Origin of the sequence: Sporosarcina cyprini, assembly GCF_022048975.1 — a bacterium.
GTDB classification, from domain to species: domain Bacteria; phylum Bacillota; class Bacilli; order Bacillales_A; family Planococcaceae; genus Sporosarcina; species Sporosarcina cyprini.
In genome coordinates this window covers 1-41634 of the sequence record NZ_JAKMHX010000007.1, presented here as the reverse complement: position 1 = coordinate 41634, position 41634 = coordinate 1, and the positions used below count along the sequence as shown (strand labels likewise).

General features: G+C 45.4%; 44 protein-coding genes and 2 riboswitches. Of the genes, 16 read left to right on the top strand and 28 right to left on the bottom strand.

All coding sequences use genetic code 11. The features are described 5' to 3' along the window. Nucleotides 1-120: 120 nt before the first annotated feature. The gene (locus L7D49_RS00820; protein WP_238078876.1) at nt 121-1107 is read right to left on the bottom strand and encodes a YecA family protein; all 987 of its coding nucleotides are present in this window, start codon (nt 1105-1107) and stop codon (nt 121-123) included. A 128-nt stretch (nt 1108-1235) separates the two neighbouring features. After that, nucleotides 1236-2633, bottom strand: coding sequence for a YfcC family protein (locus tag L7D49_RS00815; RefSeq protein WP_336246354.1), 1398 nt, complete (start codon nt 2631-2633; stop codon nt 1236-1238). 120 nt (nt 2634-2753) lie between these two features. Between L7D49_RS00815 and L7D49_RS00810 the strand changes: the two genes are divergently transcribed. The 4 genes from L7D49_RS00810 (at nt 2754) to L7D49_RS00795 (ending at nt 10830) form a co-directional block, all read left to right on the top strand. Next, on the top strand, nt 2754-3545 hold the full coding sequence (locus L7D49_RS00810) for a MurR/RpiR family transcriptional regulator (RefSeq protein ID WP_238078875.1): 792 nt from the start codon (nt 2754-2756) through the stop codon (nt 3543-3545). Between the two features lie 18 nt (nt 3546-3563). Next, a complete protein-coding gene (locus L7D49_RS00805) occupies nt 3564-4700 on the top strand; it encodes a M20 peptidase aminoacylase family protein (RefSeq protein WP_238078874.1) in 1137 nt (378 codons plus the stop codon). Continuing rightward, nucleotides 4697-5842 (top strand): o-succinylbenzoate synthase, encoded by a 1146-nt coding sequence (gene menC, locus L7D49_RS00800; protein ID WP_238078873.1) that lies wholly within the window; start codon nt 4697-4699, stop codon nt 5840-5842. The genes L7D49_RS00805 and menC overlap by 4 nt, the downstream gene beginning before the upstream one ends. 518 nt (nt 5843-6360) lie before the next feature. Then, a complete protein-coding gene (locus L7D49_RS00795) occupies nt 6361-10830 on the top strand; it encodes a S8 family peptidase (protein WP_272493156.1) in 4470 nt (1489 codons plus the stop codon). A gap of 62 nt (nt 10831-10892) precedes the next feature. Here L7D49_RS00795 and L7D49_RS00790 read toward each other — a convergent pair whose 3' ends face one another. Genes L7D49_RS00790 through L7D49_RS00765 form a run of 6 tightly spaced genes read right to left on the bottom strand, consistent with a single transcriptional unit; the run spans nt 10893 to nt 15397 of the window. After that, nucleotides 10893-11417 carry a hypothetical protein gene (locus tag L7D49_RS00790; protein ID WP_238078871.1) on the bottom strand — a complete coding sequence of 175 codons (525 nt, stop codon included), beginning with the start codon at nt 11415-11417 and terminating at the stop codon, nt 10893-10895. Nucleotides 11418-11426: 9 nt separating this feature from the next. Then, on the bottom strand, nt 11427-12008 hold the full coding sequence (locus L7D49_RS00785; protein ID WP_238078870.1) for a VanZ family protein: 582 nt from the start codon (nt 12006-12008) through the stop codon (nt 11427-11429). 31 nt (nt 12009-12039) lie between these two features. Beyond that, nucleotides 12040-12642 (bottom strand): response regulator transcription factor, encoded by a 603-nt coding sequence (locus L7D49_RS00780; RefSeq protein WP_238078869.1) that lies wholly within the window; start codon nt 12640-12642, stop codon nt 12040-12042. Continuing rightward, nucleotides 12642-13757 (bottom strand): sensor histidine kinase, encoded by a 1116-nt coding sequence (locus L7D49_RS00775; protein WP_238078868.1) that lies wholly within the window; start codon nt 13755-13757, stop codon nt 12642-12644. Before L7D49_RS00775 ends, L7D49_RS00780 begins: the two co-directional genes overlap by 1 nt. Nucleotide 13758: 1 nt before the next feature. After that, a complete protein-coding gene (locus L7D49_RS00770) occupies nt 13759-14496 on the bottom strand; it encodes an ABC transporter permease (protein ID WP_238078867.1) in 738 nt (245 codons plus the stop codon). Nucleotide 14497: 1 nt separating this feature from the next. After that, the gene (locus tag L7D49_RS00765; protein ID WP_238078866.1) at nt 14498-15397 is read right to left on the bottom strand and encodes an ABC transporter ATP-binding protein; all 900 of its coding nucleotides are present in this window, start codon (nt 15395-15397) and stop codon (nt 14498-14500) included. A gap of 144 nt (nt 15398-15541) precedes the next feature. Further along, nucleotides 15542-15640, top strand: a riboswitch (guanidine-I (ykkC/yxkD leader). A gap of 58 nt (nt 15641-15698) precedes the next feature. Between L7D49_RS00765 and L7D49_RS00760 the strand changes: the two genes are divergently transcribed. From L7D49_RS00760 to L7D49_RS00715, 10 genes are all read left to right on the top strand, one after another. Beyond that, nucleotides 15699-16037: a DMT family transporter gene (locus L7D49_RS00760; RefSeq protein ID WP_238078865.1), complete on the top strand. Its 339-nt coding sequence runs from the start codon at nt 15699-15701 to the stop codon at nt 16035-16037. A 2-nt stretch (nt 16038-16039) separates the two neighbouring features. After that, nucleotides 16040-16354 carry a DMT family transporter gene (locus tag L7D49_RS00755; RefSeq protein ID WP_238078864.1) on the top strand — a complete coding sequence of 105 codons (315 nt, stop codon included), beginning with the start codon at nt 16040-16042 and terminating at the stop codon, nt 16352-16354. A 165-nt stretch (nt 16355-16519) separates the two neighbouring features. After that, nucleotides 16520-17569 carry an ABC transporter substrate-binding protein gene (locus L7D49_RS00750; protein WP_238078863.1) on the top strand — a complete coding sequence of 350 codons (1050 nt, stop codon included), beginning with the start codon at nt 16520-16522 and terminating at the stop codon, nt 17567-17569. A 7-nt stretch (nt 17570-17576) separates the two neighbouring features. Next, entirely contained in the window at nt 17577-18353 is a 777-nt protein-coding gene (locus L7D49_RS00745; protein ID WP_238078862.1) for an ABC transporter ATP-binding protein, read from the top strand. 7 nt (nt 18354-18360) lie between these two features. Continuing rightward, nucleotides 18361-19146, top strand: a complete 786-nt coding sequence (locus L7D49_RS00740) for an ABC transporter permease (RefSeq protein ID WP_238078861.1) — start codon at nt 18361-18363, stop codon at nt 19144-19146. 95 nt (nt 19147-19241) lie between these two features. Then, nucleotides 19242-19637, top strand: coding sequence for a VOC family protein (locus L7D49_RS00735; RefSeq protein WP_238078860.1), 396 nt, complete (start codon nt 19242-19244; stop codon nt 19635-19637). A 201-nt stretch (nt 19638-19838) separates the two neighbouring features. Further along, a complete protein-coding gene (locus L7D49_RS00730; RefSeq protein WP_238078859.1) occupies nt 19839-20144 on the top strand; it encodes an antibiotic biosynthesis monooxygenase family protein in 306 nt (101 codons plus the stop codon). Then, nucleotides 20144-20500 carry a hypothetical protein gene (locus tag L7D49_RS00725; RefSeq protein ID WP_238078858.1) on the top strand — a complete coding sequence of 119 codons (357 nt, stop codon included), beginning with the start codon at nt 20144-20146 and terminating at the stop codon, nt 20498-20500. The genes L7D49_RS00730 and L7D49_RS00725 overlap by 1 nt, the downstream gene beginning before the upstream one ends. A 14-nt stretch (nt 20501-20514) precedes the next feature. Next, nucleotides 20515-21177 carry a cobalamin B12-binding domain-containing protein gene (locus L7D49_RS00720; protein ID WP_238078857.1) on the top strand — a complete coding sequence of 221 codons (663 nt, stop codon included), beginning with the start codon at nt 20515-20517 and terminating at the stop codon, nt 21175-21177. Beyond that, nucleotides 21164-21931 (top strand): STAS domain-containing protein, encoded by a 768-nt coding sequence (locus L7D49_RS00715; RefSeq protein WP_238078856.1) that lies wholly within the window; start codon nt 21164-21166, stop codon nt 21929-21931. Before L7D49_RS00720 ends, L7D49_RS00715 begins: the two co-directional genes overlap by 14 nt. A 148-nt stretch (nt 21932-22079) precedes the next feature. Here the strand turns inward: L7D49_RS00715 and hepT are convergent, their stop codons facing one another. From hepT to L7D49_RS00685, 6 genes are all read right to left on the bottom strand, one after another. After that, nucleotides 22080-22487, bottom strand: a complete 408-nt coding sequence (gene hepT / locus L7D49_RS00710; protein WP_238078878.1) for a type VII toxin-antitoxin system HepT family RNase toxin — start codon at nt 22485-22487, stop codon at nt 22080-22082. Continuing rightward, nucleotides 22480-22890 carry a type VII toxin-antitoxin system MntA family adenylyltransferase antitoxin gene (gene mntA, locus L7D49_RS00705; RefSeq protein ID WP_238078855.1) on the bottom strand — a complete coding sequence of 137 codons (411 nt, stop codon included), beginning with the start codon at nt 22888-22890 and terminating at the stop codon, nt 22480-22482. Before mntA ends, hepT begins: the two co-directional genes overlap by 8 nt. A gap of 171 nt (nt 22891-23061) precedes the next feature. Further along, a complete protein-coding gene (locus L7D49_RS00700) occupies nt 23062-24870 on the bottom strand; it encodes a Zn-dependent hydrolase (protein WP_336246353.1) in 1809 nt (602 codons plus the stop codon). Then, nucleotides 24867-25349 (bottom strand): NUDIX hydrolase, encoded by a 483-nt coding sequence (locus L7D49_RS00695; RefSeq protein WP_238078854.1) that lies wholly within the window; start codon nt 25347-25349, stop codon nt 24867-24869. The genes L7D49_RS00700 and L7D49_RS00695 overlap by 4 nt, the downstream gene beginning before the upstream one ends. Nucleotides 25350-25371: 22 nt before the next feature. Beyond that, nucleotides 25372-26445 carry a metallophosphoesterase gene (locus tag L7D49_RS00690; protein ID WP_238078853.1) on the bottom strand — a complete coding sequence of 358 codons (1074 nt, stop codon included), beginning with the start codon at nt 26443-26445 and terminating at the stop codon, nt 25372-25374. Between the two features lie 170 nt (nt 26446-26615). Further along, the gene (locus L7D49_RS00685) at nt 26616-26819 is read right to left on the bottom strand and encodes a hypothetical protein (protein ID WP_238078852.1); all 204 of its coding nucleotides are present in this window, start codon (nt 26817-26819) and stop codon (nt 26616-26618) included. Between the two features lie 206 nt (nt 26820-27025). Here L7D49_RS00685 and L7D49_RS00680 point away from each other — a divergent pair, with 206 nt between their 5' ends. Together L7D49_RS00680 and L7D49_RS00675 are read left to right on the top strand one after the other, a co-directional pair. Further along, the gene (locus tag L7D49_RS00680) at nt 27026-27772 is read left to right on the top strand and encodes a class I SAM-dependent methyltransferase (RefSeq protein WP_238078851.1); all 747 of its coding nucleotides are present in this window, start codon (nt 27026-27028) and stop codon (nt 27770-27772) included. Between the two features lie 80 nt (nt 27773-27852). After that, a complete protein-coding gene (locus L7D49_RS00675; protein ID WP_238078850.1) occupies nt 27853-28758 on the top strand; it encodes an aminoglycoside phosphotransferase family protein in 906 nt (301 codons plus the stop codon). Between the two features lie 45 nt (nt 28759-28803). Here L7D49_RS00675 and cydS read toward each other — a convergent pair whose 3' ends face one another. From cydS to L7D49_RS00610, 14 genes are all read right to left on the bottom strand, one after another. Next, nucleotides 28804-28902 (bottom strand): cytochrome bd oxidase small subunit CydS family protein, encoded by a 99-nt coding sequence (cydS, locus tag L7D49_RS20395; RefSeq protein WP_418895840.1) that lies wholly within the window; start codon nt 28900-28902, stop codon nt 28804-28806. Nucleotides 28903-28914: 12 nt separating this feature from the next. After that, nucleotides 28915-29946, bottom strand: a complete 1032-nt coding sequence (locus tag L7D49_RS00670; protein ID WP_238078849.1) for a cytochrome d ubiquinol oxidase subunit II — start codon at nt 29944-29946, stop codon at nt 28915-28917. After that, nucleotides 29943-31289: a cytochrome ubiquinol oxidase subunit I gene (locus L7D49_RS00665; RefSeq protein WP_238078848.1), complete on the bottom strand. Its 1347-nt coding sequence runs from the start codon at nt 31287-31289 to the stop codon at nt 29943-29945. The genes L7D49_RS00670 and L7D49_RS00665 overlap by 4 nt, the downstream gene beginning before the upstream one ends. A gap of 130 nt (nt 31290-31419) precedes the next feature. Further along, nucleotides 31420-32196, bottom strand: coding sequence for a sulfite exporter TauE/SafE family protein (locus tag L7D49_RS00660; protein WP_238078847.1), 777 nt, complete (start codon nt 32194-32196; stop codon nt 31420-31422). A gap of 157 nt (nt 32197-32353) precedes the next feature. Further along, on the bottom strand, nt 32354-32986 hold the full coding sequence (locus L7D49_RS00655; RefSeq protein WP_238078846.1) for a response regulator: 633 nt from the start codon (nt 32984-32986) through the stop codon (nt 32354-32356). Beyond that, a complete protein-coding gene (locus tag L7D49_RS00650) occupies nt 32979-34022 on the bottom strand; it encodes an ATP-binding protein (RefSeq protein WP_238078845.1) in 1044 nt (347 codons plus the stop codon). Before L7D49_RS00650 ends, L7D49_RS00655 begins: the two co-directional genes overlap by 8 nt. A 103-nt stretch (nt 34023-34125) precedes the next feature. Continuing rightward, nucleotides 34126-34479 carry a hypothetical protein gene (locus L7D49_RS00645; RefSeq protein WP_238078844.1) on the bottom strand — a complete coding sequence of 118 codons (354 nt, stop codon included), beginning with the start codon at nt 34477-34479 and terminating at the stop codon, nt 34126-34128. 76 nt (nt 34480-34555) lie between these two features. Next, nucleotides 34556-35953, bottom strand: coding sequence for an MBL fold metallo-hydrolase (locus L7D49_RS00640; RefSeq protein ID WP_238078843.1), 1398 nt, complete (start codon nt 35951-35953; stop codon nt 34556-34558). A gap of 14 nt (nt 35954-35967) precedes the next feature. Further along, on the bottom strand, nt 35968-36546 hold the full coding sequence (locus L7D49_RS00635) for a hypothetical protein (protein WP_238078842.1): 579 nt from the start codon (nt 36544-36546) through the stop codon (nt 35968-35970). 30 nt (nt 36547-36576) lie between these two features. After that, nucleotides 36577-37770 (bottom strand): NAD(P)/FAD-dependent oxidoreductase, encoded by a 1194-nt coding sequence (locus tag L7D49_RS00630; RefSeq protein ID WP_238078841.1) that lies wholly within the window; start codon nt 37768-37770, stop codon nt 36577-36579. 169 nt (nt 37771-37939) lie between these two features. Further along, a complete protein-coding gene (locus tag L7D49_RS00625; protein WP_238078840.1) occupies nt 37940-38689 on the bottom strand; it encodes an energy-coupling factor transporter transmembrane component T family protein in 750 nt (249 codons plus the stop codon). After that, nucleotides 38670-40040, bottom strand: a complete 1371-nt coding sequence (locus tag L7D49_RS20290; RefSeq protein ID WP_238078839.1) for an ABC transporter ATP-binding protein — start codon at nt 40038-40040, stop codon at nt 38670-38672. The genes L7D49_RS00625 and L7D49_RS20290 overlap by 20 nt, the downstream gene beginning before the upstream one ends. Then, on the bottom strand, nt 40033-40614 hold the full coding sequence (locus L7D49_RS00615; protein ID WP_238078838.1) for an ECF transporter S component: 582 nt from the start codon (nt 40612-40614) through the stop codon (nt 40033-40035). Before L7D49_RS00615 ends, L7D49_RS20290 begins: the two co-directional genes overlap by 8 nt. A 1-nt stretch (nt 40615) precedes the next feature. Continuing rightward, a complete protein-coding gene (locus L7D49_RS00610; RefSeq protein ID WP_238078837.1) occupies nt 40616-41200 on the bottom strand; it encodes a YkoF family thiamine/hydroxymethylpyrimidine-binding protein in 585 nt (194 codons plus the stop codon). Between the two features lie 79 nt (nt 41201-41279). Beyond that, nucleotides 41280-41384, bottom strand: a riboswitch (TPP riboswitch). Between the last annotated feature and the right edge of the window lie 250 nt (nt 41385-41634).

Sequence of the window (41634 nt, the reverse complement as noted above, 5' to 3'; positions counted from 1 at the left end):
GAAGCCAAGCCCATGGAAAGCGAAGTTGCGCTCACTGCCGATTGGTTTATGCAATTCTATTCATCTCAAAGTGACTTTGTCTACAGTCTGAAAAGTGTCCAAAGACACTTTTTCTGTCATCTATTCTTTTCCCGCATAAGCCGTCATTTCTTTATAATACTTATTCATGGAAGACGGAGAAACACCGAACCATTCCGCCATTTCCTTAACTGTCATCTCGAGCGGGTCGAAGTAGCCGAAATCATTGCCAAAACGTACAGCACCGGCTGCAATCGCGACATCCTTCCGGGCATTCGGCTGTTGCTCGACCAAATAATCCTCTACCAGATCAAGCAGCTTTTCAGATTGGCGCTCATGCTCATCGAGGAAGTCCATGAAATGTGTGATAACGCCCACTTCAAAATTACTGAATTCCTCACCCTCGTAACCATTGGCAGCAAGCTTTTCCCAACAGTCGACAGCATTGTCTTTAAAGAACTGTTCCGTTGTTTTAGACGGGTCCTCTTTATATTGAGCTGCAATTTGCTCAAACACTTGCCCGTGATCCGTCGGGAAGAAAATTAAACTAGAGACCGCCAAGTATTGGTTTTCCACTCCCGTTTCGTCCGGTAAGATAAAGCAATACAAGTGGACACCAACGGGCACGGGTTTATCACTTTCCCGGCGCAGCCTGATCCGCTCCCCATCTAAAATCATATCCACTGTCAAATAACTCTCATCTACTTCCGCGACCTGACCAATGAACACTCTTGGCTGCTGCCATTGCGATAGCACGCGCTGGACTGATGGACGCAGCTGTTTCTTCTGCTGCTTATGTAAATAGGATTGCCAAATATCCGGCCGATGATGGAAGAAAAATTCATCCAGCACAATGGCCTCGATCATCTCTTCCTGCAATTGGCCGTTTATTCTTGCCTTCCATGAATTGGCCAGTTCCAAATAGGCCGGTACATCTTTGCGGTGCGGGTATTCGTCATAGAAATTTTGCAAAACCCGCTCTAATTCCTCTGCTTGTACCTCTTCCACCGAGATCGTTTCTTTTGATTCACAACATTTTTTATATTTTTTCCTACTGCCGCATGGGCATGGTTCATTACGTCCTACCACTTTCTCACACATCCTTTGAAAAATACGAACTCTTTCAGTTTACCATTATAAAAAAAACTAGGCACTGAAACAATATGGAATTGTTTCAGTGCCTTTTCATTTTTATGTCGTCATATGTCAAAGTTCCGTTAAAACGGTCCCCAATTCATCATGACGCCGATTGCGAGGAAGATGATGCCGAGTACTGTCCAAATCAGTAGAAGCGGCAATACAAAGCGGATCCATTTGGTCCAAGCGATTCCTGCAATCGCTAAATTCGCCATCAAAATGCCTGATGTCGGCGTGATGACATTCGTGAATCCATCTCCCATCTTATATGCCTGCACCGCCACCTGCCGCGGTATTTCCATCAGATCGGCCAGCGGGGTCATGATCGGCATGACGATGACGGCTTGGCCGCTTCCGGAGGATACTAGAATATTAAACAGTTCATTGGCTATGAACATCACAATGGCTCCGCTCACACTTGTAAAGGGGGTCATCACACTGGCCATTCCTTGCACAATCGTATCAAGAATTTTGCCATTCTCCAAAATGACGACAATGGAACGCGCCATTCCGATAATCATCGCGCCATAAACGAGCCCTTTTGCCCCTTCAAAGAATTCTTTGACGAGACGATTTGGCGTCAACTTTGCGATGACTGCAGTACCGACCGCTATGATGATGAAAATAGCCGCCATTTGGTTCAGGCTCCATCCATATTTGAACACGCCAAATACGTAGAAGGCAATTCCTAACACAAGCCATAGTAAGACCAACTTATGTACACCGGTAATTTGTACTTCCTTGTTCAGATCTTCCCTCTCTTCCGTTTTAGGGAACGGGTTGCTGCCAAGAACACTTTTCATCGGGTCCTTCTTAATTTTCTTTACATACCATGCCACATAAAGAATGGTGGAAAGCAAGATAGCAATGTAGATAATAATTCGATAGCCGATTCCCGAGAATAGCGGAAGCTGGGCAATCTGCTGGGCGGTTCCAGTCGTCAGCGGATCTAAAAATGCCGTATTGAAGCCCGCATAGGCTCCTAAATAGATGATCGAAACACCGACTACCGCATCCAGTTTCATCGACCGCGCCAGAATAATTCCGATTGGAATAAAAGCGATAACCGCATTGACTATAATTCCAAGCGTTCCGAAGATCGAAAACAGCACCATGACGATTGTAATTAATACGATTTCCTTGTTTTTTGTCTTTTCAATTGTCTTCAAGATAAGCGCATCGATTGCCCCAGTCGATTCGATAACTGCAAATGATCCCCCAATAATAAGGACTAAGAAAATTAACGGTGCGGAGGCAATCATTCCATCTTGAATAGCCAGGAACACATCCATTGGACTTGCTGATGAGGATTCAATCTGCTCATAGCTGTCCGGCACAACGATCGTGACGCCATCCACCTCTTCCCTTTGGAATTCACCCGCCGGAATGATATACGTCAGGATCGCCATCAATACTAAAATCATAAATAAAATGACATATGCATCGGGTATTCCTAACTTCCATTTTTTCTTCTCCACTCTACCACTCCCATTCTAAATTGTTCTACTATTCCGTTGACTAACCTAAGAATAAATCATATAATTTATTTTGACAACAATAAATTATATGATTTATTCTAAAGAAGGATTGGTATAGTCATGACGTACTACGCAAAAACAAAAAAAGAATATGAACAGTTGACCCCAGGACTTAAGAAAGTAGCTGAGGTTTTGCTCCACAACCCAATTCTGTTTGCAACCCATCCGGCAAAGAAGATTGCCCAAGTGCTCGATGTAAGTGAAACGATGGTTGTCCGATTTTCTAAAGCCATTGGCTACGACGGATTTGGTTCACTTCAGGCAGATGTTCAGCGCAGCCTTTTAACGATTGGCCCGCCAGAAGAAAAAAACACAGATAAGCATCCCTTCAGTATGATAATGGAAAGCGACAGTAAAAATATCATTCAAATTGCGGATAGTCTGGAATGGGATGTTGCGGAGAAGATTGTGGAATGTCTGGTCGGTGCAGAGACAATTAAAGTGATTGGGTACTACCAATCCTTTGCCTACGCACACTGGTTTACCGTCCTGCTGAACACGCTTCTTGGAAATACATCATTATATCGCCCAGAAACGGATATCGGCATCACCAAACAAGGTAGTGCACACAGCGTCGTTATTTTCTCTTATTACCGCTATGCGCTCGGGACGATCCGTTTGGCGGAAGAGGCCCGGCAAAACGGGAACGAAGTAATTTTGATTACAGATTCGCTTTCATCGCCAGTTGTAGAACTTGCGGACCATACACTTGTCATTCCAATCGCACAAAAATCCGTTTTGGAAAAAGGGCCCGCCACTTTTTCAGTGTTAAATAGCCTATTGCTGCATATTGCAAATCGAATCGGCAAGCTGGATCTCATCAATCCAACAAACAATTATTATATAAAGTGATCTAAGGGGGTTATTCAAATGGTTAATCAATTCAAGGAACAAGTGCTGGACACATTCAATCACTTGCACACAAATCCAGAACTAAGCTGGGAAGAAGTGAATACAACAGCCTACATCAAGAAACAGCTGGAGGAAGCAGGCTGTACGGTTACTGCTTTTGACGATTGCACCGGGGTTTTTGGGGATATCGGAAATTTCTCGGGAGATGTGCCGATTATTGCCGTACGCGCCGATATGGATGCATTATGGCAGGAAGTGGACGGTGAGATGAAAGCGAACCATTCTTGCGGCCATGATGCCCATATGACAATGGTGCTCGGTGTGTTATGGAATATCAAAGAACAGCCGGATATGTTAGAGCGGATCGGCATCCGTTTCATCTTCCAGCCTGCCGAGGAGGTTGGCAGCGGGGCGTTGAAGCTTGTCGAAAAAGGTGCGGTCGATAATGTCGATTTCTATTACGGCATCCATCTTCGCCCGTTTCAAGAGACAGAGAACGGAAAAGCGGCTCCTGCAATCATTCATGGGGCGACTGGTTCCATCGAATTCGAAATTCGAGGGGATGATGCCCATGGCGCACGTCCTCATCTCACGCATAACGCAGTTGAAATCGGTACCTATATCGTCAATGCCATTCATACCATCCATCTGGATCCGAATGTTGCCCATTCGGCGAAAGTGACCCGCTTCCTTGCTGGTGGACGCAACACAAATATCATTCCTGGGAACGCATCGTTGGCAGTTGATCTTCGCGCACAGCAAAATGATGCGATGGAGCAGCTTGTCAAACGGGTACATGCCATTTTGGATTCCGCTCGCACTTTATTCAATGTGACGATCAATATTACGGAAGATAGCGGGATTGCAGCGGCCGAAGTTCATCCCGAGGCTGAGGAGATGGCCAGAAAAGCGATCGTTGCTGTATTGGGTGAAGAAAACACCACAGCGCCAATCATCACACCAGGCGGAGACGACTTTCATTTTTACACAATCAAGAAACCACATTTGAAAGCGACGATGGTCGGACTTGGCTGTGGTCTCCAGCCGGGGCTCCACCATCCGAACATGACATTTGATCGGGACGCCATGTTCAATGGCATTGAAGTACTTACGAAGATTCTTGAATTGCATGCGAAAGGGGAAAATGAAGAATGAAATCTGTAACAATCAAAGAAGTCATACTCCACCATATTAACGTATCATTGATCGCACCGTTTACGACAAGCTTTGGCACAATGCAACATAAGGATGTCTGCCTGGTGGAAGTTATCGATGAGTCGGGATTGTCCGGCTGGGGAGAAACTGTAACAAGCGACGAGCCGTATTACAATGAGGAAACTACTTTCACTACTGTTTATATGCTGAAGGAATTTCTGATTCCCCGCCTCATCCATCAGGAGATCAAACATGCTGAGGACGTTCACGATATGCTGCAATTCGTGCGCCGCAACAATATCGCGAAAGCCGCAATCGAAACTGCTATTTGGGACGTCTTTGCCAAAAAGAACGGCCAATCGATCGCAGAACTGTTAGGTGGCCGGAAGCATGAAATCGAAGTCGGAAAAAGCATTGGCATTCAAAAGGATCCGGCGACGCTTGTCGAAAAGGTTCGGGAATATGTCGAAGAAGGCTTCCGGAAAATAAAAGTAAAGATCAAACCTGGTGCCGACATTGAGTATATTGCCGCGGTACGTGAAGCATTTCCCGATATCCCGTTAATGGCAGACGCAAATTCCGCTTACACACTGGCAGATATCGATCATTTAAAACAGCTGGACCGCTTCCAGCTCATGATGATCGAACAGCCGTTAGCACATGACGATATTATCGACCATGCCACTCTGCAAAAAGAACTGCAAACACCGATCTGCCTGGATGAAAGCATCCATACGTTGGAGGATGCTAGAAAAGCGATCGAATTGGGCAGCTGCAAAATCATTAACATTAAGATTGGTCGGGTCGGCGGGCTGACTGAATCGAAACGGATCCATGACCTCTGTGAGGCGAATCATATTCCTGTTTGGTGCGGCGGCATGCTAGAAACCGGAGTTGGCCGGGCGCACAACATCCAGATGACAACATTAGCAAACTTTACGATACCGGGCGATACTGCTCCTTCCTCCCACTACTGGGAAGAAGATATCGTAACACCTGAAATCGCGATGGAACACGGAATCATACATGTCCCTTCCGGCAACGGCATCGGTTATGAGATTGATCGGGAGAAACTTGCCAACGTTTTATTGCGGACTGAGAAGATAACTTCTGCCGATAGTTCCCACCCAATCCCTTCTTAATGTATCACCTGTATCGGACATCCATTTTCCGGTACAGGTGTTTTTAGTAGCACACGCCCTCTTTCTAACTAGTCTTTTCTTCTCCTTCCACCTTTACTTTCCAAGGAATTAAAACCCATTTTAATCAAAAAAGAGCGTTTTTCCCTCCATGCTCTCTTTCTCCACCAGGTATTAGTATTCATTTAAAAATGAAATGTTCAAAATAGTCTAAAGTCCCGGTTTTAATTTATATATTAAGTTTCCCTATTTATCAACGTTTTGTCACACTTACGCAACAATGCACATTTACCTGACATAGAGTAAAACTACTGTAATTTATTTATGAACTTAGTAATATACTATCAATTTGGATTTTTTAGATAATAATATATAGATTACGACCTTTTTTTCATGTACTGTAATAATAGACAACGAGATAAACAGACGTCGACACCAAAGAGGACCTGCAATGAAAATGGAGGGGGGAAATGGTGTTTTCTTTTTGTTCTTTTGCGGGTTCTAAAAAAATCAAGGGAGGAATGAAATTGAGGAAACGGGGTCAAATACGATTTTTCAGCATCGTCGCAACTGTCATTATGGTCTTCTCGCTACTTACGCCTAGTTTTGCGAACGCCGAGCTGAATAAATTGAGTGAATCACTTCGCGGATCTAGCGGACTCTCTAAAGAAAAAGTGAGTCAGCACTTGCTAGATGACTTCAAGAAAGATGAAATGGTTACGTTTTTGATTAAGTTCAAAGAAAAAGCGGATACAGAGAAAGTGGCTGCCGAAGCAAAAGCACAAGCCAAACAATCTAATCTATCCGCAAAGCAAACGGTGATGATGGCGCGTTCAGCGGTCGTTTCCGAATTGCGTGCAACTTCTCTCGAATCCCAGCAAAACGTCCAACAATATCTTGAACAGCAAGCGAAAGAAGGAAAGGCAAAGGATATCACTTCGTATTACATCGTCAACGGCATGGCCGTGACAGCGACGAAAGAAGTGGCAGAAGCGCTAGGCACATTCGAAGAAGTTGAGAAAGTACTTCCGAATGAAATGCGCCAGCTCCATACGACAAAAGTGGAAGATGCAGCTGCACCTACAGCTGAAATCGCCAACGTTGAATGGAATATTGAAAGAGTCAACGCTCCTCAAGTATGGAATATGGGCATTGACGGAACTGGAACAGTCGTGGCAAGTATCGACACAGGCGTCCAGTGGGATCACCCTGCATTGAAATCAAAATATCGTGGATATAATGCAGCTACTGGAGCAGTAGACCATAATTACAACTGGTTTGATGCGACAGCTGGCAGGACAACCCCGTACGATGACATTGAACACGGGACGCACGTAACTGGCACAATGGTCGGCAGCGAGCCGAACGGCAGCAACCAGATCGGTGTGGCACCTGGAGCAAAATGGATCGCTGTTAAAGCATTCACTCCAGCTGGTGGTTCAGACCGTGATCTATTGGCTGCAGCTCAATGGATTCTAGCACCAACTGATGCTAACGGGAATCCTCGTGTCGATTTGGCTCCTGATGTTGTTAACAACTCTTGGGGCGGCGGCCGAGGTCTCGACGAGTGGTACCGTGACGTTGTTATTAACTGGCGTGCAGCTCAGATCTTCCCTGAATTCTCTGCCGGTAATACGACACTTTCAAACCCGGGTGGCCCAGGCTCAGTTGCAGCTCCATCCAACTACCCTGAGTCATTTGCAACTGGTGCAACAGATATTAACGACAAAGTGGCGTCATTCTCACTACGTGGCCCATCGCCATATAATCACATTAAGCCTGATATCTCCGCACCTGGCGTGAATATCCGCTCCTCCATCCCTGGCGGCGGCTATGAAGGCGGATGGAACGGCACATCGATGGCAGGTCCTGCCGTTTCCGGTGTAGCAGCATTGCTCCGTTCTGCCAATGCCAACATTACAGTTGATGAAATGGAACAAATTTTGCTTTCTACTGCTAGACCATTAACAGACAGCACATATCCTACCACGCCAAATCATGGTTATGGATACGGCCTCGTGGATGCATATGCGGCAGTCTCCTCCATTGCCAGCGGACTTGGCAAATTGGAAGGACAAGTAACAAAGCAAGGGGACGATTCACAACCGCCTACTTTTGAGCACTCTGCCCCTGCTGAGACTTACGAAGGAATGGATTTAGATCTTACCATCTCTGTTAAAGATAACATCAGCGTCTCTTCTGTTACATTGAATTACAAAGATGCTGATGGCCAATGGCAGTCGATGGAAGCATCACGTAAATCCGGAGACTACTTAGATGGAACCTACGGAGTCAAAATTTCAGGCGACAAGATTTCAGGTCAGTCGTTCACGTATAAGTGGACAGTTAACGATTTCGGCAATAATGTCGTCACAAGCCCTGAATATACAGTCCTTGTAAAACAAGGGATTACTGTCGGCTATTTCGAAAACTTCGAACAAACTCCTGTTGGTTGGTCTTCATTCGGAAACAAAGACAGCTGGCAGTGGGGTGTCCCAACATCCGGTCCGGGAAGAGCGTTTTCCGGAGAGAAAGTTTACGCGACAAATCTTGCAGGTAACTATGACAGCAGTATGAACGCAACACTCGTCATGCCGCCAGTTGATTTGCCAGAGGGCAATTCATTCCTGCAATTTAAACACTGGCATAATTTCGAGCAGTCTTCCTCTGGAAGAGCATGGGATTATGGCCATGTATTCATCTCCACAGACAGAGAAAATTGGACACAGCTTATGATGGTGCAAGGAGCATCTAATGGCTGGATCGACGCGGAAGTAAATCTATCTGAGTATAGCGGCCAACGTGTCTATCTTGGATTCAACGCATTCTCTGATGGTAGTGTCGTACGCGAAGGCTGGTATATCGATGATGTAGCTCTCAGCGGCACATCGGCAGCTGGTAAAGGTTCCTTGCAGCCAATCAAAAACAAATTGGGTTCAAATGATGCTTCCGGTTTGGAAAACATCAAAAACAATGGCCTGAAAAAGCCTGATGGATTGATTGAAAAAGGCAAGGACGCAATGGAAACACCTGTCGACCCTAAAACAATCAAACCTGCAATGCCGAAAGAAGAAGCAGCTCCACCAGTTGATGGAAACATCGGACCAGTACTTCTGCCTCTTGGTGCTCAAGTGAGTATTCTCGAGACAGACAGATCCGTTTACACAAACCCTGCAAATGGGTCGTACTCGATGACTTTAGGAGCCGGTACATTCACTGCTAAAGCAGAAGCGTACGGCTACCAGTCCAAAGTACAATCCGTCACGATTAATGCAGATGAAACGACTACTGCAAACTTCACCCTGGAAGAAATGGCGCAAGGTATTATTAGTGGTACACTTACAGATTCTTCTTCTGGTGAACCGATTGCTGGAGCAACGTTATTGCTAGTAGAAGATGCAAACATTGCACCAGTTGAAACGGATGCATCCGGACAGTACTCGATTACGGCGTATGAAGGCGATTACACTTTGAAAATAATCGCGCGCGGCTATCACCCGCAAGAAGCAGCCGTTACAATCGGCGGACAATCGACGTATGACTTTGCATTGGAACCATTCTTCACATATCCTGGCGACGTAATCGGATATGATGATGGAACTGCGGAAAATGCACGTGCATTCTATGATGCCGGCAATGGCTGGGGTGTCAAAATGTCACTCCCTGAAGGCAATGATTCCGGTATCGTCTCTGAAGGACATTTCAGATTCTGGACGACAGAATGGCCATCTCCGGGCGGCACTGGCTTTGCCGTCGAAGTTTGGGATGCATCAGGCGCGAATGGAACTCCTGGCAAGAAGCTTGCTGGCCCATTTGACGCTCAGGCAAAACGGAATGGCGAATGGACAGTAGTAGACCTCTCCGAACACAATATTGTCGTCAATGGAGATTTCTACATGGTGTACATCCAAACAGCCGCTAACCCGTATGCACCTGGTTTGGCTACGGATGAAAACGGCCCGAATGCAAGCAGAAGCTACCAATTCGTAAATGCTTGGACCCCTGCACCAAAGGATGAAGGAAACTATATGATCCGGGCGCGTGTGAACTATGAAGTATACGCACCTGTCATCACTTCTCCGGAATCTGGAACAGTAACGAATGAAAAGAATGTGAATGTTGAAGGTAAAGCTACTCCAACAACTTCTATCACTCTTACAAACAACGGTGAAGAAGTGGAAACTGTTGTTGTCGGAAAAGATGGCACGTTCTCGATTCCGACTGTTTTGACAGAAGGTGAAAACGAGTTTAAAGCAGTATCCAAGCTGGACGGACGCACAACAGGCGAATCGGAAACGGTTACTGTTATCCTGGATACAGTCAAACCGGAATTGACGATTACGAATCCGAAAGACGGAGATACGACAAATCGTGAGACAGTAACAGTTGAGGGGACTGTAGCAGATGACAACTTGAAATCTGTGACGGTCAATGGCCAAGCAGCTACTGTTTCTGAAAACGGAACGTTCTCTAAACGTCTCCTGCTTGATGCGGGCATGAATGAAATCGTAGTAGTCGCAACAGATGCAGCTGGTAATGAAGAAACAAAATCAGTACGCATCAAAGCGAAATATGATGGACCTCAAATTACAAACCTCATTCCGACTGAAGATGTTTACTTGACGACTGGTAAAACAGTCAAGTTCGAATTCGACAGCGAGCCTGGTCTTGCAGCGACATTTATGATTCATATGCCGCTGACAGATGTAGGCAGCGACATCTCCAATGCCACTGAATTGCCAATGCGCGAAGTGACGCCAGGACACTATGTCGGCTACTGGACAGCACCACTTGGCGTCATTGCGAAAGGTGGACAAATTGAGGTGAAGGTTGTCGACTCGTTCGGAAACGAAACACGACAAACAGCAAAAGGCAAAATCTTCGTCAATGCCGGACAAACGAACGGAGCAACTGACGAAGAAGCAACTGAAGAAACAGGCGCTTCCGAAGAACCAGCAGATGCAGCTGGAGAAGTGACACCTGAATCATAAAAGAATACCGCCAAACCGAGCATTCGGTTTGGCGGTTGTTTGTTTTGCTGAATGTTTCTTAATCAGGGGGTTTTCAACAAGCCCCTGACATACTTGGCAGCTTCCGATTCTTCATCCACGAACTCTGTATACCAGCCATTTTCTGAACTCCCGGCAATGGTAATCAACTGACCAGCGATGGATCGAGCTTGAAGAACCGCATTTTGTAAATCTTCTCTCTGCATCTTATTGAGCTTCCCATTTTCCTTCAGTTCCTCAAGCAAGTAAATAACCGTTTCAAGCGTGCCTGATAGAAGTGAAATGTCACTTCGATAAAGGCCATGAAAATACTGATTGGATCGACGCAAATCATCAATATACGCATCTAATAAGGCCTCACCGCTTTTTTCTGTCAACCGTTTTTCCCATTGGTCGATATCGACATTATAAAAAGGTTTGAGAGAATCGATCGTCTCCTCAACAGATTCCCGGTTCATCCCGCCAATCCGATCTTTGTAAGCCCTGTTTTCACGGTGAAGATCGACATTCCAATTAAGTAGAACAATGATGGCCACAGTAAAAACCAGCACGATATTCTTTTTGTTCACTTCCTGCGTTCACCTCGCTATTTTGGATCCTATTAAAAAAAGACCGTAGCCAATCATGACACCGATTGTATTCAAAATAACATCATCAATATCGGAACTGCGGCCAATGAAGAACTGGAATCCTTCAATTAAACAAGTCACACCGAAACCGACAAGGAAAACCGTCCACCAAGTTTGCAGCTTCCTCCAAAGCATGGGAACAAATAATCCGATCGGTGTAAAAATGAGCATATTCCCTACTACATTCACCAAAGAAACGCTTTCCCAATCACTGACGTGCTCATTTGATTGAATAAACATGGAAACCGTCCGAAACGGAACGAGATTGACTTTGGCTACTTCACTAGTTGTGATGAAATGGAAATACCATGTATTTGTACTGGAATCAAATCCCGCATCCCATTTTGGTATGACTGTCTGGGATGCCAGTCCCACTATGTATAAGCAAAAGAGGGCAACCGCTAACTCCCTTAGCACAGTAGTATGCTTTTTCCCTCTTATTAAAAATAAAATCCTGGCAAGCACATAAAACGGCAATGCTGCGGCCATATAAAGAGCCATATTTTCAACATACATTCGAATAAGCCCCACGTCTCTACCTCCCTGCCCTGCACGTCAAGTATTACAGCCATCCCTTTTCCCTGCAGATCGCAATGGCCTCCACTTTATTTTTGGCTTCTACCTTCTGCAAAATTTCGGACATATAGTTCCGGACTGTACCTGCTGAAAGGTATAATTCGGCCCCGATCTCCTTTGCTGTTTTCCCGTTTGCCGCCAATTGCAACACTTCTCTTTCCCGCTCACTCAACGGATTATCTTCGTGATAGGAGTTCATAATCAATTCAGCAGCAAATTCCCGTTTACCATCCATTACATTTCGAATGGATGCCGCCAGATCATGAATAGAACCATCTTTCAACAAATAACCGTGCACTTTTGCCTTTACGGCCCGCTCAAAATAACCGGGACGGGCAAATGTCGTTAAAATGATGACTTTTGTCGAAGCGCCAATTTCATTTAATCGAGCAGCCACTTCGAGACCACTCATGATTGGCATCTCAATATCGAGAAGGCAGATGTCGGGTTGCAGGCGATTAATCATTTCCAACGCCTTTTCCCCATTCTCCGCCTCTCCAACTACCTTAAAATCCTCTTCAAAATCGAGAAGGGTACCAAGTGCTCCCCGCAATATCCGCTGGTCTTCCGCAATAACAATTTGAATCATTATACAATGGCCTCCTCAGACTTTACTACGAGCGGTATAGCAATTACTAAACATGTGCCATTTCCAGATTCGATGGCCAGATTCCCTTCAATTAAGGAAAGACGCTCCTCCATCCCCTTCAGCCCATTGCCGCGTTCTGTCGGAACCATTCCAATTCCATCATCGTAAATACGCATTGTACAAACACCTTGGCCCATATACAATTGCACCGTGCAATTGGCCGCATTGCTATGCTTAACGATATTAGTCGAGGCTTCACGAAAACAAAGCCCGGCAATATGATGCTGAAGCGGTGAAAGTTCGGTCAATCCCCTATCCAATTGAACCTGCAACTTAACGCCACCTGCTGTTAAGATTTGCTCGGCATGCGCAAGTTCTTCTTCAATCGTACTATAACGCATGTCGGATACGAGCTCTCTTACTTGTGATAAGGCAGATCTGGATGCCGTTTCAATCTCTTGTGCAGCAACTCTTACTTTGTCGGGATGAGATGCAACCCGCTGAATAACTTGGCTTTGAAGAGTGATCAACGACAATGTATGGCCGAGAGTATCATGCAAATCTCTCGCAATCCGGACCCGCTCCTCTCGTTTAATCAGCGCTTTGATTTGTTCATTAGCGACATCCAGCCTTTGCTCTAAATCCATTCGTTCATTCATATGCCGGATGCCGAAAGGAGACATAATCATGACGACGAGAAACGGAAGAAGAAACAGGATATTAGATATACCATTTTGGAAATAAATACAGCCAAGGCACAGGACAAGAACCGCAATGAAAAGATTTACAGCCCACTTGAAATGTTTATTGTTCGTAAACCAGCCTATAAAATTTGATGTAAAAAATCCGAGCAATAGATTATAAGGGCTATAGAATAAAGTAAATATTACAATGACGGCCATTTGAATAGTCAGCCACCATCCGATATTTGTGTCTTCCTTTGAATTGTAAATCGACCAGTACGAAACGAGGAAAAGCAGCAATAAGCCGTAGCCCATTACTGCCATTGACTGCTTTTCACTGTGGATGACATGAAAAAGCGGCATGAACAAATATACTAAAAAAATATAAGGTGTCACGCCAAAACGTTTAGGGAACAATTCGAAACTCTTCATCTCATACCACTTCCTGTTTCCTTCTACTATATACTGATAATACCATGAATAACAAAAGGTACATAACTAATATCAGAACATTCTTTATCTCAGGGGAATCTCCACGGACAATCGCCCATGCTCCATTGCCATAATGAAAAGCTGGAAGCCACATGCCGATTGTTTGTATCAATTTCGGCAAGACCTCCATTGGCATCCATAGCCCGCCTGTTATCGCTAACAATAGGTAGAAAACATTACTGACCCCAGAAGCGGTATCTACTTTTTTCATGGTCCCGACAAGCAATCCCATCGCTAAAAACGGAGCCGACCCCAGTAAAATCCATAACCCGCATAGAATCCATTCACCGATTGGCATTGTGACACCATTGATTAGAAAGCCAGAGAGGAAAATAATGCCGATGGAGAAAATATGGACCGCCGATTGCCCGACCATTTTCGAAATGAAATAGTATGAAGCCGGCAAAGGTGTCACTTGCAGCAATGTTGTCCATCCTTCGCTTTTCTCCTGAACCATCCTGATGCCAAGTGTCATGATGGCGCTTCCCATCACACTGAATGCTGCGATGGACATGAGAAAAAGGGCGTTCCACTCTGCTTGATTTTCCATCCCCTGATTAACTACTTTGGTGAAAATGACATAGAATACAATCGGCATGAGCAGCGACCAAAAGATGAAATAGGGATTCCGGAAAATACGTATTACTTCCACTTTGAATTCTCTAAGCAGCATACTCATCTCAAGACACCTCCTGCTCGACTGTCAGCTGCTCAAATGCGTCTTCCAGTCTTCCTTTTTCGATTGCTACTTCTTCCAATTTCATATCCAGCTCGAACAGCTTACGCAACACATGATCTGGATTCTCCGTCATTACGGTAAACCGCCCTTGATCCTCCAACACAGCCAGCACATCTTGCAGACTCATCAACACTTCTTTATTCGTCGTTTCATTCACTTTAAAGGAAATCGATTGACGAAGCAGGCTCTGTTTCAGCTCCATCGGTGAGCCATCTGCAATGACTTTTCCTTGCTTGAACAAAATGATACGAGACGCGATATCGTCCGCTTCCTGCAAATAATGTGTGGAGAAGAGAATTGTCTTCCCCTGTGCCGCCAACTCCTTAACTGTTAACCAGAACTGTTTACGCGCTGAACTATCCATCCCGACAGTCGGCTCGTCAAAAAAGAGGAGATCCGGATTGCCGGCCAGTGCCAAAGCAAATCCGACACGACGTTTTTGGCCGCCGGATAGCTTTTCTGTCCGCTTATTCAATTCTTCAGTTGTCATTCCAGTCAGTTCAACCAGCTTCTCCATAGATAGCGGGTTCGGATAATAACTTTGGAATAAAGCAAGCAATTCTTTCACCTTCAATGCATCCATCAGACTCACCTGCTGCAACATGACACCAATCCGTTCATGCACAGCCCGTGACCCTGGATCTGCCTGAAATAACTTTGCTTCTCCCGATGACGGTTTCAGGAGGCCAAGCATCATCAAAATCGTTGTACTCTTTCCAGCACCATTTGGTCCAAGAATTGCAACAATCTCACCCGGCTCAAGAGTAAATGAAACATTATCAACAGCTCTTTTTCCTTTAAACTCCTTTGTCAAATTCTCAATTTGAACGATTGGCTGCATCTTCACAACAACTCCTTTATTAATAGAATAGATAATTTACTGGCTGCTGGTTAGTACACTCTGTCACAGTTTCGGATGACATTTGTCACCCCTTTCCATTGCCATGTGTGCGAAAGTGTGTATAATCGGTAGTAATTGCATAACTAAAATGTTTTCTAGGGTTCCGCAACGCGAGTTGGTCTGGACCGAGAGTAAACTCACGGCTTATCAGCTGTGCCACGGAAGGATAAAAGCCTGGGAGATACTGTTTATATACAGTCATCTCCCAGGCTTTTTATTATTTTTTGAGGAGGAATGAAATATGAATTCAAATTGGATGCAAGTTGTACTAGCCGCTTTTTTCGAAGTTGGCTGGGTCATTGGATTAAAACATGCGGACAGTTTTCCGGCTTGGATTGGCACGATTATCGCGATCCTGATCAGTTTTTATATACTAATCAAATCAAGCGAGAAGCTGCCTGTTGGAACGGTGTATGCTGTTTTTGTCGGGCTGGGCACAGCTGGCACGGTGTTGGCCGATACCCTTCTATTCAGTGAAGCAATGTCCTTCGGAAAGGCATCGTTGATGGGTCTACTGCTAGCTGGAGTGATTGGTTTGAAATTAGTGACCAATGAAACAGAAAAGAAAGGAGCGGAATGATAATGGCTTGGATTTCCCTTGTCTTTGCGGGTCTATTCGAAACAGTCGGGGTCTTAATGATCAATAAATTCCATAAAGATCGCAATGCTATGTCTCTCCTCTATATGATGGCAGGCTTCGCAAGCAGTTTTCTGTTACTCGCTTTTGCCATGCGTACGCTGCCGATGGGGACCGCTTACGCCATTTGGACTGGAATCGGTGCGTCAGGAGGTGCTCTGCTCGGAATGGTTTTCTATGATGAACCGCGGGAATGGATACGGATTCTATGCATTGCAGTGATTTTAAGCTCAGCAGTCGGGTTGAAATTTATTTCCTAGCAGTCAAAGTCCGTCTACAAAATTCGACATTTTCATGAAATAGGGCTGAAATTACTCAACAATTTATGCTATTCTAAACTTGTGAGTATTCCGAGATTGCTAGCTTGCATATTTTTACTAGCTGTCAGGAGCACTCCACATATAGAGAATAAGGGGGAAGATAGAATGAGAAAGAATAGGATTTTCGCACTTGTGGTTGCTTTTGTACTCGTTTTTGCTTTAGCAGGCTGCGGAAAAAAAGATGAGAAAACGGAAGCAGCTGAGGGTGGTTCGAAGAACGCCAAAGTGGATATTGGCATGTTGAAATTGACGAGCTCCGCTCCCCTCTTTATTGCGATTGAAAAAGGGTTCTTCGAAGAAGAAGGCATTACGCCAAATGTTAAATGGTTTGAAGCAGCTCAACCGATTGCTGTTGCGACAGCAAGTGGAGATATTCAAGTCGGAGCTACAGGCATTACAGCCGGATTATATAATATGGTGGCTGGCGGAGAAAAACTGCAAATCGTGGCGGATAAAGGAAGAGAGCACGAAGGCTATAGCTCGACCGCTCTGTTAGTTCCAGCCGATTCATCTATAGCATCCGTCGAAGAACTGAAAGGCAAAAAGATTGGGATTACTCAAACAGGCTCTACCTACCATTATATGGCCGGAAGACTTCTTGAAGAGCATGGCCTGTCGACAGCTGATGTTGAACTCGTTCCATTAAATAGTATTCCTGGTCTTATGGAAACATTGCAAAGCAAAAATGTAGATGCTGTTCTGCTGAACGAGCCAAATGTCTCCCGTGTCGTGAAAGAAGGCTACGGCAAAGTAGTTGCCCAAATCGGAGATGAGTTCGACTATCAAACATCTGGTATCTTCTTCTCTCAAAAGTTCGCTGATGACGAAGATGTCGCCGTTCGTTTCATGAAAGCGTACGCTAGAGCAACGCAATACTATTATGATGCTGCCTTGCAAAAAGAAAACGGCGAGATTGTGCCGGGCGAGAACTATGATGAAGTCATTGACATTATCGCAAAATATACGGATCAAGAACCTGATTTGATTAAACAAGGGCTTCCGTACATGGATCGGGATGGCAAATTGCTGTCGTCAGATATCCAGACTCAAGTCGATTGGTATGTTAAAGAGAAATTAATTGATAGTTCAATTGATACTTCTTCCATCGTCAATACGGAATTGCTTGAAAAAGCGTTACAACAGCTAGGGAAGTGAGACTTGCATGAGAATCGTCATTGACAATGTTTGGAAAAAGTTCAAGAAATCCAAGAAGGAAGAGACGACCGCACTGGAAGATATCAATTTCACGATCCAGGAAAAAGAATTTGTCGTTCTCGTTGGGCCAAGCGGCTGCGGTAAATCAACATTGCTAAATATCGTCGGCGGATTGCTTTCTCCGAGTTCCGGGAGCATTTATTTCGAAGACATGGAAGATGAAAAGCGGGAACCAACCGTCTCCATCGTCTTCCAGGAAATTGCCCTCTTCCCTTGGCGTACTGTCTACCAAAATGTCATCTATGGTCTCGAAGAAAAAAAGATGAGCAAGCAGGAGCAGTTGGAAAAAGGCAATTACTATATCGATATGGTGGGCCTGTCCGAATTCAAGCATGCGTATCCCAAGCAGCTGTCCGGCGGCATGAAACAACGGGTCGGCATCGGACGGGCTCTCGCCGTTGAACCAGACCTGCTTTTGATGGACGAACCATTCTCTGCATTGGATGCGCAAACCAGAACATTAATGCAGGAAGAATTGTTGACCATCTGGAACCGGACGCAGCTTAGCACATTGTATGTGACGCATAATATTGAAGAAGCTGTTTACTTGGCTGACCGGGTCATTGTCCTCTCCCGTCATCCCGGGCGCATCAAAGAGATCATCCCGATCGACTTGCCAAAAATGGGCAGAGGGGATGCAAAGTACCGGGCCCAGTTTGACGAATACGCAGAACAGATCTGGCAATTAATCCGCCAAGATGCAGTCGATGCGTTGAAGGAGTGATAATGGAATGACAAAGAAAATGATTACAAACCGAGTTGCCTTTCTGGATAAAAAAGTTCCATTATACGCTTCGATTTTAGGTATTGCCGGCGTTCTCATCGTATGGGAGATCATTTGCAGTCTGCAAATCGTTTCACCCCTCTTTCTTCCGGCACCATCCTCGATTGTTACAACTGGATGGGATATGCTGCTGAGCGGCGAAATAGTGAAGAATCTCGTCCCGAGTCTCTATCGTATTGGAGTCGGGTACCTCATCGGTTCAGTCGTTGGCATTATTGTCGGCCTGCTTCTTGGCTTCTCCAAATGGGCGGATGCCATCGGAACGCCGATTGTTTATTCCATCTATCCAATACCGAAAATCGCGCTACTTCCATTGTTTGTCCTATGGCTCGGCATCGGAGAATTATCAAAAGTGACCATCATTTCACTTGGTGTCTTTTTCCCTGTCGTCATTAATACATATTCCGGTGTGAAAAATGTCGACCCGATTTTAATTAAAGCGGCAGTCACCTTCGGATCAAATCACTTAAACGTCATTCGAAAAGTCATCTTACCCGGTTCCCTGCCCATGATTTTTGCTGGCTTGAAACTGGCTGCGGGGACATCCCTCCTGTTGCTTGTTGCCGCAGAGATGATTGCCGCGCAAAGTGGGATCGGATCTATGGTGTTACATTATGGGAACTTGATGATCACGACGAAACTGATGGTCGGCGTTCTGGTCCTGTCATTACTCGGTCTGGCCTTCAACCGTTTTCTGCAATGGGTGGAAAACCGTTTGTTGCCGTGGAAGTAAGAGACGTAGGGAACTGTATCTCATATAGAGTATGAAACTGCCGGATTAGGGCTAGTATAAGAAAACGATCCTATTTCTCTGTTACGGAGGTTGCGATGAGCAGGTTAATTCATTTTGAAATTCATGTAGATGATATGGAAAGAGCTAAAACATTTTACGAGAACGTATTTGGATGGACGTTTCAGGATTGGAGCGACTATGCAGGTATGCCGTACTTCGGCGCTGTTACCGGTGATGAAATTGAACCCGGGATCAACGGAGCTTTAATGCAGCGAAGAGGACCAGCCCCAACAGCGAACCAACCGCTAAACGGCTTTGCCTGTACAATGGGCGTGGAAGATTATGATATAACAGAAGCTAAAATTTTGCAGAATGGCGGAACTGTCGCAATGCCAAAATACGCGCTGCCGCAAATGGCTTGGCAAGGTTATTATACGGACACAGAAGGAAATCTATTCGGTATTCATCAGCCAGATACAAATGCCCGTTAAGGCGGCCTGCCTGAACAGAATAGAGATATATCGAAAGCAGTGGAGACACAATCTCCACTGCTTTTTTTGTTTTCTCTCCGCTCAAGCAAGTTATTTATACTGCCAGAATAATGGGACAACCTGTTTCAGAATTTGGCAAAGCTATGTTACACTAGAAACATATGAAACTGGTATTCAAATCCAAATCACAAGGAGTTCTGCATGTATATTGTCAATTCGACTTTTATCGTACCAGAGGAGAAAGCAGAGGAAGTCATCGGCATTTATCAAAATCGATCTAAATTAGTCGATCAGGCGGATGGCTTCCTCTCTTTTCAATTGTTGCAAAACCAGAAGCGTACGGGTGAACTTGTAGTGCATATGGAGTGGGCATCCAAAGATCAGTATTTGAATTGGGTTCGCAGTGAGCAATTCAAACAAATACACGAACTTGAGAGGAAATATCCTGATCAGGAGCTTGCCTCTATCATCCCGAAAGTGAACCAGTATAAGGTGGTGGCTGAATAATGGAACAGCATGAGAAAGAACCGATTGTGGAAGCGGTTGTAAAGGAAATATACGAAGCCTACCCTTCTCTTTGGGAACGATTTGGAGATAGCGGCCATCAGCGGACACTAGAAGATAATCATCATCATCTGGATCATTTGGAAACCGCGTTTCAAATGGATGACAGCCGTTTTTTCATTGATTATACAACGTGGCTGAATGAAATATTGACAAGCCGAAATGTGGGGACAGAATTAATTATCGATAATTTCCAGAGGCTGCAGAAGCATATTCCTGGAAAGCTGGACACCATCAGAGAACGATCCTATTTACAGTACTTAGAGCTCGCGCTCAACTCGTTACAGAACCCAAAGTAAAAGGAGAGGATCGAATGAGCGATCATTCCATCAAATTGGCAAATCTGCTTCTTAGTGGAGAAGAACAGTTGGCCATAACACATATCCACACTGTTCTGACAGAAAATGATCGGCTCACACTATACGAAGACTTGTTGACGCCTGCCATGACATACATCGGAAAGTTGTGGGAGCGCAATGAAATCACGGTTGCCGATGAACATCTAGCAACCGCCATTTGTGATTTTATTATCTCGGATTTCGAATTCAGGTCTTCCTCAATGGAACAAGAAAACAGGAAAAAAGTGATGCTTTTCGGAGTGGAAGGAGAAGAGCATTATATTGGACTCAAAATGGCATCCGCCGTCTTTCAAGAGTTCGGCTGGAGTGTGCGGTATTTAGGTCCCAATCTTCCCTTGCGGCATGCAGAAACCGCAGCGAACGCCTGGCAGCCGGATGTAATTGCCATGTCGGCGGCACTTTCCTATAGGCTTCCGATGTTGAAAAAGTCCGTTCAAGTGCTTTCCCAAACAGCCGGCCAGCCAACCGTATTGATTGGAGGCCGGATGGCTCCCCATATCCATATCGAAGAGGAAGCGGCCCCAGGGCAAGTAATCATTATGTCGAATCTTAGGGAGCTTCATCGGTGGCTCGCATTCGCACAAAAAGGAGTGGGAACCATCAATGCCTTTTCTTAAGACCGGCTTAGCCATCCCCATCTTTGCCATTAACGCAAAACTAGAGATCATCAAAGCGAACGAAACAGCAAGGCTAGTGTTAGCCAGCGCCCATACCATCCTCGATGTCATCGAAGAAGAGAGCCGGCCAAAGGCGGTCATGAACCTCCTTCGTTTCGAACCCGTCAAAGCATTAGAAATCAATGTCCTCTCCAGTTCCGGCAGCATTGTTCTGGCAGACCTGTATGTAGCCTGGTCGGAAGGAGAAGTTGGAGAAGTACTCATTTTTGAGAAAGACAAAGCTGTGAAAAAAGTAAGCGAGCAGCTGATCAATCTGCGATCCCGACTGAACGAGACAAATTTTGAACTTCTTGAGGCGAAAGAAAATGCAGAAGAGCTGTTGCATGAGAATATTAAGTTGTCCTCTCCATTTATTGAAGTAACCGATTCTATCGCCTTAATTCCCATTTATGGCGGGCTCGATCAGTCAAAAACCGAATTGATCGCCGCCAAATTGACCCAGCGTGCCTATCTTTCGGAAGTGGAGACACTGATTTTGGATTTCACTGCGGTCGGGCATATTGAGCAAAGTGGCTTGCAGGGGCTTGAATCTTTGTTACAAGTATTGCAGCTGTTAGGCTTTAACGTCATAATCGCCGGACTTCATCCACAGCATGTAAAAGAGTGGAACGATATGGAATTCACTTTGGAAATCCGTTTTATGAAATCGTTAAAGTCGGCTATGGAGAACCTTCTGGCTGTCCAGCATCCTTGACTACATACCAAGGTTCACTTTTCTTGATGACTCCTCCCCCTCTGCTATGATTTGCAGATCGTGACTTACATTCAAAAAGACGACTAAGAATCATGTTCTCTTAGTCGTCTTTTTTATGAATTCAAATTGTATTAATCGATAACTTCTATTAGGATTCAAGCTGCAGAACCACCTTGGTGAATAGCTTAAAATCATCAAGATGCTTTGATAAAATCGCCTGTAAAATATCAAGTTCTAACGTTTGATAATCATGGACAGCGATATTTCGAAAGCCAACCATATTCATTAATATTTTTGCTAAATCCGGTTCAATGAGACCTGCTTCTTGTAATAGCCTAAACCCATCCCGGCTCACTTTCGGCACACCTAATTTACGTTCACTGACGATATGCATTGATAAATCAATACTTGCCTCACAAGCACGCTGAATATTTAATATTATACTATCTTGCTTCGTAAAATCAGTTAAATTTTCAGGGTTGCCTTGGTATACCTCATGAATGCGTTTCATACAACGTTCAATTGTAGTTATTTTGTTTAATATGACATCATTCATCGCCAAACACACTTCCCCGCTCTTTGATGGCCTCGATGATTGGAGCGCGCTGTTCGTTTAATGCTGCGTACATACTATACGCACGCATTTTCTGTAGAGTAAATTGATTTTCATCTCTTATATAAATAGGCTCACCCTCAGAGAAGATTTGCATTGTAAACACAGTATCGATTTGTTTAAGATCGACTAAATCAACTTCACGTCCGGTAATAGAAGTTAAATTGCCAGCAAGAATAAACTTTTCGTACGATGATAACTTTTGAGGGCTGAAATAAGCAACGTCTATATCACTATCCTGGCGTGCAGTTCCTTTGGAGAACGATCCGAACAAAATAATGAAATCCGTCGTCAGATGTTCATTGATTGTATCGACTAGCTGTTGCCTAATTTCTTCTGATAACATGCAATCACCGTCCTCTTCCATAGTATAAGGCTTAGCCAAACAAATCGCATTTACTCTTTGATAAACCTACGCATAAATGTTATAACTCCTAATCCCTTTGTAAAACTAGCCACTGCGCGGCCCTATCCAAAAACTCCTTGCTTCTGCTTCGATTGTATCCCTTATCTATTATTATTGCGCCATTCTTTTCTCAATAAAATCCTTCAAAACATGAACAGCCATCACACAATCGTTCAAGTCAGTCCATTCCTCAGGATTATGGCTGATCCCTTTCTTGCTCCGCACAAAAATCATGGCAGCTGGTACTTCCCTGCCTACCACCATGGCATCATGCCCCGCGCCGCTTACCAATTCCATCGGCTCCACGTCAAAACTCGCAATCGACTCTTTGATGCCTGATGTAAGCTGTGGATCAATTAACAGCGGATCGACTGCTAGCATCTCTTCATAAGTCACGCTGACATTAAATTGCTTCCCTGCCGACTGGGCTGTTTCAATGATCGCCTCCACAAGCTGCTTCCGTTCTTCCAGCAATATATCTCGTACATCCACAGTCAACTCAACTTTCTGTGCAATAACGTTTATGCCATTTGGAAAGACATTCAGTTTACCGACCGTCGCGACAGCCGTTTCACTAAAACGTCTCGGCAATTCCGCCAGCTGATGAACAAATGCGCCAGCTGCTACAACAGGATCCCTCCGGTCATCCATCGGTGTATTCCCCGCATGCCCTGCTTCGCCGTCAAAGGTGAAGTTCATCCATACCGGCCCAGCAATCCCCTTGACGATACCGACAGGCAAATGGTTCTGTTCCAATCTCTTTCCTTGTTCAATATGTACTTCCACAAACAACTCGATTTCACGAATATCACGTTTCGCTTGCCATACTTGTTCCAATGAGCTGCCGTATTCCTCCATCACGGTTTCAAAAGATTTGCCCTCTGCATCTTTTAAACGAGCGGTATCCTCCGGGTTTAATTTCCCGACCATAGCGTGGCTTCCTGTCAAGCCCGTACCAAATCTCGACCCTTCTTCATCCGAAAAAATGACGACCTCAAAGGATTTTTCCGGATGGTATCCCGATGACTTCCACGCCTCCACTACTTCTAATGCCGCAATTACGCCAAGCGGTCCGTCGAAATTCCCGCCGTTTGGCACACTGTCGACATGAGAGCCAGATAATATGACCCGATGTTTATCGTTGCCTTTTAAGCGTCCGAAAATATTGCCGACGCCGTCTTCCCTGACGTCCAAGCCAGCCTCTTTCATCCAGTTCATCACGAGGTATTTCGCGTCCTTCTCCTCTGTGGAAAATCCGGGCCGGTCCACTCCTCTGTCTTTTGTCTGTCCAATCTTCGAAAGCTCACTTAAACGGTGTGCGAGCCGTTTTCCGTCTATTCCTCCAGACGATAAGGTTTCATCGTAATCCACCATCAAACGGTCATAAAGAAATTCATTCATTGTCTCAGCCTCACTTTTCTTTATTGTCATGAGCTGTTCCTCAGAGGAGGAGCGTTTCCACTTATCGATCGCATAATAAATGAACATCGGCAATACGGATAGAATGGCAAAAAGAATGGCTAGCTCCAAAAAGAGAGAATTGACCTGATAAACAGGTGTTTTCAGCTCCATCAAATCTTTAATTGGATCAGCTCCCAACGAAAGGAGAATAAGAGCAAACACGAGTTCAAATCCCCATGTCCGGAGTAGGATGATTTTTTCTGGAAACTCCACTTGCAGCCAATTCTCAAATGGAAGTTTTTTAGCCGAATAGGACGACATCCACTTATGCAAACTAAACCCCGCGATACAGATAACCCCAAGCGGCAGTAATTTTACAATTAGATAACTGAGTACTTGGCTTAGGAGGAGAAGCATTGTTCCAACTAGTACAAGTCCCCAAATGAGGATGCTCCCTTTGCGTTTCCATTGCAAATTTCGCTCAGCGGCTGAATTCCCCGCCGCTTGTTTGATCGTCATACGGTTCGATCCAGCTTCACTTCAAATTCGGGATGCGTGACATAATCCATATATCTGACATTCCCGTCAAACGAGAGATACGCTTGGAATCGGGTTCGATAAGCCGGCCCCGTAACATAGTCGAGGACCTGCTCCTTTCGCACCCATCGGCAATCGGAAGTCTCTTCAGAAGTGCAAAGCTCGCCGCCAATCGGATTGCATGCAAAATCCATCATCACTTTCGTTGGCACGTCTGTCACCCCGTCATACCATTTATGTATGCCCGTATTGGAATAAACCCCAATAAGCTTCACTACTTCAATATCAATGCCGCTCTCCTCCTTCACTTCCCGGCGGACGGCATCCATTACATTTTCCCCCACTTCAACTTGTCCTCCGGGAAAAACCCAGCCTCCATGTTGCGTTTTGACGAGCAAAATATTGCCCTCTTTGTCTTCTACAATTCCTCCTGCAGCTACGATATGTGTTGGCATTGCCATATCCCCATCCCCTTCCTTTTCATCATTCAACGCATTCTTTTGGTATCCATCCGACGCTCCCGTCTTCCTTCTTGACGAGTGTGAAGCCTTCGCATGTTTCATTCACAATAGAAACGCACTCCCCCCGCTCTACGCTGAGGAACGTCGTGCTGACATCGCTTTTGCACATGCCATTTACGATATATTCGTTCTTCACCCATTGCTGGATGCCTAAGTTTTTGTTTTCACACAAGGTAAAATATGAATCTCTTTGCAGCTCTTGCACCTCATAATTCGGATATGTGACAGTTCCGCAGTTACCCGTTTGATCCTGATGGGCTAGCTTGACTTCCACAACTGGCAGCTCATCCACAAATACATGAGCAGTATCGTTGCCCTTCCAGATCAGCGCGTTCAGCTGGCCATCCCGTTTTATACAGTTTCCTCCATCGAGCGCTATTATTTTCTTAGAGACGTCAATGACTGGCGAATTGGAACTAATGGCACCCGCTCTGTAATTAACGACCGGCCAATGCCCGACAATGATAGTCTTATCCGCCATATGCCCCTGTTCATAGAAAGATGGCATGGATAAGGCATTCGCCAAGCTAGTATTTTGCCAATCGGGACGGTTCTCCACTCCCGCGTGGATGAGTATGAATTCATCTGTCTCAAACGCAACAGGCAAGCTTTCCAACCAATCAAGCGTTTCGCCGTAATGGTTCTGATAGAACTCTCCTAGCTCTTCCAATGTAGAAAAGTGATCCAGTTGTTTATCCTGCTTCACAAGTATTTCATTCAAAATAGAATAGGGCTGTTTGGCCATATAGTTGCGAATGCCCTCGACATGATCGAATACATAACGGTGAACAATGTCGCAATTGCCTTTCGTAATGAAAACACGATCCGATGCTGCCGACAGCTCTCTCACGTAGGCGACCGTAGCGAGACTATCTGGCCCCTTCTCGCAAAGATCTCCATTGATGAACAAGTAATCTTCCGGCGTATAGTTCACTTTTCCGAGCAGTCTTTTGAATAAAGGCAAGTTTGCGTGGATGTCTGAAATAATGATGATCCTTCTGTTTTCATCCAATTCTAATGTTCTTATATCTATCAATATGGTCTTTCCCCTTTTTTCTATTTACCTACAATTCTATCACATCTAAATGTTCATTTTCTTACTTAAAAAAACGAGAGGAAGTATTAGATCTCCCCTTAGTTCCATACCTATTTTGACTTCAAAACAAAAAGTTGGGATAAACTATCAACATAATAAACATCCCATGTTCAAAAAGGTAAAGGTATTTCGTATGTTTTCTTCTCTTCGTCATCTACCAGACCTTGGGCGAAGGCTTCTTCCCATGTGATGCCATATGGAACTCCTCCTTTTGTTAAGCCTGCAATAAAGAAGAAATTTTCGTCTTGCCCAAACTCTTCTCCATAGTTCCTAAATCCACTTTCTTCTTTTTTCACTATTCTTTTTTTACTCATACAAAACCACCTATTCATTACTGATTTCAAATAACTCCACTCTGTGTAACGTTCAAACCATTTCCTCTTATTTTATCACATCCATAATTTAGAATGACTAGTACACTGCAGTAAGGTAAACTTAATCTGAGATAAGCGAGCACATATGGGCATCCGCAATATAAAGCACCTTCTGTAATTCGAACCAACTTACAGGAGGAATGAAAATGACAACAAACAAATGGGTACTCCCCTTTTATCAAAAACAGTTTGAATGGCTTGACTCCAGCATGGAAGACCGAATGAAAGAAGATATTGAACGACAAGTCGACGAAGTGCAAGAGCAGGTTGGAAGGCAGTTTGATGCAATGCTCGAAATCGGAGCGGGCAGCGGCATCCTCGCAAGGGGGCTTTCCCGGCGGGGTGTGAAAATGACAACGTTGGAGCTCGTGCCGGAATTGGTTGCATTCGCAAAAAGCCGCTCTCCTGAAACCATTACGATTCACCAAGGTGATTTTTACACATATGATTTTGAAGAACGATTTGATGTCGTTGGCTACTTCGATGGGTTTGGTGTTGGCAGTGACGAGGAACAGCTTTTCCTTCTGAAACGAATGGCCAGTTGGATCAAAGAGGATGGTTGTGCATTAATCGATATCTATCAGCCGACGCATTGGCAAAAGGCGGCCGGCCAGGAAATGAATTTGGATCGCGCCAGCCGAAGATACGAGTATGATGATGAAAACGGCCGCATGCTCGATACGTGGTGGTCTATTGACAGTCCCGATGAGCCTGTCACCCAATCGTTGCGTTGCTATACAATTGAAGAGATCAGTAGCCTTTGCCGTGAAGCTGGCCTGCACATTACGGGGATTTTCCCCGGCGGCAAGATGGATTACGATGAGTGGGTCTATCATCCGGTAGCACCTCTTTCTGATTGTTTAGCGTATCGGATTAAAGTGAAGAAAGGTTAACTGCTAGTAAGTTCTTTCAAGAAATATACGAGCTTGAATTCGTTGAATTGATTTCATAAATGAACAACAGGGGTGAGGGAGTGAATAAAACATTAATAAAACAGATTCCTACAATAATTAATTGTAAAGAGGTTATTGAAATTAAAAAGGGTTTTTCCTCAGATGAAAAATTTCTAATACACATGCAAGACGGTAAAAATAAACTACTACTTCGGATGTTTGATTTACAAGTGTTGGAATTAAAGAAAAAAGAGTACTCTATTTTGGAAAGAATGCAGGATTATAACGTAACTTGTTCAAAACCGATTTCGATAGGCGAGGTAGGTAATCGAGGATATTTGATCACCTCATACTTAGAGGGGAAGGATGCGGAGGATGAAATCCTAAAATACTCAGAACAAGAACAATATAATCTTGGTATTGAGGCGGGAAAAGAATTAAGAAAAATGCACCAATTAACTGCCCCAAGTCATATTTCCTCATGGTATGCAAGAAAAGCTGAAAAGCATAAAAAATATATAGATGCTTACTTAGCTGGTCAGGTTAAGGTAAATCACGATAAAAAAATAATGAGTTTTATTGATGAGAATATCCATCTCATGAAACAACGCCCGAACTTATTTCAACATGATGATTTTCACCTTGGAAATATCATTGTGACTAATAAAAAATTCGCTGGAACTATAGACTTTGGCAGCTATGATTGGGGAGATCCTATTCATGAATTTCTTAAGATAGGTATTTTCAGCCGAGGAGTTAGCATTCCCTTTTCGATAGGACAAATCAGAGGTTATTTTGACAATAAAGAACCAGATGAAGATTTCTGGATGCTGTATGCACTTTACTTAGCGATGTGCGTTTTCTCAACTGTTGTATGGACTACAAAAACAATTCCAGACCAGATGAATGAGATGTTAGATAAAGTTTATTTGTATTTAGAAGATCATGATTACTTTAGCAGATTAAAACCTAAGTGGTATGAATAAAAGGAAGAGGGAGCAAGATTTCCGCTTCTCCCTCTTCCTTTTTCTTTAATATTTATCCCGGCTTTTCGGTGCTACGTAAAATGCAGCAGCAATCGATAGTGCGACTACAATGAACGGTGCATAGAAAATAATGAATTGATTCATATCCGCTTCACCTCACACATGTTCATCCTGCTTCCCTGCTACATACTCCTTGTCAAACAAGAACAGCTTCATGACAAGATAGAGGGATGGAACTAATAAGCAAAGGCCTGCAATGAAGGCCACGACGAGCGAAATGGCCATTGCCTCGTTTGTAAAGCTGTCGTAGATGGTCAAATGCGGATACAGCAAATATGGATAGTGTGAAATACCATAGGCAAAGAACGCCAATGCAAATTGCAAAATAAGCAGCCAGACCGCGAGCCCATATTTACGTTTCATCCATAAAAGCAATACCGTGACGAGGAAAAGCCCTGCCGAAATGGCAAACAGCCACCAAACATCTACCATCCGTTCGTAGTGCTGCGTTGTGTTTCGCTTTAATTCCACGATGATCCCCACTGCGCTGATCATGAGAGGACCCGCCCAGATCAAGGCGTATTTCCGCATGAGGTCGGATGCCCGGGAATCGTTCGCTTTCCTTGCATACCAAGTTAGAAACACAGCGGAAATATAGAGGACCGCCATGACGCTCAAAACGACAATCGCCCAAGTGAGCGGACTCTTGAACAATGCGTCATAATCCAATACTGGCTGTCCTTCGATCAAGGAGACGAAACCGCCTTCTGAAATAGTGAAGACAACCGACAAGGAGGCGGGAATCAATAAACCGGCGATGCCATACGCAAGAGCATATCCTTTGTGATATCCCTTTTTCGAGCCGTATGATTCAAAGGCATAGTAGCTGCCTCTGATCGACAAGAGGATCAACGAAACGCTTACCGGAATGAGCAGCACAGTACCGTAATAAAACGCTGTTTTCGGAAAGAAACCGACGACTCCGACAAAGAAGAACACCAGAAACACATTGGTAATTTCCCACACAGGGGAAAGGTACCGCTTGATGACATTAGTCAAAATATGATTCTTCCCTGTCAACAAGCTGTACGCATTGAAGAAGCCAGCTCCAAAATCGATTGAAGCGACGATGACATAGCCGAATAAGAATAGCCACAACACCGTAATACCCAATATCTCTAATGTCATGATCGTCCACCTTCTTCTGTCACATGTCGTTCTGCAATTTCCCGTTCAATCGGGTTATGGCGGAACATCCGGATGAGCACGACAATACTGCCAATCGCCAAGACGAGGTACAATGCCGCGAAAGCAATGAGCATCAAGTCTACACCTCCGCTTGTTGTTGCCCCTTCCGCTGTTTTCATATAGCCGCGTAAAATCCAAGGCTGTCTTCCAACTTCCGCGAGCCACCAGCCGGCCTCAATGGCGAGCAATGCGAGCGGGCCGCCTGCAATGATCGTTCTTGTAAACCATTTGCTCGAAATCCATTTCCAGCCCCGCCATTTTCCGACGAGATAGACGAGCGCAACGAACAGCAGGAACATGCCGATCATTACCATCAGATCAAACAGATAATGAATATAAAGAGGGGGCACTTCATCCGCAGGGAATTGGTCGAGTCCAATCACTTCAGCTGTTGGATTATTATGTGCCAAGATGCTCAGTGCATATGGGATTTTAAATGCATACTTCACTTCTTCCCCATCTGTCATACCGAACAAAATGAGCGGCGCACCTTTCTCTGTTTCAAAATGCCACTCTGCAGCTGCGAGTTTTTCCGGTTGGTACTCCGCAAGATATTTACCGGAGAAATCACCTACGACTGCGGCAGCAACCGCAAAGATAAGCCCTAGCTTCATCAGCATATGAAGCGCTTTTTTATGGTACACATGCTTTGAACCACGAAGCATCCGGTACGCTGCGATAGAAGCCAAAGCAAAAGCGGATGTCATGTATGCAGTAACGAGGACATGCGCTACTTTCGTTGGCATCGCAGGATTCAGCATGGCAAGGAACGGCTGAATATTAACAAGCTCTCCATTGACCACATCAAAGCCTTGCGGTGCATTCATGAATGCATTGACAATGGTAATGAACACGGCCGACATGGACGCTCCAATCGCGACAGGCACCAGCAACAGCATATGGCGTTTCTGATTCTTAAAGCGATCCCATGTGTACAAATAGATGCCCAGGAAAATCGCTTCAAAGAAAAACGCGAACGTTTCCATGAACAATGGCAAAGCGATCACTTGTCCCGCCAATTCCATGAAATTCGGCCAGAGCAAGGACAGCTGCAAGCCGATCGCTGTTCCCGTAACGACCCCGACCGCTACCGTGATCACAAATCCGCGAGCCCAGCGCCGTGCTAATAAAATATAATGTTCATCATTCTTTTTAAAGCCGACCCATTGGGCGATCATGATCATCAGGGGCACCCCGACGCCTATTGTTGCGTAGAGGATATGAAAAGATAATGTTAATTCGGTTAATACCCGACTCCAGAATACAGCAGAATCGTTGACCATCTTTCCTTCATCTCCTTAGCTTCCAAATATCCTGCCGATGATAGATACCAGCATTATGACGGCAACCGTAAAGCTGAGAATCATGAGCCGTCTTTCCTGTTTTCGATACATGGTGATTCCCCTCCCGGACTTACAAAATATCAAGCCAGATTTTGACCGCAGTCGCCAAGATTAACACAGCCAGAATGCCTTGCAGGACCTTTGTGTTCACCTTTCCGCCTGCTTTCGCTCCTAGCGGGGCTGCGAGAAGACTCGCGACAATCATAATAACGGCAGGAAGATAATCGACTTGGCCGGTAGCCAGCTTTCCTGCGGTCGCGCCGATGGAGGATATGAAGGTGATCGCAAGGCTAGTCGCAATGGTCATCCGTGTCGGGATGCCGAGGACAACGAGCATGATTGGGACAAGCAGGAATCCTCCAGCCGCTCCGACAATGCCAGAACCGATCCCGACAATGAATGCTAAGACCGCGGCCAGTGTTTTATTGAACGTCACCTGATCCATCGGAATATCATCAATCTTCTTTTTCGGCACGAACATCATGACCGCGGCAATCAAAGCGAGAATACCGTAGACGATATTAACGCCGCTTTCCGAGAGAAATTGGGAGCCATAGCTGCCGACAAGTGACCCGAGTAAAATGGAGCCCCCCATATAGACGATCAAGGATTTATTCAAATAACCGCCTTTTCGATAGGCCCACACACCCGCAATGGATGCAAAGAATACTTGAACCGCACTAATCCCGGACACCTCATGGGCCGAGAAGGCGGCCAATCCGAACAACGGCGGAATATACAGCAGCATAGGGTATTTAATGATCGATCCGCCGATCCCGAGCATGCCCGATACAAACGAACCGATGAATCCGATCAAGAAAATGACAATGAAAAATGTGAAATCCATGGCTTTCAGCTCCTTACCAGTTCTAACTTTCTATCTATATCCTTAGTATAGAACGGGTATGGACTGCCCCATATAGGGGTTTTCCACTAAAGAAACGGTAGCCGGGCAAAAGAAAAACCAACCGTCTTCCTCTGCGAGGAATGGTTGGTTCTTGTCGTTAGACGTATTTATTTGCGAGCCCGTATTGAATTAGCTCCGACTTATCTTTCAGCTCCAGTTTCTGCATGATGTTCGCCTTATGATTTTCGACTGTTTTACTGCTGATGAAAAGCTTTTTGCCGATTTGGACATTCGTAAATCCAAGGATGGTCAACCGGACAATTTCCTGCTCCCTGACAGTTAAGAGCTCCCCTTTTTCCTTACCCTTCTGTTTAAAGAGCTTCTCCAGCTGCTCCTCCGGCAAGCCGACACTGTAATACCGTTTGCCATTATGGACTGACTTGATGGCGTCATAGAGCTCGTTTCCTTGGCTGTTTTTAAGCAGATAGCCATGCGCATTCACTTCTATCCCTTTTTGGATATAGACGATTTCGTTGTGCATCGTCAGCAGAATAATTTTAACGTGGCTGACCTGCTTCATGATTTCCTGCGTGGCAGTGAATCCATCCAGTCCATTGGGGATGGAGATGTCCATGAGCACTACATCCGGTTGTGTCTGGACAGCCAATTGGATCGCTTCCTCGCCATCACCTGCTTCGCCGACAACTTGAATGTCCCGGTAGTTTTCAAGCAGCAGGATGATTCCTTTCCGGATGAGCACATGATCATCTACGACGAGCACTTTAATCATAGAGGTATCCCTCCTTCCATTTCGGAATTTGAATATCGATGCGTGTCCCTTCGCCTGGGGCTGAATGGATGGAGTAAATGCCATCTAATTGATCGATCCGCTCCTGCATATGTTTCAAACCAAGGCCTTCTTTTTTAATCGATTCCATGTCAAAACCGATCCCATCATCTTGAATGTACAAGGCGAGGTTGTCATCCAGTCTGTCCAAATGAACGATGACATGGCTGGCTGACGCGTACTTGATGACGTTATGCAATGCTTCTTGCACCACACGGTACAGGTTAATTTCAACAGATGGATGGCAACGATCTGTGAAGTTTGTCTCAAACTGGATGTCGAGTTCAGGATGAAGCTTCTGAACCGAATCAATGAGCGTCTTCAGTGTCGGCCCAATGCCCAGCTGATCGATGCTATGCGGCCTTAATTGATAGGAATACATCTTAATGTCGTTCATGACCTTCTGCAATTCCATCCGGACTTCCTCTATATACGTATTGAGCTTCGGATTATTGACATAGGACTCGATCGCTTGCAGAGCAACAGAGATGGAGTAGAGGGATTGCCCTACCCCATCATGCAATTCCTGAGCGAGCCGCTTATGCTCCGATTCCTTCGCTTCAATTAATTTCTTAATCATCATTTTGGAGAAGCGGGCTTCCTCCTCTTTCAATTGCAGCGTTTGGTCCCGCAACACAAGCAAATATTCCTTTCGGTCGTTCTTGGGATCTGTGTAGATGAGGGCTGTACTCATTTCCACATCAATTTTCTTTCCGTGATACGTCGGCATTTTAGAAAGGAAGTACGGGACTTCATTATTCTCAATTAAATAGCATCGATTTTCCCCATGGCCCGTTGTGCGATGCTCGCAAAAAGAGCAGAACGGAACAGAGTCCGTCAGATCCCAGCCCGTTAATCGCTTTGCCGAAGGATTCATCATGAGGATTTGCCGGCGATCATCCATAATGATGATTCCATCCTGTATATTTCTGAATATCTGTTCTAAGTATTCGCTTCCCCAATTCATATGATCCATCATGACCGTCCGGCCCCTTCCTCCGTATGCTTGTCTTCCTTCATCTTAGCATATCCATCTGCACTGGTTGTAGGATGGATACCTGTAAGAAGCGGCTCGGATGCAGTCAAAAACGGGGAGCCGAGTAAGATTTACATGGGCATTCAGTCAGCGTATAACTTGTAACTCCATAGCCTTTTCTGCGCAAATAACGGATGCTCAAATTTCGATTCAGCGAATTGTCCGCAATAATATGGACCTGTTTGCCGGGAATCATTTCAAGATTTCTCTTCAAATAGGCAAATGGGATATTCACAGCTTGTTCAAACGGCTCGTGATCCGCTAGCTGATAATCCCGCACGTCAATAATGGCCGTCTGTTCCGGGGGCTCATCAACACACGAAGCACCCGATATCGGGGCAATCCGTTCATATAGCCTCCACGCCAAAAAGCTCGCGAGCACGGTAACTACAAATCCCATTCACAGTTCCTCCTCTCTGTGCTGAAAAGCCGCCAAGGCAATGAGTGACCTTGGCGGCTATGATTCATTATGTTGATTAGTTAACTTCCCTGCTCCATCTTGCGTAACCGCCAGCCATATTGACTACATTTTTAATGCCATTCGCCTGAAGGACACTCGCTGCGATTGCAGACCGGCCTCCTGCTTGGCAATGAACAATGATTTTTTTGTCGTCTTTCACTTCATCCAACCGTTTGCGAAGAGTACCGAGCATGAGATGTTGCGCCTGTTCAATATTGCCGGCGTCAAATTCTGTTTTATTCCGGACATCCATCACATACACATCTTCGTTCTCCATCATCTCTTTCGCTTCCAGCGGAGTAATGTTTTCGTATGATTCAAGCTGAGAAGCTTCTTTCAATACTTCCACATCGGCATACCCTACCACATTATCAATTCCAACGGAACGGAGTGCAATCAGCATCTCTTCCAAATCAGCCGGATCAACGAGCAAGTAAAGCGGCTGTTCATAATTCACCAGCCAGCCGGACCAGTTCGCAAATGAATTATTGAATGGAATATTGATGGACCCTTCCATATGGCCTGCCGCAAATTCGTCCGCTTTCCGTGTATCTAGCACCTGATGGCCGGCAGCGATGACAGCTTCCACCTCTGCCAACGAACTCAATTGCTTCACTTCCGGCAGATTTTTAATCAATTCGATTCCCACTTTGTTCACATGCTTCATGACAGCGAAATAGTAAGGCGGCTCTGGCTGGCCGTCCAGCAAGGCGGTAATAAAATCTGCTTCGTTATCAAATTTCATGGCCCAGTTAAATTGTTTTTCATAACCGACTGTTGACGATGGAACCGCACCAAGCGCTTTACCGCATGCACTTCCTGCACCATGGGCCGGCCAAACTTGCAAGTAATCTGGGAGCGCTTTGAACTTTTTAAGAGACTGATACATCGCTTGCGCTCCAGACTCGGACGTTCCTTGGATTCCTGCAGCTTTTTCCAGCAAGTCCGGACGGCCGATATCACCGACAAATACGAAATCTCCAGAGAAGATGCCCATCGGCTCATCTGCAACTCCGCCGCGGTCCGTAAGCAGGAATGAAATACTTTCAGGCGTATGGCCAGGTGTATGCATCGTTTTGAAAACGAGATTTCCTATCTTGAATTCATCGCCATCCTTCAAAAGCTGATGCGGAATATGCTCGATGTTCTGATATTTCCAATCTGCATCGCCTTCGTCTGAAATGTAAAGAGTCGTTCCGAAGCGATCGGCAAGTTCACGGGACCCAGAAACAAAGTCCGCATGGATGTGTGTTTCTAACGCGCCGACAATTTTCATGTTTTCTTTCTCGGCCAATTCAATATACGGTGCAATGTTCCGCATTGGATCCACGACAACCGCTTCCCCTTTGGCTTGGCAGCCGACGAAATAAGATGCATGAGCTAATTTTTCATCATAAAAATAACGTAGTAACATATGTGTTCAATCCCCTATCCATTATTTTTTTGTGTACGTTCATTCAAAACTTCCATCGTTGCTTGCACATAGCACAAGCCCTTTTGCACCATCGGATCTTTCAACCATTTTACAAGTGAGAAAAGCTTGACGTTCTGAGGGTTGCATTCCATTCGATTTTGCACTTCCTCGAAGAGGGTTAAGCCATCTTTCCCTTTTCGCACGAATGGGTCGGCATACTCTTTTACATTGGACATCAAATAATCGACAGATTGCTCATCCTGAATGACAGCTGTCACAAATTCCATGATTTCTTCGAGCTGTTCGATCAACTTGAGCAGCTTTGGCAGTTTTTCAAGCAATGCGACCATCGCAGTAATGGTTTCTATATTCAGATTGTAGGTTGATAATAGCTGATCATATTTTTGAATCGCGGTTTGATCCTCGAAAACTGCTTTGCCAAACTGGACGGCATTCCCGATGGAGTCGATGCTTTTTTCGAATTCAGGCAGCTTATTCAAAAGTGATGTGAGCGATTGCTGGACCTCTGGCCGTTCCAATTCCGTCATCAATTGAAGCAAGTCTCCGCCTTCCTGCGCATTTTCATTCTTCATCTCCGTCATCCTCCTTCCTCGATGAATCGTTTACATCGTTCCTTTCAGCATGCCGTCCCAGTACATAATTGGCAGTAAATCCTTTTTCATTACATACATGCTTGTCCGTTCCACGGCCTGGTTGAACGGCATGGATTCCACTGGCTGTTTATCATAATTGAATTCTGCCAAGATCAGCTTGTTATAGCCTGTGACAATTGGACAGGAGGAATAGCCGTCATACGTTGCTGGCATAGGCTGCTGGCGCATAAGTGCGATCAAATTCTCGGCAACGACCGGTGCCTGTTTGCGGATGGCCGCCCCTGTTTTCGATGTCGGCAAATTCGCATTGTCCCCAAGAGCAAATACATTGGCATAGCGAACATGCTGAAGTGTATAAGGATGAACATCGACCCAGCCGTTGGCATCTGCCAAAGCGCTCGTACGGATGAAGGCTGGCGCCTGCATATATGGTGTTACATGAATCATGTCATAAGGAATCTCTTCTATTTCATGTGTATCGAGGTGCTCAAATACCGCGATTTTTTCATCCGCTTTGATTTCAATCAGGTTTCGGCGGAAACGGGCATCGATTTGCTTGCGTTCCACGACCTTCTCCAAAGCGAGCCGATATTTTTCTACATCAAAGATGGCAGGATTGGCTGAACCGAAAATCACTTTCGTCTTGTCGCGCACATCGGAACGCTGGAAATGATCTTCTGCCAAGTACATGATTTTTTGAGGCGCGCCGCCGCATTTCACCGGTGAAGCCGGATGCGTGAACAATGCGGTGCCGCCTTTGAACGATCGGATCGTCTCCCATGTATAGTCGACATGCTCGTAAGAATAGTTGCTGCATACATTCTTCGTGCCAAGGTTCTCCGACAATCCTTTGATCGCATTCCAGTTAATTTCAATGCCGCTCGCCACAACAAGGTAGTCATACGTTAAGGTATTTCCCTCTGCAATTGTCAGCGCATTTTCCTCCGGGCTGAAGGATGTGACAGCATCTTGGATCCATACGGCTCCTTGCGGAATCAAGCTTCCCATTGACCTCTCCGAGTCCTCTTTTTTCGCTGCTCCTCCGCCGACCAATGTCCAAAGCGGTTGATAATAATGTTTCTTTGCCGGATCTATGATGGCCACTTCGCCCATCAATGCTTGCGATTGACGCAGTAACCGGGCAGCAACCGAAATCCCTGCGGATCCTCCACCTACGATGACGACTCTGTATGAAGTCTTCATGTGAACGCCTCCTTGTTTCATGTTGTAACTTTATCTATGTACATTGTAGAGTAGGCGGAAAAATCAAAGTATAGGGGTTTCCCCCTAAAAGGGATTGCAGCAAAAAAAAGCGTGCAGACAAAGTTATGATCACTTTATCTGCACGCCGAGTGCTGAATATGATAGGGATTTACCTTAATGCTACTGCACATCCTGCAGCTAGAATGGAAAAGAAGAGCGCACTCATGACAAAATCATGTTTGCCAATCCGGACGACTTGATAAAATGCCAGCCGCTTCTCTCCCGTAAATCCTCTCGCTTCCATCGCAAAAGCCGAACGTTCCGCTTTCCGGACGGCGCCCGCCAGCATCGGCAAAAGGATGCGCCTCAAATTCCATAGCCGGACGATCGCATTCTTATCTCGAACAGCGCCACGCAACCGATGAGCCTGCTGAATATGGACGAATTCCTCTTTCATTACAGGCAGGAATTGATAGCCGACTAAAATACTATAAGCGATTTTTGGGGACAGCTTTAATTGCTGCATGAGACTTAAGATGAACTTAGTTGGATCCGTTGTGAAGGCAAAAAGCAGAGACAGCCCGGCAAATGCCAGCACCCGGAAGCTAAGCGATAACGCATGATCCAGCTGTGTTCTCGTAACGTCATACTGAAACACCGACCAGACAACAGCACCTGTACGCTCCTCCGCAAAAACGATCGTCGTCCAAAAGTAGCCAAATGACATGATCAAAAAGGGGATCATGAACAACAGCCACTTCTTCCAATCGATTGTGCTGAAGCAAAGCTGCAAGAGGATTACCCCTCCCCAGCAAATCAATGGCGTCCACGGATTAAAGAAAAACGCCAATGTTAGCATGCAAACAGTGATGACAAGGAATTTCACAGAAGGGTTCATCTTATGCAAAGCTTGCTTCATATGTAGCCACTCCCTTCGGAGCCATCAAACGGTGGGCTTCCAGCAATTCCGGCTTTATCCAGACATCGTCCGAATGAAACATACCTGTCAATCTCCCATCTTTCATTAACAGAATACGGTCCGCAATCGCATAAGCAAACTCCATATCATGGGTGACAATGAGAAATGCCGTTCCTTCTCTGGCCCTTTCGTCAATCAAGCGGGACAGCTCCTGCAACGAAACGGCATCTTGGCCGGAGGTCGGTTCGTCCATTAAAATAACATCCCGTCCATCACACAGCATAGCCGCAATGGCAACACGACGTTTCTGCCCGTGGCTTACCGCGAACGGATGGGACTGGGCTACCGGCTCCAGTTGCAACGCCTCCATTATTTCACGAGACTTCTGTCCTCCTCCGTAAGCAATTTCCTCTTCCACTGTTTTGGAGACAAAAAGAAATTCCGGAGACTGCGGGACATATCCTAGCGCTTTCGGAACAACAGTCCCTTTTGTTGGAATCAAACCGGCGAGCGCTTTCAGCATCGTTGATTTCCCGCTCCCATTCGCGCCTGCCAGTACAGCTACTTCTCCCTTTTGAAGTGTAAATGAAGCTTGCTGGAGAAAGGTGGATGTACACAGTTTCTCTACCTTCAAAGCACATTCATCTTGTCCAGAAGGCGTGCGCTTCTTTATTTCTCGCACATGCGGCTGACCGTAAAGCACGAGTTCCCGAGTGAAAAAACCACCCCATAAATCCAAACGGTGCTCAATGGCTATAACCGTAAATCCTTGTTCCTTCTGCAATCGGTCAAGCAAACGGACAAAGGACTGAGCAGAAAGCGAATCTAAATGAGAGAGTGGTTCATCGAGCAGCAGGATTTCAGGTTCCATAATTAATGCACAAGCGAGTGCGATCCGTTGCTTTTCTCCACCCGATAGCTGTTGGATGACGGCATCCCGAAACTCTGTCAGCTCTGTTAGCCGCAATACGTCTGCTATTTTCCCATTCATATCAGAACGCGGTGTCCGCAGATTTTCGAGAGTGAACGCCAGCTCCTCCTCGACAGTGCGCATGCAAAATTGAGAGTCTGGGTCTTGGAAGACCGTTGCAATTCGGCGATTTACCTCGCCCGGGACATATTCATTGGCGTCTTTCCCAAATATCGCAATACTGCCTTTCAACTCGCCATCACAGTTTTCAGGATACAGTCGGTTGATTAAATAAAGTATCGTTGATTTACCGCAACCACTCGGTCCCGTGAGGACAACCCGCTCCCCTGCCTGAATGGAAAACGAAAGATCTTTGACTATGCATTCTGTTTCATCCGGATACCGAAAGCCTACCGAATCGAACGCAATAACTTCATGCACGCGCGTCACCCTTCACAGCCCTTGCAATTGGATAGCCCCGAAGCGAACCAGTCGCAAGCAAACCATCCACAACAAACTTTCCGCCGGCACCAGCAATGAGCGCACCGCTCGCAATTCGGATGCCGAGCATTAACAGCACATAGCCAGGTTGGAAGACAGAAAAACCGCCCAGCAAATAGCCATAGGCAAAGCTGAATATGGAGGAACCAACGCCCGCCAACATCAGAACCGGCAAGGTAAAACGCTTATAGCCAGTTGCCGCAAAAGCAGCTTCCGCACCCAGCCCTTGAATGAGTCCAGATAATATTAAACGCGGCCCGACTGCATTCCCGAGAAGCACTTCGATTGCCGCCGCAATGGTTTCCGATATGACAGCGGCTCCAGGTTTCCGGATAATATACATACAAATGATTGAAACGATAAACCAAATGCCAAAAATCCATTCGTATGCGATCGGCCCGATAAAGCCCGACCAAATATTGCCGACATGCAAAAACAATAAATAGACGATGCCGAACACGACAGAAAATAAAGCCATCAGGACGACTTCTTTCAATTTCCACTTAGCGAGCATGTTAGCGCCCTCCTTCATGGGAAGGACTGTTGATGCTCATGGACACGGTCATGACAAGATGGCGATGCTCCTCAGACCGCGCATTTGTAAAGGCTTCTTCATAGAACGCGAACACCTCATGAATATCACCATGAATGCCGCTGGCGTAATGCATCGACTCATTAAAGACACCTTGTTTCTTCGCACGGTCCACTTCCCGGTAGATGATCTCCATATAAGAAGGATTATTCATCGGATACAAAGCAAACTGCGAGGACACATACTGTTTCGTGTCATCCGTATTCAATAATTCATCGTCAACCTCCAAATAGACATCCCCCGCGTTATCGCCCGGACAGCCTGCAGAAAACGTGCCGGATAGGGCTACGTGCTTTCCACTTTTAGCCGCGTGTAGCGTCAGTGCCTTCGCCACATTGAAAACATGCGCCTGCTTCCCGCGGATCACCGTGGACACATCATCCGTATGCATCCAAACAGCCGACGTATCCATCTCCTCCAGCGCCCCCTTAATAATCGAAACAAAATCATCTGCCATCGGATACAGCGAAAACCGGAATCCGACAATTGGACTCGTACCACATTGCATGTAAAAACCCCCTTGAAATTTTCATAAAAAAAGAGACTACATCCGAGGAGATGTAGCCACTTGTCCATTTGCAAACAAAGGGAAAGTCACTACACTTCCCCACGCAGGCATTATCCTGATCGGGTCATAAGGGATCGGAGCCACGCTCACATCTCAGCCAAAAACGGCACCCCTAGTGCAGAAACGGTATGTAGTTTTCAATTTTATGATTGCCATCAGTATAGTATATGGGCGGGGGAATGTAAACAGGACGGATTGTTGAGTAAGTGAGTTGTTGATGATTTGAGAGGAGAACCTGGACGCTGGCAGTTGGGAGTGATAGTTAGTTTTTGGCATGGGGGTTTGGCGTTCGTTTCGGTTTATTGGCGTTCAGCTAGAGTTATTGGCGTTCGTTTCGACTTATTGGCGTTCAGCTAGAGTTATTGGCGTTCGTT

Excerpts from the sequence above, each read along its gene's own strand:
- L7D49_RS00640 (WP_238078843.1), bottom strand. The coding sequence starts at position 35,953 with ATGTTACTACGTTATTTTTATGATGAAAAATTAGCTCATGCATCTTAT.
- L7D49_RS00740 (WP_238078861.1), top strand. The coding sequence starts at position 18,361 with ATGACAAAGAAAATGATTACAAACCGAGTTGCCTTTCTGGATAAAAAA.
- L7D49_RS00770 (WP_238078867.1), bottom strand. The coding sequence starts at position 14,496 with ATGAGTATGCTGCTTAGAGAATTCAAAGTGGAAGTAATACGTATTTTC.
- L7D49_RS00645 (WP_238078844.1), bottom strand. The coding sequence starts at position 34,479 with ATGGGATTTGTAGTTACCGTGCTCGCGAGCTTTTTGGCGTGGAGGCTA.
- L7D49_RS00695 (WP_238078854.1), bottom strand. The coding sequence starts at position 25,349 with ATGGCAATGCCAACACATATCGTAGCTGCAGGAGGAATTGTAGAAGAC.
- L7D49_RS00780 (WP_238078869.1), bottom strand. The coding sequence starts at position 12,642 with ATGATTCAAATTGTTATTGCGGAAGACCAGCGGATATTGCGGGGAGCA.
- L7D49_RS00650 (WP_238078845.1), bottom strand. The coding sequence starts at position 34,022 with ATGATGGATCATATGAATTGGGGAAGCGAATACTTAGAACAGATATTC.
- L7D49_RS00750 (WP_238078863.1), top strand. The coding sequence starts at position 16,520 with ATGAGAAAGAATAGGATTTTCGCACTTGTGGTTGCTTTTGTACTCGTT.
- menC (WP_238078873.1), top strand. The coding sequence starts at position 4,697 with ATGAAATCTGTAACAATCAAAGAAGTCATACTCCACCATATTAACGTA.
- L7D49_RS00765 (WP_238078866.1), bottom strand. The coding sequence starts at position 15,397 with ATGCAGCCAATCGTTCAAATTGAGAATTTGACAAAGGAGTTTAAAGGA.
- L7D49_RS00725 (WP_238078858.1), top strand. The coding sequence starts at position 20,144 with ATGGAACAGCATGAGAAAGAACCGATTGTGGAAGCGGTTGTAAAGGAA.
- L7D49_RS00715 (WP_238078856.1), top strand. The coding sequence starts at position 21,164 with ATGCCTTTTCTTAAGACCGGCTTAGCCATCCCCATCTTTGCCATTAAC.
- L7D49_RS00660 (WP_238078847.1), bottom strand. The coding sequence starts at position 32,196 with ATGGATTTCACATTTTTCATTGTCATTTTCTTGATCGGATTCATCGGT.
- L7D49_RS00805 (WP_238078874.1), top strand. The coding sequence starts at position 3,564 with ATGGTTAATCAATTCAAGGAACAAGTGCTGGACACATTCAATCACTTG.
- L7D49_RS00810 (WP_238078875.1), top strand. The coding sequence starts at position 2,754 with ATGACGTACTACGCAAAAACAAAAAAAGAATATGAACAGTTGACCCCA.
- L7D49_RS00635 (WP_238078842.1), bottom strand. The coding sequence starts at position 36,546 with ATGAAGAATGAAAATGCGCAGGAAGGCGGAGACTTGCTTCAATTGATG.
- L7D49_RS00775 (WP_238078868.1), bottom strand. The coding sequence starts at position 13,757 with ATGAAGAGTTTCGAATTGTTCCCTAAACGTTTTGGCGTGACACCTTAT.
- L7D49_RS00665 (WP_238078848.1), bottom strand. The coding sequence starts at position 31,289 with ATGGTCAACGATTCTGCTGTATTCTGGAGTCGGGTATTAACCGAATTA.
- L7D49_RS00720 (WP_238078857.1), top strand. The coding sequence starts at position 20,515 with ATGAGCGATCATTCCATCAAATTGGCAAATCTGCTTCTTAGTGGAGAA.
- L7D49_RS00730 (WP_238078859.1), top strand. The coding sequence starts at position 19,839 with ATGTATATTGTCAATTCGACTTTTATCGTACCAGAGGAGAAAGCAGAG.
- L7D49_RS00670 (WP_238078849.1), bottom strand. The coding sequence starts at position 29,946 with ATGACATTAGAGATATTGGGTATTACGGTGTTGTGGCTATTCTTATTC.
- L7D49_RS00760 (WP_238078865.1), top strand. The coding sequence starts at position 15,699 with ATGAATTCAAATTGGATGCAAGTTGTACTAGCCGCTTTTTTCGAAGTT.
- L7D49_RS00630 (WP_238078841.1), bottom strand. The coding sequence starts at position 37,770 with ATGAAGACTTCATACAGAGTCGTCATCGTAGGTGGAGGATCCGCAGGG.
- hepT (WP_238078878.1), bottom strand. The coding sequence starts at position 22,487 with ATGAATGATGTCATATTAAACAAAATAACTACAATTGAACGTTGTATG.
- L7D49_RS00700 (WP_336246353.1), bottom strand. The coding sequence starts at position 24,870 with ATGACGATCAAACAAGCGGCGGGGAATTCAGCCGCTGAGCGAAATTTG.
- L7D49_RS00795 (WP_272493156.1), top strand. The coding sequence starts at position 6,361 with ATGAAATTGAGGAAACGGGGTCAAATACGATTTTTCAGCATCGTCGCA.
- L7D49_RS00735 (WP_238078860.1), top strand. The coding sequence starts at position 19,242 with ATGAGCAGGTTAATTCATTTTGAAATTCATGTAGATGATATGGAAAGA.
- L7D49_RS00755 (WP_238078864.1), top strand. The coding sequence starts at position 16,040 with ATGGCTTGGATTTCCCTTGTCTTTGCGGGTCTATTCGAAACAGTCGGG.
- L7D49_RS00610 (WP_238078837.1), bottom strand. The coding sequence starts at position 41,200 with ATGCAATGTGGTACGAGTCCAATTGTCGGATTCCGGTTTTCGCTGTAT.
- L7D49_RS00655 (WP_238078846.1), bottom strand. The coding sequence starts at position 32,986 with ATGATTAAAGTGCTCGTCGTAGATGATCATGTGCTCATCCGGAAAGGA.
- cydS (WP_418895840.1), bottom strand. The coding sequence starts at position 28,902 with ATGAATCAATTCATTATTTTCTATGCACCGTTCATTGTAGTCGCACTA.
- L7D49_RS00680 (WP_238078851.1), top strand. The coding sequence starts at position 27,026 with ATGACAACAAACAAATGGGTACTCCCCTTTTATCAAAAACAGTTTGAA.
- L7D49_RS00625 (WP_238078840.1), bottom strand. The coding sequence starts at position 38,689 with ATGAAGCAAGCTTTGCATAAGATGAACCCTTCTGTGAAATTCCTTGTC.
- L7D49_RS00615 (WP_238078838.1), bottom strand. The coding sequence starts at position 40,614 with ATGCTCGCTAAGTGGAAATTGAAAGAAGTCGTCCTGATGGCTTTATTT.
- L7D49_RS00745 (WP_238078862.1), top strand. The coding sequence starts at position 17,577 with ATGAGAATCGTCATTGACAATGTTTGGAAAAAGTTCAAGAAATCCAAG.
- mntA (WP_238078855.1), bottom strand. The coding sequence starts at position 22,890 with ATGTTATCAGAAGAAATTAGGCAACAGCTAGTCGATACAATCAATGAA.
- L7D49_RS00685 (WP_238078852.1), bottom strand. The coding sequence starts at position 26,819 with ATGAGTAAAAAAAGAATAGTGAAAAAAGAAGAAAGTGGATTTAGGAAC.